Annotated in this window: 46 protein-coding genes, 2 tRNA genes and 1 pseudogene (1 of these 49 running past the window's edge); 43 read left to right on the forward strand and 6 right to left on the reverse strand. The window is 61.3% G+C overall.

The genetic code is table 11. The annotated features are described in order from the left end of the window. The 4 genes and pseudogenes from H3V04_RS00005 to H3V04_RS10090 all read left to right on the forward strand — a co-directional run. A pseudogene (locus H3V04_RS00005) lies at positions 1 to 1,105 on the forward strand (hypothetical protein); the annotation flags it as partial. Between the two features lie 399 nt (positions 1,106 to 1,504). Next, positions 1,505 to 4,315, forward strand: coding sequence for a hypothetical protein (locus H3V04_RS00010; RefSeq protein WP_232342376.1), 2,811 nt, complete (start codon positions 1,505 to 1,507; stop codon positions 4,313 to 4,315). 461 nt (positions 4,316 to 4,776) lie between these two features. Further along, the gene (locus H3V04_RS10085) at positions 4,777 to 6,522 is read left to right on the forward strand and encodes a hypothetical protein (RefSeq protein ID WP_232339308.1); all 1,746 of its coding nucleotides are present in this window, start codon (positions 4,777 to 4,779) and stop codon (positions 6,520 to 6,522) included. Continuing rightward, on the forward strand, positions 6,519 to 7,661 hold the full coding sequence (locus H3V04_RS10090) for a hypothetical protein (protein ID WP_232342378.1): 1,143 nt from the start codon (positions 6,519 to 6,521) through the stop codon (positions 7,659 to 7,661). The genes H3V04_RS10085 and H3V04_RS10090 overlap by 4 nt, the downstream gene beginning before the upstream one ends. A gap of 53 nt (positions 7,662 to 7,714) precedes the next feature. Here the strand turns inward: H3V04_RS10090 and H3V04_RS00020 are convergent. Both H3V04_RS00020 and H3V04_RS00025 read right to left on the reverse strand, forming a co-directional pair. Next, positions 7,715 to 7,795, reverse strand: a tRNA-Leu gene (locus tag H3V04_RS00020). 40 nt (positions 7,796 to 7,835) lie between these two features. Beyond that, positions 7,836 to 7,908: transfer RNA gene (locus H3V04_RS00025), tRNA-Thr, on the reverse strand. 122 nt (positions 7,909 to 8,030) lie between these two features. Here H3V04_RS00025 and H3V04_RS00030 point away from each other — a divergent pair. From H3V04_RS00030 to H3V04_RS00095, 14 genes are all read left to right on the forward strand, one after another. Beyond that, positions 8,031 to 9,155, forward strand: a complete 1,125-nt coding sequence (locus tag H3V04_RS00030; RefSeq protein ID WP_198186798.1) for a mannose-1-phosphate guanylyltransferase — start codon at positions 8,031 to 8,033, stop codon at positions 9,153 to 9,155. Between the two features lie 129 nt (positions 9,156 to 9,284). Further along, entirely contained in the window at positions 9,285 to 10,982 is a 1,698-nt protein-coding gene (pgi, locus tag H3V04_RS00035) for a glucose-6-phosphate isomerase (RefSeq protein ID WP_198186799.1), read from the forward strand. Positions 10,983 to 11,204: 222 nt separating this feature from the next. Next, positions 11,205 to 11,576, forward strand: a complete 372-nt coding sequence (gene rplS, locus H3V04_RS00040) for a 50S ribosomal protein L19 (RefSeq protein WP_024627419.1) — start codon at positions 11,205 to 11,207, stop codon at positions 11,574 to 11,576. Positions 11,577 to 11,721: 145 nt separating this feature from the next. Further along, positions 11,722 to 12,486, forward strand: a complete 765-nt coding sequence (gene lepB, locus H3V04_RS00045) for a signal peptidase I (protein ID WP_052690670.1) — start codon at positions 11,722 to 11,724, stop codon at positions 12,484 to 12,486. 7 nt (positions 12,487 to 12,493) lie between these two features. Next, complete coding sequence (locus H3V04_RS00050) at positions 12,494 to 13,201, forward strand: ribonuclease HII (RefSeq protein WP_198186800.1); 708 nt, start codon at positions 12,494 to 12,496, stop codon at positions 13,199 to 13,201. 38 nt (positions 13,202 to 13,239) lie between these two features. Continuing rightward, complete coding sequence (locus tag H3V04_RS00055; protein WP_232339195.1) at positions 13,240 to 14,361, forward strand: LacI family DNA-binding transcriptional regulator; 1,122 nt, start codon at positions 13,240 to 13,242, stop codon at positions 14,359 to 14,361. 101 nt (positions 14,362 to 14,462) lie between these two features. After that, on the forward strand, positions 14,463 to 16,076 hold the full coding sequence (locus H3V04_RS00060; protein ID WP_198186801.1) for a xylulokinase: 1,614 nt from the start codon (positions 14,463 to 14,465) through the stop codon (positions 16,074 to 16,076). 64 nt (positions 16,077 to 16,140) lie between these two features. Then, entirely contained in the window at positions 16,141 to 16,833 is a 693-nt protein-coding gene (locus tag H3V04_RS00065; protein WP_045923976.1) for an L-ribulose-5-phosphate 4-epimerase, read from the forward strand. Positions 16,834 to 16,864: 31 nt separating this feature from the next. Then, positions 16,865 to 18,379 (forward strand): L-arabinose isomerase, encoded by a 1,515-nt coding sequence (gene araA / locus H3V04_RS00070; RefSeq protein WP_154313154.1) that lies wholly within the window; start codon positions 16,865 to 16,867, stop codon positions 18,377 to 18,379. 243 nt (positions 18,380 to 18,622) lie between these two features. Then, on the forward strand, positions 18,623 to 20,623 hold the full coding sequence (locus tag H3V04_RS00075) for an LPXTG cell wall anchor domain-containing protein (protein WP_198186802.1): 2,001 nt from the start codon (positions 18,623 to 18,625) through the stop codon (positions 20,621 to 20,623). A gap of 189 nt (positions 20,624 to 20,812) precedes the next feature. Beyond that, positions 20,813 to 21,643 (forward strand): hypothetical protein, encoded by an 831-nt coding sequence (locus H3V04_RS00080; RefSeq protein WP_045935065.1) that lies wholly within the window; start codon positions 20,813 to 20,815, stop codon positions 21,641 to 21,643. Between the two features lie 568 nt (positions 21,644 to 22,211). Beyond that, positions 22,212 to 23,300 (forward strand): class C sortase, encoded by a 1,089-nt coding sequence (locus H3V04_RS00085; protein WP_198186803.1) that lies wholly within the window; start codon positions 22,212 to 22,214, stop codon positions 23,298 to 23,300. A gap of 129 nt (positions 23,301 to 23,429) precedes the next feature. Then, positions 23,430 to 24,278, forward strand: a complete 849-nt coding sequence (locus H3V04_RS00090) for an aldo/keto reductase (protein WP_198186804.1) — start codon at positions 23,430 to 23,432, stop codon at positions 24,276 to 24,278. Positions 24,279 to 24,332: 54 nt separating this feature from the next. Continuing rightward, positions 24,333 to 25,130: an HNH endonuclease family protein gene (locus H3V04_RS00095; RefSeq protein WP_232342380.1), complete on the forward strand. Its 798-nt coding sequence runs from the start codon at positions 24,333 to 24,335 to the stop codon at positions 25,128 to 25,130. A 155-nt stretch (positions 25,131 to 25,285) separates the two neighbouring features. On the opposite strand, the gene H3V04_RS00100 is transcribed toward H3V04_RS00095, so the two are convergent. Then, the gene (locus H3V04_RS00100; RefSeq protein WP_198186805.1) at positions 25,286 to 26,857 is read right to left on the reverse strand and encodes an MDR family MFS transporter; all 1,572 of its coding nucleotides are present in this window, start codon (positions 26,855 to 26,857) and stop codon (positions 25,286 to 25,288) included. Positions 26,858 to 27,186: 329 nt separating this feature from the next. Here H3V04_RS00100 and H3V04_RS00105 point away from each other — a divergent pair, with 329 nt between their 5' ends. From H3V04_RS00105 to H3V04_RS00125, 5 genes are all read left to right on the forward strand, one after another. Beyond that, positions 27,187 to 28,335 (forward strand): phosphate ABC transporter substrate-binding protein PstS, encoded by a 1,149-nt coding sequence (locus H3V04_RS00105; protein ID WP_198186806.1) that lies wholly within the window; start codon positions 27,187 to 27,189, stop codon positions 28,333 to 28,335. After that, the gene (gene pstC, locus H3V04_RS00110) at positions 28,332 to 29,285 is read left to right on the forward strand and encodes a phosphate ABC transporter permease subunit PstC (RefSeq protein ID WP_198186807.1); all 954 of its coding nucleotides are present in this window, start codon (positions 28,332 to 28,334) and stop codon (positions 29,283 to 29,285) included. Before H3V04_RS00105 ends, pstC begins: the two co-directional genes overlap by 4 nt. Further along, complete coding sequence (pstA, locus tag H3V04_RS00115) at positions 29,282 to 30,262, forward strand: phosphate ABC transporter permease PstA (RefSeq protein WP_045935074.1); 981 nt, start codon at positions 29,282 to 29,284, stop codon at positions 30,260 to 30,262. The genes pstC and pstA overlap by 4 nt, the downstream gene beginning before the upstream one ends. Before the next feature lie 31 nt (positions 30,263 to 30,293). Then, complete coding sequence (gene pstB, locus H3V04_RS00120; protein WP_024627440.1) at positions 30,294 to 31,073, forward strand: phosphate ABC transporter ATP-binding protein PstB; 780 nt, start codon at positions 30,294 to 30,296, stop codon at positions 31,071 to 31,073. A gap of 68 nt (positions 31,074 to 31,141) precedes the next feature. Next, entirely contained in the window at positions 31,142 to 32,128 is a 987-nt protein-coding gene (locus H3V04_RS00125) for an AEC family transporter (protein ID WP_198186808.1), read from the forward strand. A gap of 4 nt (positions 32,129 to 32,132) precedes the next feature. Here the strand turns inward: H3V04_RS00125 and H3V04_RS00130 are convergent, their stop codons facing one another. After that, positions 32,133 to 32,336: a hypothetical protein gene (locus H3V04_RS00130; RefSeq protein WP_198186809.1), complete on the reverse strand. Its 204-nt coding sequence runs from the start codon at positions 32,334 to 32,336 to the stop codon at positions 32,133 to 32,135. Positions 32,337 to 32,541: 205 nt separating this feature from the next. Here H3V04_RS00130 and H3V04_RS00135 point away from each other — a divergent pair, with 205 nt between their 5' ends. Then, positions 32,542 to 33,942, forward strand: coding sequence for an NCS2 family permease (locus tag H3V04_RS00135; RefSeq protein WP_198176812.1), 1,401 nt, complete (start codon positions 32,542 to 32,544; stop codon positions 33,940 to 33,942). A 710-nt stretch (positions 33,943 to 34,652) separates the two neighbouring features. Here the strand turns inward: H3V04_RS00135 and H3V04_RS00140 are convergent. Next, positions 34,653 to 35,660 (reverse strand): G5 domain-containing protein, encoded by a 1,008-nt coding sequence (locus H3V04_RS00140; protein WP_198186810.1) that lies wholly within the window; start codon positions 35,658 to 35,660, stop codon positions 34,653 to 34,655. A 149-nt stretch (positions 35,661 to 35,809) separates the two neighbouring features. Continuing rightward, on the reverse strand, positions 35,810 to 36,154 hold the full coding sequence (gene trxA, locus H3V04_RS00145) for a thioredoxin (RefSeq protein WP_015021417.1): 345 nt from the start codon (positions 36,152 to 36,154) through the stop codon (positions 35,810 to 35,812). 171 nt (positions 36,155 to 36,325) lie between these two features. On the opposite strand from trxA, the gene H3V04_RS00150 reads away from it, so the two are divergent. The 19 genes from H3V04_RS00150 to H3V04_RS00240 all read left to right on the forward strand — a co-directional run. Continuing rightward, positions 36,326 to 36,955, forward strand: a complete 630-nt coding sequence (locus H3V04_RS00150; RefSeq protein WP_029677767.1) for an NUDIX hydrolase family protein — start codon at positions 36,326 to 36,328, stop codon at positions 36,953 to 36,955. 23 nt (positions 36,956 to 36,978) lie between these two features. Next, positions 36,979 to 37,836, forward strand: coding sequence for an alpha/beta fold hydrolase (locus H3V04_RS00155; RefSeq protein ID WP_198186811.1), 858 nt, complete (start codon positions 36,979 to 36,981; stop codon positions 37,834 to 37,836). Beyond that, the gene (gene nudC, locus H3V04_RS00160) at positions 37,833 to 38,870 is read left to right on the forward strand and encodes an NAD(+) diphosphatase (protein ID WP_198186812.1); all 1,038 of its coding nucleotides are present in this window, start codon (positions 37,833 to 37,835) and stop codon (positions 38,868 to 38,870) included. Before H3V04_RS00155 ends, nudC begins: the two co-directional genes overlap by 4 nt. Before the next feature lie 81 nt (positions 38,871 to 38,951). Continuing rightward, positions 38,952 to 40,556 (forward strand): L,D-transpeptidase family protein, encoded by a 1,605-nt coding sequence (locus H3V04_RS00165; RefSeq protein ID WP_052323083.1) that lies wholly within the window; start codon positions 38,952 to 38,954, stop codon positions 40,554 to 40,556. 39 nt (positions 40,557 to 40,595) lie between these two features. Further along, positions 40,596 to 41,009, forward strand: a complete 414-nt coding sequence (gcvH, locus tag H3V04_RS00170) for a glycine cleavage system protein GcvH (protein ID WP_029677771.1) — start codon at positions 40,596 to 40,598, stop codon at positions 41,007 to 41,009. A gap of 11 nt (positions 41,010 to 41,020) precedes the next feature. Next, positions 41,021 to 42,211, forward strand: coding sequence for an App1 family protein (locus H3V04_RS00175; RefSeq protein WP_029677772.1), 1,191 nt, complete (start codon positions 41,021 to 41,023; stop codon positions 42,209 to 42,211). A 7-nt stretch (positions 42,212 to 42,218) separates the two neighbouring features. Then, the gene (locus H3V04_RS00180; RefSeq protein ID WP_232342382.1) at positions 42,219 to 44,696 is read left to right on the forward strand and encodes a S9 family peptidase; all 2,478 of its coding nucleotides are present in this window, start codon (positions 42,219 to 42,221) and stop codon (positions 44,694 to 44,696) included. Further along, positions 44,686 to 45,729 carry a 3-isopropylmalate dehydrogenase gene (locus H3V04_RS00185; protein ID WP_198186813.1) on the forward strand — a complete coding sequence of 348 codons (1,044 nt, stop codon included), beginning with the start codon at positions 44,686 to 44,688 and terminating at the stop codon, positions 45,727 to 45,729. The genes H3V04_RS00180 and H3V04_RS00185 overlap by 11 nt, the downstream gene beginning before the upstream one ends. 30 nt (positions 45,730 to 45,759) lie before the next feature. Further along, positions 45,760 to 46,719, forward strand: coding sequence for an NINE protein (locus tag H3V04_RS10455; RefSeq protein ID WP_373564623.1), 960 nt, complete (start codon positions 45,760 to 45,762; stop codon positions 46,717 to 46,719). After that, on the forward strand, positions 46,701 to 47,948 hold the full coding sequence (locus H3V04_RS00195; protein ID WP_198186814.1) for a biotin/lipoate A/B protein ligase family protein: 1,248 nt from the start codon (positions 46,701 to 46,703) through the stop codon (positions 47,946 to 47,948). Before H3V04_RS10455 ends, H3V04_RS00195 begins: the two co-directional genes overlap by 19 nt. A gap of 124 nt (positions 47,949 to 48,072) precedes the next feature. After that, on the forward strand, positions 48,073 to 48,792 hold the full coding sequence (locus tag H3V04_RS00200) for a Crp/Fnr family transcriptional regulator (RefSeq protein WP_198186815.1): 720 nt from the start codon (positions 48,073 to 48,075) through the stop codon (positions 48,790 to 48,792). Positions 48,793 to 48,833: 41 nt separating this feature from the next. Next, a complete protein-coding gene (locus H3V04_RS00205; protein WP_232342384.1) occupies positions 48,834 to 51,119 on the forward strand; it encodes a transglycosylase domain-containing protein in 2,286 nt (761 codons plus the stop codon). An 88-nt stretch (positions 51,120 to 51,207) separates the two neighbouring features. Beyond that, positions 51,208 to 52,569, forward strand: a complete 1,362-nt coding sequence (locus H3V04_RS00210; RefSeq protein WP_198176804.1) for an NADH:flavin oxidoreductase/NADH oxidase — start codon at positions 51,208 to 51,210, stop codon at positions 52,567 to 52,569. Positions 52,570 to 52,577: 8 nt separating this feature from the next. Beyond that, positions 52,578 to 53,321, forward strand: coding sequence for a polyprenol monophosphomannose synthase (locus H3V04_RS00215; RefSeq protein ID WP_198186816.1), 744 nt, complete (start codon positions 52,578 to 52,580; stop codon positions 53,319 to 53,321). A 219-nt stretch (positions 53,322 to 53,540) separates the two neighbouring features. Then, positions 53,541 to 54,416, forward strand: coding sequence for a DeoR/GlpR family DNA-binding transcription regulator (locus tag H3V04_RS00220; protein ID WP_045936018.1), 876 nt, complete (start codon positions 53,541 to 53,543; stop codon positions 54,414 to 54,416). An 82-nt stretch (positions 54,417 to 54,498) separates the two neighbouring features. Beyond that, positions 54,499 to 55,782 carry a galactose-1-phosphate uridylyltransferase gene (gene galT / locus H3V04_RS00225; protein ID WP_198186817.1) on the forward strand — a complete coding sequence of 428 codons (1,284 nt, stop codon included), beginning with the start codon at positions 54,499 to 54,501 and terminating at the stop codon, positions 55,780 to 55,782. After that, positions 55,779 to 57,041, forward strand: coding sequence for a galactokinase (gene galK, locus H3V04_RS00230; RefSeq protein WP_198186818.1), 1,263 nt, complete (start codon positions 55,779 to 55,781; stop codon positions 57,039 to 57,041). The genes galT and galK overlap by 4 nt, the downstream gene beginning before the upstream one ends. A gap of 114 nt (positions 57,042 to 57,155) precedes the next feature. Continuing rightward, positions 57,156 to 57,428 (forward strand): ACT domain-containing protein, encoded by a 273-nt coding sequence (locus H3V04_RS00235; RefSeq protein WP_029677784.1) that lies wholly within the window; start codon positions 57,156 to 57,158, stop codon positions 57,426 to 57,428. A gap of 10 nt (positions 57,429 to 57,438) precedes the next feature. After that, on the forward strand, positions 57,439 to 57,671 hold the start of the coding sequence (locus H3V04_RS00240) for a PFL family protein (protein WP_198186819.1). Its footprint extends 1,132 nt past the window's final position; only the first 233 of its 1,365 coding nucleotides appear in the window; its start codon is at positions 57,439 to 57,441; its stop codon lies off the right edge, out of view.

Consider the following 57,671-nt stretch of genomic DNA (forward strand, 5'->3'; position numbering starts at 1 on the left):
GGCTGAGTGCCAGGTCGATCCCAAGAGCAAGCAGGGGGGTTCCTGGCGGATACAGGACACGAACAAGCTGTATCCGTCGCCGGATTCTGGCAACAAGTACAGCGGCTACAGGCGTTATCATGCCTGGGTGATCGAGTCCATCTCCGGATTCGGTTTGACCTCCTACTTCTCGAACATCGGGACGGCCTATTTCGTTTCGAGTGAGAACGTCCCGGATGCCAGCAAGTTCTCGGTCACGGTGCCTCATACGGTCAACGGGAGCCTGCCGGCGGATTCGGTCGTCGTGTTCAAGGGTGAGGTGTCGCCTATATATACGGCCTGGTCTTCGGGAGGGCTGGGGATGACGGATTCGAGGATGGTCGTTTCCATGAAGCAGAACACTGCCTCTGATTGGACCAGTCTGCTGACCACTCCGGCCAACACCTTCCAGCGGGATGCAGCAGCCGGCACCACGTCTTCCGTCGCGGATTCCGCAACGGGCCTTACGCTGGGCTTGACCAAGACGGCGGCTTCCACGTGGTCTTGGACGCTGAACATCCCTGCTGACAGGTTCACCGGCTACGACGGCAGCGACGAGACACAACTGTATGATTTCCGCATTGAAATGGTCAACCCGATGAACATCCGTTCGGACCCGGCATCCATCGAGCGGAAGGTCGATATGACACCCACCGCGTTGACCTTGGAGCGGTACGACGTCTTCCAGGTGGCGGGGAAAGCCTATAAGTATGTGGACGGGGACAGGAAGGTTCCCGAGACCAAAGGCACCCTGGTGCATGTGACCTGGCCCGGCGGCAGTGGTACGGATGTCGTTGTGGGGGACCAGGGTTCGTGGCAGGCGGTTCCTCCTGAGGGCATCAACCAGGGGCAGTTCTCTGCTCAGGTGCTTTCCGACGATGCCGAGAGCCCTGACGCCCAGGGCCGGTTCCAGGGCGGGAACCAGTCGGCCTCGGTGTCGCATGAGTTGGAGTTCCGTCCTTCCAACTCGGCTTTGCCTCTTACTGGCGGATGGCCGCTTTCCGTGCTCAAAATCCTGCTGCTGATAGCCCTCGGCCTGGCCGGCTTCGTGGCCTGCCTGAGGAACAGGCAGGAAAGCCGGCACTGACCCCGGCAGCATCAGACAGGATCCGCCCCCGCCCCATGAAGTTGAGAGGATGAGTGGGGCCCTGCCGTTGCCAGTCACCCGCACCCCTAACTCAGACTGTTCTTAGTCAAGACTAAGGACGGTCGCGAAACACCCTTTCTGAATCCCAGATCACGCTTTCAGTCTCGGTACTCTTAAAGCATGTAAAGGGGACAAGAAGATGCCATAAGTGAGGATACGGTACTTGTGCTCCAGGGTTTCGTGGCCTGCACCGGGGACCAATCAAGCGTGCAGTCCATCTGATTCTGGAGATGGTTGCATTGAGGTGTGGGGGGTAGCGTGTTGAACCGATTGCAAGAAGGGGTCAATGAGGGTCCACGGCATGTGGATCGCCCTATAGTGGCTGTTTTGATAACCCTTTTGGCGACGCTGGCCATGGTTGTTCCGCTAGGGCTGAGCGCGCTTTCGGCCAATCAGGCCAATGCCATCGATGGGCAGGGCGGGACGGCCAGCAGGAAGCCTCTGCTCTATAAGATGCTGGCCTATAACGACAAGATTGATTCATACCAGGATGAGCTGCGGATGGACTTCATCCTGCGCGTGAAGCACAACGATTTCAATCCGCAATGCGTTCCGATGCGTGATACTTCTCCCTATGATTCAGTAAAGTGCAATCTGTCTTTCGCATATCAATATGAAGGAGCGCAAAGTCCGTCCCACTATACCCGGATTCGGTACCTGAATACTATTTCAACAAATCCCAACGACCCCACTGGCGGTGCTGAGCAATGGGCGGAAAATGAGGAGCAGTTCTTTACGGTTCATAAAGTGATCAACTCTGGTTTATATGATTTCCTGGCTGTATCCATAGAGGGTGATTTGTCCTACATGGATACCTCCTTGGATCCGAAATATTATGTGACTGGCGGTTATCCGGAGCCTTTGAACGTCTTCGCAATTGTTGGTCAACAAAACAATACGCTCTCGTGTGGAGGTTCTCCATGGGACTACACTACGAATGACTGCACATCCTTCGATCCGAGCTCTATCGGCAGCAACGTCCAAGACAGGGTCGCCAATATCACTGCAGACCAGGGTAAGGGCATCAAGCTTTACATGGGCAACTGCCTAGGTAACAGTCCCCACCCTCAGTGCAGCGGACCTGCTTCTTGGGTTGGCTGGAATGGTAATCCCCCTCTTTATGGTGGTCACCAGGCCAATTGGGGCATGGTAACGGATTATGGATTTCCTATAGGAGCCAATCCGGTTCCAGGAGTAGCGCCCCCCAAGTCCTTCTTTGTATACTGGTTCAATTTGCGTGGAAATAACAGCGCTGGTGGAATATGTTCCACGACCAACTCCTATTACTACCAATGGGTGGCGCAGAAGAATAGCCAATGGGTGCCTGTCGATGCGCTGACGCCTAAACCGGTGCTCGTAACTGGTCAGAAGCCAGCAGTAAACGGCTTGACCAATTCCTGGGGTCTTCAATATCAGGTCAATGACAATACGGCTTACAACGTCGATCCGACTGACCCAAAGTATGCGAATACCACCAACGTGCTTTTTGCGACTGATAAGGATGGCCAGCCTATGCCTGCCCAGAAGGCTGATGGCGGGATTGATTTCAAAGAGGCCAAGGAGAAGCAGGATCTTGACGGTTATTTCAAACTAGTTACTTGGCCTGTCACTACTAATGCCGATGGCACCCAGTGCAAGCCGACGGCAAGCACTCCTGAAGTCACCACTAAGATATATGACCCTCAACAGGATAGCCTTGTTGGGATAACAGACGATATGTCTACAGCCCAGAAAAACACGAATCTGGATGCAGGATGGGCTATCGATACTGCCTTCTATAAGTATGATGTGCCTCGTCCCGACGATCCGACCATCACCAATATCCAGAATAATGCTGATGGCTCCTTGAATGCCTCGGGAAGCGTCTATACTGGCAAGCTTGATCCGGTGGTCAGCGGTGAGTGCACTCCCTCCAAAGATGACACACATCCCAACACGGTTACCTTGTTCGGAGAGGATCCTGGCAATCCTTTCAAGGAGGGGCAGAGCAAGAGCAGTGACGATCTGGTGAAAAGCTCGGACTCCTGGGGGTTCAAGCTGGGAGAGACCGTATGCAAGGTCGATCCCAAGAGCAAGCAGGGAGGCTCCTGGCAGATACAGGACACCAATAAGCAGTATCCGTCGCCGGATCCGGGCAACAAGTACAACGGTTACAGGCGCTATCATGCCTGGGTGACTGAGTCCGCCTCCGGGTTCGGCTTGACCTCCTTCTTCTCGAACATAGGGACAGCCTATTTCGTCTCCAACGAGAATGCTCCGGACGGCAAGCTCTCTGTGACAGTCCCCCATACGAAAAACGGGATTTTACCGGCGAACTCGGTCGTCACCTTCAAAGGCACTGTTTCGCCTATAAATATGGCCTGGTCCTCGGGTGGGCTGGGGATGACTGATTCCAGGCTGGCCATTTCCATGAAGCAGAATGCTGCCTCGGACTGGACGCCCCTGCTGACCACTCCGGCCAACACCTTCCAACGGGATGCGGCGGTCGGCACTGCTTCTTCCGCCGCGGATTCCGCCTCGGGACTCACGTTGAATCTCACGAAGACGGCGGCTTCCACCTGGTCCTGGACCTTGACCATATCGGCTGACAGATTCACCGGTTACAACGGCGACGACGAAACGCAAAAGTATACCTTCCAGGTCAAGATGATCAACCCTCTGAATGTCCCTTCGGACCCGGCTTCCATCAACCGGACGGTCGACATGACGCCGACCACGCTGACCTTGGAGCGGTACGATATCTTCCAGGTAGCAGGCAAGGCCTATAAGTATGTCAACGGAAACATCAGGGTTCCTGAGACCAAAGGGACTCTGGTCCATATAACCTGGCCCGGCAACAGCAGCACAGATGTCGCCGTGGGAGACCAGGGTTCATGGCAGGCGACTCCGCCTGAGGGGATAAACCAGGGAAAATTCACCGCTCAGGTTTCTTCCGATGATGCCGAAAGCGCTGATACTCAAAGCAGCAACTTCCGAGGTGGAAACGAGTCGGCTGCGGTGTCACACGCACTGGAATTCCGGCCCTCCACCTCATCCCTGCCCTTCGCCGGAGGATGGCCGCTTTCCGTGCTCAGGATCCTGCTGATGTTGATACTGGGTCTGGCTGGCTTTGTGGCCTGCCTGAGGAATAGGCAGGAGAGCCGATACTGATTTTCGGGCGGCATAAGGCAGGGCCTGTGCTCATCTCCGCGGAATTCGGGGGATGAGGGCAGGCCCTGCTTGTGTTTCCTGTGCGCGAGATGGGACTCGAGCCCAGACATCTGAAGGACAGCTGGCGGGAGAGCCGCTTGGCAGCGTCGAACTGTCTGCCTTTCCATGACAAGGTGGCCTCCCCGTCCAATTAGACCAGCCAGATGAAGACCGTAAACGGTTGTGAAATGCCCTTCGTGAAACACCCTATGGGAATCCTTGATAATGCTTGCAATTCCAGTGCTCCTGGAGCATGTATGGAAAAGGCGAAGATGCTATTTTTTTATCTCTATGATAGAGTCTAAACAGTTGGGGACAAATGAAAAAGCAAAGTAGAGCTGCTCTGGCGAATAATTATATCTTGATTTGGGGGTATTGGATTGAAGCGATTACAAGAACGGGACGCTAAGGGTTCACAGCGTGTGAGCCGTCCGATAATTGCCGTTCTGGTAACCCTTCTGGCGACGCTGGCCATGGTTATTCCGTTTGGGCTGAGCGCCCTTTCGGCCAATCGGGCCAATGCCATCGATGGACAGGACGAAACGGCCAGCAGAAAACCCCTGCTCTATAGGATGATGGCCTTCAACGACAGGATCGATGCCTACCAGGATGAGCTGCGCATGGACTTCATCCTGCGCGTGAAGCACAATGAATTTAAGCCGGATTGTGTCGGTGTTGGTGGGACTGACACCAAAAATCCGTCACAATGCAATTTATCTTTCATATATCAGTTTGTTGGTTCCGAAAACCCTGACTATTACAGGCGCGTGCGGTATATGAACACTATCACCCCGGATGATTACGTAGACAGCAATAAAAATGCCTACGCTTATGATGGTGCCTTAGCCTGGGCCAGGAACCAGGCTGAGTTCTTCACCGTTCATAAGATTATCAATTCTGGTTTGTATGACTACCTGACCATATCCATCGAGGGTGATATGAACATTAAGGATACGTCTACAGATCCCGCAAAATTTGCTGTTGGCGGTCACCCCGAGCCCTTGAATGTCTTTGCCATCGTTGGTGACCAGAACAAGGCCCTGTCTTGTGGCAATTCTTCCTGGTCCTGGACTACCGATAACTGCACAAGCTTTGATCCGGCTTCCATGAGTGATTTACAGGCTCAGGATAGATATTCAAATATCACAGCGAGCATGTCCCAGGACAAACAGATGAAAGTGTATATGGGTTACTGCCTGGATAGCAAAGCGGATATGAAGTGCAGCGGCCCGTATTCTTGGGTTGGTTGGGACAGCAACCCAAATCTCTACCAAAACAATCAGGCTAACTGGGGCATGGTAACCGATTACGGTTTTCCTGACTATAAGAGCAATGCTACTGGGCCAATCGCCGGCACTGCTCCGGGAACAGCTCCGGCACGGTCTTTCTTCGTGTACTGGCTGAATCCGCGTGGCAGTACTAATGACAATCCTGATGGCATATGTTCTGAGACCAATTCGTATTATTACCAGTGGGTGGCTCTGAAGGATAGCGAGTGGGTGCCTGTCAATGAGCTGACTCCCGAGCCGGTCCTGGTGACAGGCCAGCAACCGTCCCCCAATACGGCGACTACCACGACCAGCAAGGCGTCCCAAGTCAGCAAGTATTCCGCTTTCAACGTGAGTCCGAAGGATCCTCAATATCTCGACAACCCCAACGTGCTTTTTGCCACTGACAAGGATGGCAATCCCATGCCTGCCCAGAAAGCTGATGGCGGGATTGATTTCAAGGAGGCCAAGGAGAAGCAGGATCTTGACGGCTATTTCAAGATGGTCACCTGGCCTGTCACCACGAATCGGGATGGCAGCGCTTGTACCGTCAGCCCTGAAGTGTACAACCCCAAGAGCGCTGGTCTTGTAGGGATAAACGATGGTATGTCCACCGTGGAGAAGGATACGAATATCTCTGCGGGCTGGACGATCAATAGCGCCTTTTATAAGTATGACGTGCCTCGTCCTGATGATCCTACGATCACCAAGATCGAAAACGATGCTGATGCCGGTTTGGATGCTTCTGGAAGCGTGTATACGACCAAGCTTGATCCGGTAATCAGTGGTGAGTGCATGCCCTCCAAGGATGCCGCGCGTCCCAACAAGGTCGTTCTCTACGGCGAGGACCCAGCAATCCCATTGTGGAGGGGCAGGGCACGAATGGCGATGACCTGGTGAAAGGGACGGACACGTGGGGGTTCAGGCTGGGCGAGGCTGAGTGCCAGGTCGATCCCAAGAGCAAGCAGGGGGGTTCCTGGCGGATACAGGACACGAACAAGCTGTATCCGTCGCCGGATCCTGGCAACAAGTACAGCGGCTACAGGCGTTATCATGCCTGGGTGACTGAGTCTGTCTCCGGGTTCGGCCTGACCTCGTTCTTCTCGAATATTGGAACTGCCTATTTCGTTTCGGGAGAAAACGTCCCGGATGCCAGCAAGTTCTCGGTCACTGTGCCCCATACGGTCAACGGGAGCCTGCCGGCGGATTCGGTCGTTGTGTTCAAGGGTGAGGTGTCGCCTGTGTACACGGCTTGGTCGTCGGGCGGGCTGGGGATGACTGATTCCAGGATGGCTGTTTCGATGAAGCAGAATGCTGCCTCGGGCTGGACCAGTCTGCTGACCACTCCGGCCAACACCTTCCAGAGGGATGCGGCGGTCGGCGCTGTTCCTTCCGTCACTGACCCCACATCAGGCCTCACGCTGAACCTGACCAAGACGGCGGCTTCCACCTGGTCCTGGTCGCTGAATATCCCTGCTGACAAGTTCACCGGTTACAACGGTGACGACGAAACGCAGACCTATACTTTCCAGGTTGAAATGGTCAACCCGATGAACCTCCGTTCGGGCCCGGCATCCATCGAGCGGAAAATCGACATGACGCCCACCACGCTGACCATTGACCGCCATGACGTCTTCCAGGTGGCCGGCAGGGCCTACAAGTATGTGGACGGGGACAGGAAGATTCCTGAGACCAAGGGGACCATGGTGCATGTGACCTGGCCTGACAACACTGGCACGGATGTGGCTGTGGGGGACCAGGGCATTTGGCAGGCGGTCCCACCTGAGGGAATGAAGCAGGGGGATGTCGCCGTCCAGGTGCTTTCGGATGATGCCGAGGGCCCTGACGCGCAGGGCAGGTTCCTAGGCGGGAACCAGTCGGCCTCGGTGTCGCAGATGCTGGAGTTCCGGCCTTCGACCTCCTCCCTGCCGCTTACCGGCGGATGGCCGCTTTCCGTGCTCAGGATCCTGCTGCTGATAGCCCTAGGCCTGGTGGGCTTCGTGGCCTGCCTGAGGAACAAGCAGGAGAGCCGACGCTGATCCCCGCAACGTAAGACAGGGCCTGTACTTGCGGGCCCTGTTCTTAATTCCCGTGCGCGAGATGGGACTCGAACCCACACGTCCGAAGACACAGGAACCTAAATCCTGCGCGGCTACCATTACGCCACTCGCGCGTACGACATGCCCTGCCGTTGAAAGGGCAGCTAGTGAAAGAGCCACTTGACAGAATCGAACTGTCGACCTTCTCATTACGAGTGAGACGCTCTGCCAACTGAGCTAAAGTGGCCTTCGCCTCCCGTCCGGACCTGCCGGAAGAAGACAACATGTCACATCATACTGGATGCGCGCGATAAAAACGCCTTGCACTTCGGGCCGAGGGTGTACAAGCTTCTTGACACAATGGAAGGCATGGATCTCAATGATTTCTATGCCGTCATTCCGGCCGGTGGCGTGGGCACCCGGCTCTGGCCATTGAGCCGCCAGGACCGGCCCAAGTTCCTCTATGATCTGTTGGGATCAGGCAGAACAATGATCCAGGGCACCTTTGACCGTCTGGCCGGCATCTGCGGGGCTGACCATGTGGTCGTCTCCACTGGCCAGCGGCATGTGGACCAGGTGCGTCAGCAACTTCCGGATCTGGCTGAGGACGCGCTCTTCGCCGAGCCGGTTCCTCGCGATTCCACGGCGGCCATAGCCTTGGCGACTGCTGTACTGGCCCAGCGGCACGGCGGGGAAATCATCGTGGGCTCCTTTGCCGCCGACCACGTCATCCGAGACGACAAAGCATTCGCGGCCTCAGTGGAGCAGGCGGTGGCGGCGGCCCGGGCCGGTTATGTGACTACCATCGGCATCGCCGCCTCCCGTCCCTCCACCGCCTTCGGCTACATCCACCAAGGCCCCTCCCTGGCCGATCGCATTCCCGGGGCCCCTGATGCCCGCTTGGTCAGCGAATTCGTCGAGAAGCCGGATGCCTCTACGGCCCAGGCTTACCTGTCCACAGGGGAGTATCGATGGAACGCCGGCATGTTCGTCATGCAGGCCCAAGTGCTTCTGGACTGCCTGCGTCGTTACAAGCCGGAGCTCCACGCCGCGGTCATGGCCATCGCCCAGGTCTGGGACCAGGGCGAGCAGACCCGCGGCCAGGCCATGGAGGAGCACTGGCCGGGCATTGAGAAGATCGCCTTTGACTATGCCGTGGCCGAGCCCCTTTCGGCGGCCGGCGGCGTGGCGGTTGTTCCAGGGGGCTTCGATTGGGATGACATCGGCGACTTCAATTCAGTGGCCGGCCTGCTGCCGTCCTCCAACAGGCGCAACATCAAGATTCTTGGGGATGCCGACCGGGTCATGTATCTGGATTCAGCCGGAGATATGGTCGTGCCAGGCTCTGAACGCACGGTCGCCCTTCTGGGTGTGGATGACATGATCGTCGTCGACACTCCCGATGCTCTCCTGGTGGCCCCCCGGGCCCGCAGTCAGGAAGTCAAGGACATGGTGGCCAAGTTGGCCCAGTACGGCTGTGACGACATACTTTGACAGCGATTCTGCTCGGTCAAGTAGATTGACTGATTTTGTTGTCTTCTGTCTGCTTTTGTGAGTAGTTTGGGTTACAGAACCGGGTGCTCGGTAGACCGGGCATCACCTCATGAAAGGACCCGAACAACCATGGCCATCAATCCTCCAGTGGACGCTACCAGCACCAAGGCCTGGGCGGCCTTGCACCAGCACTTCGACGACATGCAGCGCCAAGGGATCGATCTGCGCGCATGGTTCGCCAAGGACCCGCAGCGCACCGAAAAGCTCAGCTTCGAGCTGGGTGATCTCTATATTGATCTGTCCAAGAACCTGATTCAGCCCGAGACCCTGTCACTGCTGGCCCAGCTGGGTCGCGAGGTCGGCCTTGAGGAGCGGATCGAGGCCATGTTCAACGGCGAGCACATCAACAACACCGAGGACAGGGCCGTCCTGCACACAGCCCTGCGCCGTCCCGAGGAGGATCGCGGCCGGCTGATCGTGGACGGCCAGGATGTTGTCGGCGACGTCCGCGACACCCTCAAGCGCATCTATGCCTTTGCCGACCAGGTCCGCTCGGGCAGCTGGACCGGTCTGACCGGCAAGCGCATCACCACCGTGGTCAACATCGGCATCGGCGGCTCCGACCTTGGCCCGGTCATGGCTTACGAGGCCCTGAAGCCCTACGCGGATGCCGGCATCAGCGCCCGCTACATCTCCAACATCGACCCCAACGATCTGGCCGAGAAGACTCGCGATCTGGATCCGGAGACCACACTCTTCATCATCGTCTCCAAGACCTTCACCACCCTGGAGACCCTGACCAACGCCCGCCAGGCCCGCGCCTGGCTCCTGAAGAGCCTGGGCGAGCGTGGCCTGCTGTCCAAGGACGGCGAGGACCTTTCGGCCGAGGCCATCCGCCGGCATTTCATCGCCGTCTCGACCGCCCTGGACAAGGTGCGCGATTTCGGCATCGATCCGGGCAACGTCTTCGGCTTCTGGAACTGGGTCGGTGGTCGGTACTCGGTGGATTCCGCCGTGGGCACCTCCCTGGCCATCACCATCGGCCCGGACCGCTTCGAGGAGTTCCTCAAGGGCTTCAACACTGTAGACCGCTACTTCCGCGCCACCCCTCTGGATCGGAACGTGGTGGCCCTGATGGGTCTGCTCAACGTCTGGTATGTCAACTTCTTCGGCGCCCACTCGCACGCCGTGCTGCCCTATGACCAGTATCTGCACCGCTTCCCGGCCTACCTGCAGCAGCTGACCATGGAGTCCAACGGCAAGTCCGTGCGCTGGGACGGCACCCCGGTGACCAGCCTGACCGGCGAAATCTTCTGGGGGGAGCCCGGCACCAACGGACAGCACGCCTTCTACCAGCTGATCCACCAGGGCACCCGCCTGATCCCCGCCGACTTCATCGCCTTCGCCAACACCCCCAATCCGGCCAAGGACGGCGACCAGGACGTGCATGAGCTCTTCCTGGCCAACTTCCTGGCCCAGACCAAGGCATTGGCCTTCGGCAAGACCGCCGACGAGGTCCGCACCGAGGGCACCCCGGAGGCCATCGTCCCGGCCCGTGTCTTCACCGGCAACCGGCCCACCACCTCCATCTTCGGTGATGCACTGACCCCGGCCGCCCTGGGCGAGCTGATCGCCCTCTACGAACACATCACCCTGACCGAGGGCACTGTCTGGGGCATTGATTCCTTCGACCAGTGGGGCGTTGAGCTGGGCAAGAAGCTGGCCCGCGAGATTACGCCGGCCATCTCCCGGGACGACCAGGCGTTGGCTGAGCAGGATCAGTCCACAAAGTCCCTGATCGCCTTCTACAGGGCCCACCGCCGCTGATGTCCGGCCGGGCCCATGCAGGTCCGGCTCGTGGTATATTATTGGACAGTTGTTTGCCGGAAGGGTAGCTGCCGCATGGGCTCCCTTCCTTTCAGGTCCAGCCGGATGCTCCGGCGGATCGGCACCCCCGACGGCAGACCGTCGGGTTCCGTCCAGGATTGCTTCCTTTGATGGTTGCGGTCCATGTCATGGGTCGATGTGCGGCGGCCATGGAGGAACAGCATGAACGCGATTCAGGAATTCGACGCCAGCCACATGAAGCCTGCGGAGCAGATCCCAGACTTCCGCCCCGGCGATACCGTCGAGGTCAACGTCAACATCACTGAGGGCAACAACTCTCGTATCCAGGCTTTCACGGGCGTGGTGATCGCCCGTCAGGGCTCCGGCGTGCGCGAGACCATCCTGGTGCGCAAGGTCAGCTTCGGCGTGGGCGTCGAGCGTCGCTTCCCTCTGCACTCCCCGCAGATCGACTCCATCAAGGTGCTGCGCCACGGCCGTGTCCGCCGCGCCAAGCTCTACTACCTGCGTGGTCTGCACGGCAAGGCAGCCCGCATTGTCGAGCGTCGCGACAACAAGGCCGAGTCCAACAAGTAGGTTTCGACCAGGGCGACCCAGCCCAAGGCTGGCCGCTAACACCCGGGATGCAATTCTCCCGGGTTTTTCCATGCTTGGGTGTGTACGCTATGAGGCATGCGGAACCTGTTCGCGTGCGGGTTCCGGCGGATGACAAGGAGTGGATATGGCCTTTCGGGATGAGGAAGCGACCTCGTCGGGACTTTGGTACCCGGACGGCAGACAGGCCACCTCAGCCCCGGTGCCGCCCCGTCATGCCTTCGACCGTCCCGGTGGACGCGGCTCCACCAAGGGCAGCCACCCGCGTCTGGGTGAGCGTGGTTTCCTGCCCGAGTTTCTGTTCGAGCTGGTTACCCTCTTGGCCGTCGTCGCTGTCCTGCGCATATTTTTGTTCAGCATCTACGTCATCCCCTCCGGCTCCATGGAGAACACCCTTGGCGTCGGGGACAGAATCCTGACCACTCACCGGCTGACCAGATCCATGGTGGCCCCCCGCCGAGGGGATGTGGTGGTCTTCACCGACCCTGCCAATTGGCTGGGTGAAGAGTCCGCACCCAGCTTTCGTGGCAGTCACCTGGTCAAACGCCTGATCGGCATGCCCGGCGACACGGTGGCCTGCAAGGGTCATGGCGCTCCGGTTACCGTCAATGGCGTCGCCCTGGACGAGAGCTCCTACCTGCGCCCAGGAGTGGAGCCCAGCTCCTTTGCCTTCAAGGTCAAGGTGGACCCGGGGTACGTCTTCGTCATGGGCGACAACCGTTCCAATTCCGCCGATTCCCGTCTGCACAAGGACGACGGCCACAATGGCCTGGTCCCCATGGACAACATCAAAGGCACCGCGCTGCTTACCTATTACCCGGTGGGCAGCTGGAAGCTACTCAACAACCAGCACAAGGTCTTCGACGCCGTGCCCGAGCCGACGCAGGATTGAACCGGCTGTGAGGCGGATCCTGCCGACCCTGGCCACCGAGGCTGCCTTGGCCGGCCAGGGAGCCGAGTATGTGCTTGGTCTGGATGAGGTCGGCCGCGGAGCCCTGGCGGGTCCGGCCATGGTCGGCGTGGTGGCTGTCCGGTCCGCTGACCTGCCCAATTTGAAGGTCCCTGACGGGGTGGCTGATTCCAAGATGCTGACTCCTGCGCGCCGGCTGGCCATGTACCGTGACCTGGAGGACTGGGCTGCTGGCTGGGCGGTGGGGTCCTGCTCCAACCATGAGATCGATCAGTGGGGCATCGTCCATGCCCTGGGCATCGCCGCCCTGCGTGCGCTGGCTGAATTGGAGCAGGGGATGGACCTGGGGCCTGGCCGCCGTCTGGCCGCCATCCTTGACGGCCCCAATGACTACATCACCCCGGCCGCCGACAGTTTTGACGCCCCCGACCTTCCGGTTCTGCCCAAGGTCTCCACCCAGGTCAAGGGCGACGCCCACTGTGCCAGTGTGGCCTGCGCAGCGGTCATCGCCAAGGTCACCCGTGACCGGCTTATGGTCCGCCTGGTCGCCTCCGACCCCGCCCTGGCCCCATACCAGTGGGAGCACAACAAGGGCTATGGCTCGCCTGCACACCTGGAGGCCATTCGCCGTCTGGGGCCCAGCCGTCTGCATCGGGTCAGCTGGCATTTGCCCTCGTCCGGTCCCGGCAGGGGCTAATATCGGAACGGTCGACACGGCTATCGGAAGAAGGTCACATGCCCGCAGGCAACGGGGGCAGGTCACGGTCCAAGCGCCCCTCCATGTTCGAGGTTGCCCGGCTGGCCGGGGTCTCCCACCAGACCGTTTCCAGGGTCATCAACAATTCCAAGGACGTTTCTCCGGCGACGCGGATCAAGGTCCAGCAGGCCATCAGGAAGTTGGGCTACCGACCCAGCAATTCCGCGCGGGCCCTGGCATCCAGCCGCAGCCGGACCATCGGACTGGTGGCTGGCGGCGTCAGTCTCTTCGGGCCTGTCTCATCGATCACGGCCATCGAGACCGTGGCCCGTTCCCATGGTCTGTTCATGTCGGTCATGATGGTGGACGAGTCAGCTTGTACGCTTGCCGGATTCCAGGAGCTCTGCGGCACCTTCCTGGAGCAGAATGTGGATGCCTTCATCTTTCTGACCCCCACCGACACCATGTTCCAGGCCGCCTGCCAGGTGGAGGTGAGCCAGCCCCGGGTCATCGTCACCTCCACGCATGGCATCACCAGCGTCGAAGAGGCCCTGAGCCGCCGGCGGGGTGAAGGCCGGATAGCCCTGACCGGAATCGACCAGTGGGGCGCCGTGCAGCGGCTGGCCCGGCTGCTGGTCTCCCGGGGCCATAGGCGGGTGCTCTATATGGCCGGTCCCTCTCAGTGGCGGGATGCCTCCACCCGACTGGCCTCCTGGAAGGTGGCCTGCGCCCGTTGCCGCATACGCACGGCCGTGGTCCACGCCCGCAGCTGGGAGGCGGGGGAGTCCTACACGCTGATGAACCACCTGATCGATCAGCGGGGCATGAGTGGCACCTCCCTGCCCTCGGCTGTGGTCACCGCCAACGACAACCAGGCCGTGGGCGTAGCGCGGTCCTTGCAGGAGCACGGCATCCGCATTCCCGGTGACATCAGCTTGGTGGGCTTCGACGACGTACCCACGGTAGACAACATGTTTCCGCCGCTGGCCACGGTCCGTCCCCGCTTTGAGGATCTGGGGGTGGCCACCATGCGGCAGGTCCTGGCCCTGCTGCACCAGGGGCAGCCGGTGGACTTCCCGGTCACCCACCACGGTGTGGGGCTGATCCAGGCGGATGTGATCCAGCGTCGGTCCCTGGGCTACGCAGTCGAGCGCATCTGACCACTGTTGGCCAGCACCCGCTGGCTTGCCTGATGCTCTGGTCTCAGATACAATTGGAACCATACTATGTGAGCGTTAACATATCAGGCAAAGGAGCGGACATGGCTGTTGGCGAACAAGGCGTCATCGTAAGCGAACTACAGGAGGGCGCGACCAGTCTGGGCATCGAATTCGGCTCCACCCGCATCAAGGCTGTGCTGATCGACCACGACTACCGGACGCTGGCCACCGGGGACGTCGAGTGGGAGAACCGGCTGGAGGACGGCCTGTGGACATACTCCATGGACCAGATTCACCAGGGTCTGCAGGCGGCCTATAAGGCCATGGCCGAGGATGTCCGTCGCCAGTACGGGGTGACGCTGACCAAGATCGGCGCCATGGGGATCTCGGCGATGATGCACGGCTACCTGGCCTTCGACAAGGATGGCCAGCTGCTGGTGCCCTTCCGCACCTGGCGCAACACCAACACCCGCCAGGCCCATGAGGAGCTGTCGCAGGCCTTCAAGATCAATATTCCCGAGCGCTGGTCCATCGCCCACCTCTACCAGGCCATCCTGAACGGCGAAGAGCATGTGCCCAGGGTGGCCTACATCACCACCCTGGCAGGCTACATGCACTGGAGGCTCTCCGGCCGCAAGGTCATCGGCATCGGCGACGCCTCGGGCATGTTCCCCATTGACTCCTCACGCAAGGAGTTCGACCAGGGCCTGCTGGACATCTTCTCCCGACTGCCCCAGGTCAAGGCCCAGCCCTGGGACATCCACGACCTGCTGCCTGAGCCGTTGACCGCCGGCAGCGATGCGGGGGCACTGACCGCAGAAGGCGCCGCCCTGCTCGATCCCAGTGGTCAGCTGCAGCCCGGCGTGCCCATGGCCCCGCCCGAGGGCGATGCGGGGACCGGCATGGTGGCGACCAACGCGGTTCGTCCCCGCACCGGCAACGTGTCTGCAGGCACATCCATCTTCGCCATGGTGGTCCTGGAACATCCCCTGCGTGACTTCCACCCCGAGGTGGATCCGGTCACCACACCGGCTGGGGATCCGGCCGGCATGAGCCATGCCAACAATTTCACCTCGGACCTGAACGCCTGGGTGGGTCTGTTCGGGGACTTCGCCAAGGCTGCCGGTCTGGACCTGAAGGGGGATGCGCTCTACGCCACCCTGTTCAACCAGGCCCTTCTGGCAGACAAGGACGCCGGCGGGCTGATCAACTACTGCTTCTATTCCGGGGAGTTCCTGGCTGGCCTGGAGGAGGGTCGTCCCGTCTTTGCCCGCGGCCCCGAGGGGCGGATGACCCTGGCCAACTTCATGCGCGCCCAGCTCTTCTCGGCCTTCTCGCCGGTCACCATCGGCATGGATGTGATGACCCGTCAGGAGCATGTCCAGGTGGATACCATGGTCGGGCACGGCGGCATCTTCGCCACCCCCAAGGTGGCCCAGCGGATCCTGGCCGCCGCCTTCAACGCCCCCATCAAGGTCATGTCCACCGCTGTGGAGGGGGGCGCCTGGGGCATGGCCGTCCTGGCCGACTATCTGGGCCATGCCGACCAGACCCTGGCCGACTACCTGGATGCCAATGTCTTTGCGGGCGTCCAGTCCACAACCGAGCAGCCGGACCCGGCTGATGTGAAGGGCTTCAGAACCTTCTTCGACCGCTTCACCAAGGGCCTGCCCATCGAGCAGGCGGCCGTGAAGACCATTCCCCTGCAGGGATGAGGCCGGGAGCTGAAAACGTCAAGCGGCCGGATCAGCGGGATCGGGCCGGGAAAAGGAGTTGCTGATGGTGTCCTTGGCTGATTATTCGCCCGAGGTGCGCGACGAGGTGAAACTGGTGCGCGAGCAGGTGGCCACCCTGCATGCGCAGCTGACCAGGTGGAATCTGGTGGTCTGGACGGCGGGCAACGTCTCGCAGCGCCTGCGCTCCGCCGATCTGATGGTTATCAAGCCCTCGGGGGTGCGCTATGAGCACCTGACCCCGGGATCCATGGTGGTCACCGATCTGGATGGCAACGTGGTGGACGGCGCTGAGGCCCCGTCCTCGGACACGCTATCCCACGCCTATATCTACCGGCACATGCCCGAGGTCTACGGCGTGGTCCACACCCATTCCACCTATGCCACCGCCTGGGCGGCCACCGGCAGGGACATTCCCTGTGTGCTGACCATGATGGGCGACGAGTTCGGCGGCCCCGTGCCGGTGGGTCCCTTCGAGCTGATCGGCTCCGAGGCCATCGGCAAGGGCGTGGTCGATACCTTAAAGGATCACCCGGGCTGCCCGGCCGTGCTCATGCGCAACCATGGGCCCTTCACCGTGGGAGCCGATGCCGAGGCTGCCGTCAAGGCAGCGGCCATGACCGAGGAGGTGGCCCACACGGTCTGGGCAGCCGAGCAGATCGGCACGCCCAAGCCCATCGATCCAGCCGACATAGCCAAGCTCAACGACCGGTACCAGCACGTCTACGGCCAGCACTGAGTCGGAAAGCATAAGCAAAGGAGCAAGAAGTATGAGCATGAAAAATCCCTTCGAGGGCAAGGAACTCTGGTTCGCCGTTGGTTCGCAGGACCTCTACGGCGAGGAGACCCTGCGCCAGGTGGGCGTCCAGGCTGCGGACATCGCCAAGTCCCTCAACGACTCGGGTCGGATCCCGGTCAAGCTGGTCCTGAAGCCCACGCTGAAGGATTCGGACTCCATCCTGAATTTCATGGTCGATGCCTCGTCGAACCCGGCCTGCATCGGCGTGGTGGCCTGGATGCACACCTTCAGCCCGGCCAAGATGTGGATCAGGGGTCTGGAGAAGCTGCGCAAGCCGCTCCTGCAGCTGAACACCCAGCATCATGTGGAGATCCCCTGGGACACCATCGACATGGACTTCATGAATCTGAACCAGTCGGCCCATGGCGATCGTGAGTTCGGCTACATCCTGACCAGGCTGGGAATCCCGCGCAAGATTGTGGTCGGCCACTACACCGACCCCGAGGTTGCCGACAAGATCGGCGTCTGGGCGCGTGCATGCGCAGGCTGGGATGCCGCCAACAACATGAAGGTCTGCCGCTGGGGCGACAACATGCGCGATGTCGCCGTCACCGAGGGCGACAAGACCGAGGCTGAGAGGGTCTTCGGCGTCTCCGTCAACACCTGGCCGGTCAACGAGCTGGTGGACCATGTGAACGCCGTCACCGACGACCAGGTCAAGGATCTGATCGAGGACTACAAGCGCAGCTATGAGGTGGCTCCCGAACTTCTGGACTCCCGGTACGACTCCCTGGTGGTGGCCGCTCGCGAGGAGCTCGGCATGCGGGCCATGATGGAAGAGGTGGGTGCTACCGCCGCCGTGGACAACTTCCAGGATCTGGGAGCCCTGCGTCAGCTGCCCGGCGTGGGAGCCCAGCGGTTGATGGCCGACGGGTACGGATTCTCGGCAGAGGGCGACTGGAAGACCTCGGTTCTGATTCGGATCGGCAACGTCATGGGCTACGGTCTCAAGGGCGGCTGCTCGCTCATGGAGGACTACTCCTACAACTTCGTGCCCGGGCATGAGGAGATCATGGGCGCCCACATGCTGGAGGTCTCGCCCACGCTGCTGACTGAGGGACGGCCCCGCCTCGAGATCCACCCCCTGTCCATCGGCGACAGGGAAGACCCGGTGCGTCTGGTCTTCACGGCCACCCCCTGCACTGATGCTGTGGTCGTCTCCCTGGCGGATGTACGCGAACGCTTCCGCCTGGTCATGAACGTGGTGGATGTGGTCGAGCCCGGCGGGTCCCTGGCCAAGCTGCCTGTGGCACGCGCCCTCTGGAAGCCCCGGCCCTCGCTCAAGGTCTCGGCTGAGTGCTGGCTGCGCGCCGGCGCGGCCCACCATACCTGCATGACCACCACCGTGGGTCGCGAGGCCTGGGAGGACTTCGCCCGGATGGCCGGCGTGGAGCTCGCCGTCATCGACGAGAACACCGAACCGCGCCGTTTTGAGGCCGATCTGCGAGCCGCTGAGCTCTACCACCGGCTGGACAACCGGCACTGATTGCCTGTTTCAGAAAAGGTTGCAAGGCCCTGCCACTGCGCATGTGGTGGGGCCTTTGACATTCGGCTTGTCGGTTTGCGTTGTCCCTACTTTGTCGGTACAGTGATGATTAGGCAATGGGAACAGTGGCATGTCCCAAAGTTGACATATTGCCCACCCCCCTGAGTCGGGGAAGTGATCGGTTGGGGAGGCGAAGATGTGCCTGGCCATCCTGTGCCTATTAACAAAGAAGGGAATGCGTGCATGCACATGCAACGAGATAATGAAGGGATAAGGCTCCCTAAGCTTTTAGGCTTGGCGGTTGCCGGAGCGACGCTCCTGGCGGGCATGGTCGTTTTGCCAGCCACCCAGGCTTCGGCCGCTGAAGACTATGGATATAATGCCGAAGATGACTTCAGGCCGGGTGCAGTTCAGAGCGACGTGCACCCCCAACTGACAGTTACCAAGTACCTGTCGTTGGCTCAGGGGTACAGCCCCACGGGTTCTTCTAAGGATGCAGTCAAGTTGAACGCGAATGCCGACTTGGTTCCTGCCAAGGGCATTGCTTTCAATGTCAGGCAAGTCGTTCCCCAACCCGGTCAAAATCTATCTGACATTAGTGCCTCGGATGAGAACACATATAAGGTCACGGCCAACTATATCGGTATCACTGACGGCCAAGGTGTGATCAATACCTGGTATCCGGCTGACACTGCAACCAACGCTCCAGCGGTTGATATTTCAGATTCGTCGAAAGCTGTCAGCTTCCCTGGAGGTGCCAACCATTGGTATGTGCTGGTAGAGAATCGTGATGAGTCGCCGGCTTTCAAGGCTAACAATCCGAATAAGCTTGATAGCAACAAGTATCAAGATGCAGCACCGTCGTTCTTTGGTCTGCCTTATGCGGCTAACTCACTCGATGCCACCGATACTGCAAGCCAGGTTCAAGGATACATTTACCATCTGCACCTGTATCCGAAGAACATGAACATCACGCAGTTCTCCAAGACCGTCCAGTCGGTCAAGGATTCGCAGAATAATGTGAAGCCTCAGCGGACAGCTGTTGCTGGCGATACGATTAGCTACAAGCTGACTCAGAAGCTCTACAACACTGGCGCGAAGACACCAAAAGACGGCAAGCTTGATGTCAGTGAGCTGAATGGCGACGGTAAGGATCTGCGTATTGTTGATCGCATGTCCAGCTCTCTGAAGCTGAAGGGCGAATTCAAGGTTGTGCTTCATGCAGATGGAGTTGATGATGTGCAATTGGCTGAAGGTGCTACTGCTGATTATACGGAGTCACAGCCAACATCAAATCCTAACTCTTTTGGGGATAATAAGATGTTCGCCAATGAAGCCCCGAGCAGTAATGTATCTTATTACCAGTTTGATTTCTTCAATACTCTAACCAAAGTAAAGAACTTCACTCCAAAGGCTTTCCTGCTTGTCATAACTTATGATGCCACGGTCACTGGAGATGGTGATTCGACTGGCACCGATGGTGTGGCCAACGATGCAGCTTCCGATTTCACCGAAAACGTTGACGCAGATGGTAACCACCAAGATCCCATCCGTGAGCATACGAATGTGATCAATGCTGTTATTGCTTTCGGTGCTGTGCAGAATGAAAAGACAAAGTTTGCAGCTCTGCCCGACACTGAGTTCCGTCTGATCAAGTCTGAGAAAGAGCCGGATGAGTACCTTGCATCTGATGGAAACTTCTATGCCGAGGGTAAGGTACCAGATGGTGTTCAGCTCTACAAGGCCACGGCCAACAAGAATGGTTTGGTAGCGTTCGCTGCTTTGCCTGTCTTCGGCACACCAGCTCCAGCACCTAGAGACGCCGGCAAGACAGTGCAGGCCGGCAATTGGCTGCTGAAAGAGACCAAGACCCCCAAGGATTGGCGTAACCCTGGCATTCCCTTCCATACAGTAACATTTGGGGATGCCGGTAAGACTGAGGAGCAAGTCGCTCAGGAGTATGGACCTCATGCCACAATTCAGCCTGATTATACAAAGCTTGGGTTTGGAAAGTTCGGAAGGACACCTCAGCAGATCACTGACGGTGGTGGCACAGCGATACAGTTCAATAATGTGCCAGTACAAACTTACTTGGCACATTATGCGACTTCTGATGCTGATGCGCCTCTGGCCCTGCCTCTGACTGGTGGTCGTGGCATCCTGCTGCTGCTGGTTGTCGGTGCCCTGATCATGGGTGGTGCCCTCTACGCCCGCAATCGGCGCAATAACGCCGCCCGGGCCTGATGATCACGGTCACATCAAGAATCATGTGAGGTGACCCGATGGCGGACGGTTCCTCCGTGAATCGTCCGCCATTTTAATACGGAACGTTGAACTTCTGCGGTCCGCACATGTCGGGATGCTGGTCTGGTTTTGGATCAGCAGAACTGACGCAACCACGTCGTCGAAAGGCGGCCTTGGAAGGGAAGGTTTATGAAGGGAATTGCCTTGCCGAAATGCCTCACCCACCGGGTCCTGCCCTGTCTGATCGCGGCTTTGGCCTGTTTAGGTCTCACCGCTTTCGATATGACGCCGGCGGCAGAGGCGGAGACGGTCAACCCGACCCTGACGGTGCAACTTAAGAGAGGGCATTCAGGTCAAGGTGGTCAGAACGACATCCTGCCGAGTGCTCCTGTATCTGCTGGAGCAGGGTATGTCTTTCGTGCCTTGAAGCTGGATGCCGGTACTCTGAAGAGCCGGGTGGAGGCACTAGACCACAATCCTGGCGCTGATAAGGCACAGGCGGCCATCAGCAATGAGGTTGCAGCCAACCCAGATGCTTTCAAGGACAAGACACAACCCGCTGAATACTACGGTGTCTCTGATCAAAATGGCACTATAACCAACGCATCAGAAGCCAAATCACAAGGTGTCTGGCTTACAGGAGCCAATCTTGATTTAGACGCATCCAGTCTGACCGGAGGTAGTCCCGCTGTTTTTGATGGCGACTATTTCCATGCTTCATACTGGCTGGTCACTCTGGTGGCCACACCCAAGAATGCAAAGGTAAAAACCGATCCAGTGGTCGTACAGTTGCCGCTCTACCGCGAGCAGGGTGAAGTCCATCCACTTTATGATGTGACTATAAGCCCCAAACTTGTGGACATACCTCAGGTCGTCCCAGTCGTGCGATCTGGAGGTCATGGCAAGCTGGCAGCTACCGGTGTCTCCATGGTAGCGCCTGGTATTCTGCTTATAATCCTGGCCATGATGGGCCTCTACTTGGCGGTAGTCGCACGATCCTGGAACAGGGATGAGCGCTAGGTATTCTCATGGCAATGTCGGTGTGATGCCATCAAACGGCATCGTAGACATCTGTGAGGATGTGTAAAGACCGGCGGTATCATACAGGTGCCGCCGGTCTTTGTATGTCAAGAACTAACAATCGGACTATTTGAAGCGGGCATGAGAAAGGCTATAGATGGACCAGTACACTGACTCGGCTACTATGAGCCCATCCCAGACGACCGGAAACGGTGATGCCAACGTATCCATCCCGGCTGAGTCAGCCTCGTCAGACATGCCTGTTGAGCAAGGGGACATGCCACCTTCTTATGCTCCTAGTTCCGAGGTGCCGCCCTCCTATCCACCTTCGGCAACACCTGAGGATCGCGGAGCTTCAGAATCGGATGATTCAGATGCAATAGCAGCTCCAGTGACAGTTCCAGGCCACGCTACAACGTCTGCTCCGATAATTGTCGTTTCGGGAAATCATTCCCAGGACACAGATCAACAAGGTAAAGCAGATCAGGAAGCTGCGACTGCATCCAAACAGGCCAAGAAGGGCGGCAAGGCTAGCAAGTCAGGGCGGGGGTTCGGCCTCCTAGAGACCTTGGCCTTCCTGATCGGTCTGGCAATCTTTCTCTATCCCCTGCTGGCAGCCTATGTGAACTATTCCAAGGATTCCTCCGCAGTAGACAACTACGATCAAATCGTGGATGCACTCTCGCCTGCACAGCGCAGGGCGATGTGGCGTGATGCCAAGAAGTATGACGAGGAATTGGGCAAGCCTACGCTGAGGGACCCCTTCAAGTACAAGGAAGTCAAGGAACCACTGGGCCGCTACTACAAAATCCTCAATGTGGACGGCAAGGGCATGATGGCCTATGTGGAGATCCCCAAGATCAATGTCAAGCTGCCCGTGCGGCACGGCACCAGCGATGAGGTGCTCAAGGACGGCACCGGGCACATCGCCACAACCCACGTGCCTACAGACAACCGAACAATCCACTCCGTTATTACCGGACACACCGGCGAAGTCGGCTACATGCTTTTCGACAACCTGACGCAGTTGCGCAAGGGGGACGTCTTCCAGATACGAGTACTCAAACGGCATATGAGCTACAAGGTGGATCAGATCAAGATCATCCTGCCTACTGATGTGAGCGCACTGCAGCCAGTCCAGAATTCCAACTATGTGACCCTACTGACCTGCTACCCCTATGGTGTCAATTCCCACCGTCTGATTGTGCGTGGGCACTATATCGGCGATGACGTACCTCCCACCCAGCCTGAAGGGGCACCCATTTACATGGTCTGGGTGCTTCTGGCCCTGTTTTTGGCCTGCCTGGTGGGCTGGTACCTGCTCTCACGTCGTCGGCGCAACTGTCGCCACGAACTGGAGCAGATGGAACATCTGGAATCCCGGGCGACCGGGCCTGGGACCATGGGGGAGCCGCTGGCCACGATCATGGTCAGCCATGAGCAGGAGACCCGATCGGAAGCAACCCGCCGTCGCCGGCTGATCAAAACCCGGCGGATCTGCAGCGCCCTCATGTGGCTGCTGGCAGTGCTCGGCCTCTTCTTCGCCTGGGGTACGGTCGGCATGATGATGAGAATCAGCCTGCTGCCCGTATTCGACCTTGGCTACCACTGGTTCGATACCCACCTGCTGTACTTCTTCGGCATCAGCAAATTCTAAGCCGGTGCATGGGCGGGTAGGTTTGACCACATGTGCCTGTTTGGTCGTAACCGGGCTTTTGCCTGGCTCTAGAATGGAGCGAGCATGGCCCGGCAGACTGCTGGGCCGCATCCTGGGAAGGTGTGGACCATGACAGCAGTTCCTGACATCCTATTGTCTGACGGCAATCGCATTCCGCAGGTGGGCCTGGGCGTGCTCAGGATCGACGATGATCAAACCGCTGGAGTAGTGCAATCTGCCCTGGAACTGGGTTATCGCCACATCGATACGGCGGCTGGCTACCGCAACGAAGGAGGCGTTGGTCGTGGCCTCAAAGCATTCGGTTGCCAGAGCGGTCCTGGGCGTACCAAGCTGTGGCTGACTACCAAGCTGCGCGACTCCGAGCAGGGCTATGACAGCGCTCTGCGGGCCTTTGACCGCCAGCTGGCACTGCTGGGCACTGACTATGTCGACATGTATATGATCCACTGGCCAACGCCGTTCGATTGGCGGGCCGACCAGGTTTGGCGCGCTTTCCATCGGTTGCGCGATGAGGGACGGGTGCGGACCCTGGGGGTCTGCAACTTCCTGCCGGAACATCTGGAACGGCTGCACCAGGAGACAGGGGAGTACCCTGCCGTGGATCAGATTGAATTGCACCCCAGCTGGCAGCAGCGCGCAGTGACCGCCTTCTGCAAGGAGCATGGCATAGCCGTCCAGGCATACTCTCCATTGGCGCGAGGCGCAGACCTGAGAGCCGGTGGCGGCAGGCTGGAGAAAATAGCCCAGGCCCACGGGGTTACGCCGGCCCAGGTGGTGCTGCGTTGGCACATCGAGAACGGGACCATCATCATTCCCAAGTCTGTCCACAGGGAAAGGCAGGCGGAGAACCTGGACCTGTTCGGCTTCAACCTGACACCTGAGGAGCATGCCGCCATCGATGCCATGGACTCCCCGGTGCGCGCAGGACACGACCCGATGACCTATGCATACGCCTGACCGCTATGATGGATGATTCATGCAAGCAGTCGACATAGGAGGTATCGGCGGTAGATGACCGGTCCGAGACGCAGAAGATATCGGTATCGAGGCCGCAGTCGGTACGGTTCGGTTTGGAGGAATCCTGCCCCGGCCCGCTTCCGTCGCGAATCACTCACGGAACGGGTGCTGATTCTTCTGGTAGTGGCTGTGGTTCTGGGCATTACCATCGGTCTGATACTGCCAAGGGTCAATGGTGGAGTCGGACGGCTGACCGGCCGATATACGGCAACCGGCGACGCGGCTCAGACCCTGCAGAGTCTGACAGTGGATGATCATGCACGCCCTGGCCGTCAGTATCGGCGTGAGGCCTTTGGCTTCAAGGAGACCGATGAGGACGGCAACGGCTGCAATGTGCGCGAGGATGTGCTGACCCGCGATCTGACTGATCTGCGTACCACTACTCCCGGCGGATGCAAGGTGGCCAGTGGTCGTCTGCAGGACCCTTATACCGGGCGGACCATCGAATTCGTCAGAGGGCCGAAGACCAGCTCGGCTGTGCAGATTGACCATGTGGTCGCCCTGGAGAATGCCTGGCGGTCAGGAGCCAGTAAGTGGGACACGGCCCGCCGCTACCGTTTTGGCAACGACCCCTACAATCTTCTTGCTGTTGACGGCCCCGCCAACCAGGCCAAGGGGAGTGCCTCGGCCGACTACTGGCTGCCCGAGAACAAGGACTATCAGTGCTCCTATGTGGCCCGTCAGATAGCGGTCAAGGACAAGTACTCCCTGAGTGTCACCAGTTCGGAAAAGCAGGCCATGCTGGCTGTTCTGCATACCTGCCCGGGCCAGCCTCTTCCGCAGGATCGCTGATCGCTGGCCTACAGGAGACCGATACTTCCGCCGAAAGAACAAGCTGACAACTGACATCTTTCAGTTGACGTCTTGTGTTTACCAGTCTGTCGATCCTGCACCTTGCGGTGAATCTGGTCAGATCTAGCGGGTACCGGAGAAAGACACCCCGGTGATCAGTCCTGGGTTTTGGTGTCGGCGGTGGAGGCTGTGACGGCAGGGGCTTCGGTGTGGATGATGTGCATGTGGCGCAGGAGCATCCGGGTCATCTGGCGGCCGGAGCCGGCGCCGTTTCCACGAACGCCGAAGTAGACCAGCAAGACCATGCCCAGGCAGATCAGTGCCGAGATGCGCAGGGCCCACTGCACGCCGAAGATGTTGGCTGCGATCTGGGTGGAGTGACCGCCGCCCATGGCGTTGTGGCGCAGGGTGGTGATGGTCTCCATGAGGATGACCAGGATGGGTGCGCCGACAGCGCCGGCGATCTGCCGGGCCGTGTTGGTGACGGCCGAACCGGCTGAAACGTCCTTGGGAGCCAGGTTGTTCAGGGACCAGGTGGTCAAGGGCATCAGGGTGAAGCCCATGCCGATCTGGCGGATGAACTGGCAGATGGAGACCAGGCCGATCCAGGTATTGGCGCCGATCAGGCTCATGGCGATGGTGCCCAGCAGCAGGACCGAGCAGCCCGTCATAGCCACGGGACGTGCGCCCCAGCGGTCCAGCAGCCGGCCGCCGAAGAACTGGGCGATGGCGGTGCCGATAGCTCCTGGAAGCATGACCAGACCGCTCATGGTGGCCGAGAAGCCGCGGTCAGTCTGGATGTACATGGGCAGGATGACGGTGACCGAGCTGAAGGCGAAGAAGGACATGGAGGCGATGATGGTGCCCACAGTGAAGTTCTTGATCCGCAGCACATGCAGGTCCAGCAGGGGCTTGTCGTGATGGAGCTGGCGCAGAACGAACCAGACGATCCCGATCAGGCCGACCAGCATGAAGGGCCAGGTCATGAAGGAGGTGATGGGAAAGTTCTCGATGTTGGTGAAGCCGAACATGAGGCCGCCGAATCCGAAGATGGACAGGGCCACCGAGAAGAAGTCCGCCTTGACGCTGGTGTCGCGCTGGCCGAAGTTGCGCAGGCCGAAGATGGACAGGAGCAGCGCCACAGCCCCGCAGATGCTCAGCGTCAGGAAGATGGAGCGCCAGCCGTTGGCATCGGTCTGCCATCCGCCCAGGGTGGGGCCGATGGCCGGGGCCACGCTCATTGCCAGGCCCACGGTGCCCATGGCCATGCCGCGCTTGGACAGAGGATATATGGAGAAGACGGTGATCTGCAGGACGGGCCACATGGTTCCCGTGCCTATGGCCTCAAGGATGCGGCCCAGCAGAACCAGGGCGAAGGTCTGCGACTGCCAGCTCAGCAGGGACCCCAGGGTGAAGACGGCCATGGAGGTGATGACGATCTGCCTGGTGGAGAAGCGTTTGGTCAGAAAACCGGTCAATGGCACCATGACGCCCATGACCAGCTGGAATACCGAGGTCAGCCACTGGCCGGTGGTCAGGGTGATGTGGAACTCGTCCACAATGGTGGGCAGGGCCGAAGCCAGCTGCAGCTGGGTGAAGTTGCCCAGGAAGGTGATTACGGTCAGGATGGCCAACGAAAGGAAGGCCTCATGGGTGAGCTTTCCGTTGACGAAGGCTCCATCCTTGCTGAGGGTCCGCCCTTGCTTGGCGAGCTCCTGCTTCCTCATGCAATCACCACTTCCTTCGGGTTAGTCCTCACTGCGCATACCACTCCCTGCGGTGCCGTCCTAGAAAGCAAATCAGGGCATACCGATACCGGTGACACTAAGAAAAGAACAAGAGAGCTAAGCGTCTGACAATGACCTTATAATATACCCGTCTGTGGATTGTGATTGAGTTTTTCCACATGGCTGACGCGGATGTGGCGACCTTGTCCGGCGGTCAGCGTTTCCAGTATGCTGTGTGAGGCGAGCTTCGGTAATGTGAATACGGGAAGGTCAAGCACGGGCTGATGAGGACGGACGTTTGAAATGCAACGGCGGTCAAGGTAGGTAGCATGCACGCACATGGTCATGGTCGTGGTAGATTCGCGGCCCTCCTCATGTCCTTGGCAATGATGATTTCCCTGGCGGCCTGCGGCGACAACGTCCCCGTCGATGGAGGCGGTACGGGCGATGCGGCAGATCAAGTCCTCTTCCAGGGCGAGTTCGCCGGATCTGGCGCATCCTCCCAGCAGAGCGCTGACGAGGCCTGGATAGCCGGCTTCCGCAAGCAGCATCCGGGGGCGCGTATCTCCTATGACCCGGCAGGTTCCGGTGCCGGGGTCAATGCCTTCCTTTCGGGTTCGACCATTTGGGCCGGCACCGATGCACCGCTGACCGCCGATCAGCTTGAGCGCTCGCGAAAGGTCTGCGGTTCCGGTACGGCCATTGACCTGCCCGTCTATGCCACTCCAATCGCCGTGGCCTACAATCTTCCTGATCTGTGGCCCAAGGGTTCAGACGGCCATCTGCGGATGGACCCGGCTCTGATCGCCATGATCTTCTCTGGAAAGGTCACCAACTGGCGGGATTCGCGCATCGCAGCCCTCAACCCGGAGGCCAATCTGCCCGACCTGGACATCACGGTGATTCATCGTTCGGACAAGTCCGGCACCACGAAAAGCTTCCTGTCCTATCTGCACGACACCGCCGGGTCCGCCTGGCCTTATCCAGCGGGTGAGAATTGGCCCAACGACCTGGGGCAGGGTGCCAAGGGCACTGCCGGGGTGATCATGACCATGAACCAGGCAGAGGGCACCTTTGGCTATGCGGACGCGGCACAGACCACCGGGTTGGGGACCGTGGCCGTCCAGGTGGGGAAGACCTGGCAGCCGCCTACAGCAAAGACCGTGGCCAACCTGCTGGATTCGGCCCAACGGGATCCCCAGGCCAGCCAGCCCGGCCGGGTGGTCCTGACCGTGGACCATCGCACCACACGGAAACACACCTATCCCATCGTCCTTGTCTCCTATGATGTGGCCTGCACCGTCTATCGAAACGATCAGGACGGATCCAAGGCCCGGTTCGCCAAGGCCTGGTTGACCTATCTGCTGAGCGAGCAGGGCCAGCGCATGGCTGCGGCCAATGCGGGCAGCGCCGAGCTGGGGCAGGGGCTCCGCAGTCAGGCCATGGCCTCGGTGGAGACCATTGGGGGGAAGTCATGAGCGAGAAACCGGACGAGGCTGCAACCCTGAACAAGGCCAAACGGGTGGACCGGATCTTCAAGGCCTGTGCCACCGGGACGGGCATCCTGATCCTGCTGGCCCTGGCCGCGGTCACCCTCTTTCTGATCCTGCGGGCTTTTCCGGCCTTCACCGGGGACCCGGATTCCCGCACCCAGGCCATACGCTCCCTGAGCGGTGGACGGGCAAGCAGCTTCCTGGGCTATGTGGGCCCGCTGGTCTTCGGCACCATTCTGATTGCTGGCCTGGCCCTGCTCTTGGCCTTCCCTGTGTCCCTGGGCATCGCCCTTTTCATCGGCTACTACGCCCCCGCCCGTCTGTCTACGCTGCTCAGCACGGTGATTGACCTGCTGGCCGCCGTGCCCTCGGTGATCTACGGGCTCTGGGGGGCTCTGGTTCTGGTTCCCAATATCACCGGCTTCTGGCGTTGGCTGTCCGTCCATTTGGGATGGATCCCGCTCTTTTCCGGACCCGCTGCAGCACCGGCCCGGTCCGTGGCCACGGTGGCCCTGGTGCTGGCGGTCATGATCCTGCCCATCATCACCTCGGTCACCCGAGACATCCTGATCCAGGCCCCTCGATTGCAGCAGGAAGCTGCCTTGGCCCTGGGCGCCACCAAGTGGGAGATGATCCGGCTTGCTGTCCTGCCTTTCGGTCGCTCGGGCATCATTTCTGCTTCCATGCTGGGGCTGGGGCGGGCCCTGGGCGAGACCATGGCGGTGCTGATGATCCTCTCGCCCGGTTTCAGCTACTCCCTGCGGCTGCTGCAGGCTTCAAAGAGTCAGACCATCGCCGCCAACATCGCTGCCCAGTTCCCCGAGGCGGACTCCCAGGGTGTGGCCCTCCTGGTGGCCACAGGTCTGGTCCTCTTCATCATCACCTTCATCGTCAACTATCTGGCGCGCAGGATTACAGCAAAGGCGGGTGCATGATGGCAAGCCGAACTGATCGAGGACCGGTCATCGACTTTGACCGCTTCAGGCCCACCAGGTCCTCCATCCGGGCACGCAAGCGTAAGAACCGGCTGATGACCGTCCTGATCGGTCTCTCCTTCCTGGTGGCCCTGATTCCGTTGGTTTCGGTGCTCTGGGTCAGCCTGTCCAAGGGGGTGCGAAGGCTGACACCGGACTTCCTCACCCACAATATGAGCGGGGTGGTAGGGGGCAACCCCACGCCGACCGGAGGCTATGGCGGCATCCTGCACGCGGTAATCGGCACCCTGGAGATCACCTTTGGCTCCATGGTCATCTCCATTCCGGTGGGGGTCATGTGCGCGGTATATCTGGTCGAGTACGCCCATGGAGGCCGCCTGGCCAAGGCCATCAGTCTCATGGTGGACGTGATGAGCGGGATTCCCTCCATCGTGGCCGGCCTCTTCGCCTTCTCCATGTTCGCCCTGGTGGTCGGACCGGGCACCGTCAACGGCCTGGCCGGTTCGGTGGCCCTCTCCCTGCTCATGCTGCCCACGGTGGTCAAGACCTCCGAGGATATGCTGGCCGTGGTTCCCGACGACCTGCGCGAGGCGGCCTACGCCTTGGGAGTGACCAAGCAACGGACCATCACCAGCATTGTTCTGCGCACGGCCCTGCCCGGCATCGTCTCGGGCACCATTCTGGCTGTGGCAAGGGTCATTGGTGAAACGGCGCCCCTGCTGATCGCCTCGGGCTTCATCGCCACCACCAACCCCAACCTCTTCTCCGGGAGGATGACCACCCTGCCGGTCTTCGTCTACAACGAGTATTCCCAGGGGCTGGCCGTCTGCGGACCGGGGGCTGATCCGGGATGCCTGAGCGACATCCACATGCAGCGGGCCTGGGCTGCGGCCCTGGTGCTGATTCTTATCGTCCTGCTGCTCAATCTGCTTGGGCGGCTGGTCTCGCGCATCTTTGCTGTTGGGCGGACGCGTTGAGCGCCGCTATGAGAGAAACGGAGGCCGGGAAATGGGCCAACGCATAGACATCAACCACCTCAACGTCTACTACGGCGATTTCCTGGCCGTCCAGGACGTGAACATGCGAATCCAGGCCAACAAGGTCACCGCCTTCATCGGCCCCTCCGGTTGCGGCAAGTCCACGGTCCTGCGCACCCTGGACCGCATGCACGAGATCACCCCGGGGGCGCATGTGAGCGGGCAGGTGCTCTTGGAGGGTCGTGACCTTTACGGACCGGATGTAGACCCGGTCGAGGTGCGGCGGGACGTGGGCATGGTCTTCCAGAGGGCCAACCCCTTCCCGACCATGTCCATCCGGGAGAACGTCCTGGCCGGCATACGGCTGAACAAGAAGCACATCGCCAAGTCGGACGCGGACGATCTGGTGGAGTGGGCCCTGCGCGGAGCCAACCTTTGGAATGAGGTCAAGGATCGCCTGGACAAGCCGGGCATCGGGCTCTCGGGCGGTCAGCAGCAGCGGCTCTGCATCGCCCGTGCCGTGGCCGTACACCCCCAGGTCCTGCTTATGGACGAACCCTGCTCGGCCCTGGATCCTATCTCCACCCTGGCTGTGGAGGATCTGATCAACGAGCTCAAGCGGGACTACACCATCGTCATCGTCACCCATAACATGCAGCAGGCGGCCAGGGTCTCGGACTATACGGCCTTCTTCAACCTCAAGGCCGTGGGTCAGCCCGGTCACCTGGTGGAGATGGACGACACCACCACCATCTTCTCCAACCCGCACGAGCCGGACACCGAGCGCTACATCTCCGGTCGCTTCGGCTGAGACGGAACCGGTCTGCGCACCCGCCCGTCAGGTATCATGGTTCCGGCATCCACGGAAGGAGCGAGGGCATGGGAGTATTGCTGGAACCGGCCACCCTCTTGGGCATCATCCTGGTGGGCTACCTGTTCAAGCGTTTTGGACTCTTTCGTCCACTGGACTACCGGGTGCTGCAGACCGTTGTGTTTGATCTGGTCCTGCCCGGGGCCATCATCTACTCCTTCGCCACCAACCCACACGATCCCAGCCTTCTTCTGGTCTCGGCCTTCGCCTTCATGGCCTCGCTGATTCCGCCCCTGGCCATCTTCCTGACCAGCAGGCATCGGCCCACGGCTCAGCGGGCTTTTCTTATGCTCAACGGATCGGGTTTCAACATCGGATGCTTCTGCTTCCCCATGCTCCAGTCGTTGCTGGGCACGGCGGCCCTGGTGCCCGCCGCCATGTTCGACATCGGCAACTCGATCATGGTCTCTGCCGGGACCAACGTCATGACCCAGGGGCTTCTGCATATTCGACCGGGCCAATCCCTGGATCCCGATGCGGGGGAGCCGGTCAAGCTGGATGACCCGGATGCCCGCAAACTCCATCGCAAGGCTGCAGCCATCTCCATAGCCAAGGGCTTCCTGAGCTCGCCATCCTTCGACACCTACATGGTCATGGTGGTCTTTACGTTGGCCGGAATCTCGTTGCCGGACTGGTCGGCCCAGATCACCCGTCCATTCTCGGCCGCCAACGCCTTCTGCTCCATGCTTATGGTGGGCATGCTCATGGACCTGCCCGGCGGACGGGATGATGTCAAATCAGTATTGCAGATCCTGGCCTGGCGACTGCCCTTCGGCATCCTGTTCGCGGTGGCCGCATGGTATCTGCTGCCCTTCGATCCGCTGATCCGTCAGGCGGTGGCCCTGTGCTGCCTGGCTCCGACGGCGGTTTTTGCCACCATGTTCACCGACAAGGTCCTTGGGAACGCCCGTCTGGCGGGATTCACCCTGGCTCTGACTGCGGTGATCGGTGCCGTGCTCATGGTTGTGGCGCACCTGCTGATGGGTGTCCTCTAAGATTTCAGTCCTTCTTGTTGTCTTTGCCCTGGTCGCGGCGCTCCTGCTCCTGACGCAGGGTGCGGCCCTCGCGGGTGCGCTGCTTGTTGACCGTGGCGGCTGCAATCCGTTCGGCAGCTCGTTCATCCTGACCACGATCGACCTCGCTGTCATGCACGTGCTGATACTGCTTCTGATCGTCCGGATCCCAATGATTGTTCCTGGCCATATGCCCCTCCTCGAAAGCGCCGTGCCCCTCAACTCATCCCCATGCGGGAGGGCTTCAGGGCCGTGCCGGTATGCCGATTATAGGTGAGCGGAAGGTTCTGCAGCGGTATTGGAGCTCAATAAGAGGGACCTGTAACAGAAAAAGCCGAGTGCTCGTGATATTCTTTCCTTGTCTCATCGCCAAATAAGACAATAAGGAATCGAATATGCATAAGCTATTTCGGCTTTCGGATAATAATACCACAGTCTCTACGGAAGTGGTAGCAGGCATCACCACCTTCTTCGCCATGGCCTACATCATCGTGGTCAATCCCTCGGTGCTCTCCACGGCGGGGATGCCTTGGGGCGCCGTCTTTCTCGCCACCCTGATCGCTGCCATCATCGGCACCCTGATCATGGGTCTGGTGGCCAACGTGCCCTACGGCGTGGCGCCAGGAGTCGGACTGGATGCCTTCTTCACCTTCACCGTGGTCAAGGGGCTGGGCTTCACCTGGCAACAGACCATGTGCATGGTCTTCCTGTGCGGCCTGATCAACATCCTGGTCACGGCCACCAAGCTGCGCAAGATGATCATCCAGGCCATTCCGCCCCTGCTCCAGCACGCCATCGGCGGCGGCATTGGCGTCTTCATCGCCTATGTGGGTCTGCTCAATGTGGGCATCATCAAGTTCACTCCTGACAAGACCTCGGCAGCCGGCGCCAACCCAGGGCTGACCACCTTCAACACCCCCGGTGTCATCCTCTTCGTCATCGGCTTGTTGCTGACCGTCTTCCTCCTGATCTTCAAGTTCAAGGGCCATCTGGCCTTCATCAACAAAGGCGCCTTTGTCATCGCCATCATCGCGGTCACGCTCCTGGGCATTCCCATGGGGGTCACCAGCATGGCCAAGTCGGTCGATCTGGGCCAGGCCTGGTCACAGCTGCCGCAGACCTTCCTGGCCATTTTCAGTCCGGAGGGCTTCCCTGCCCTCTTCTCCGACCCGGCCAAGCTGCCAGTGGTTCTGGTGACCATCTTTGCCTTCTCCCTGTCGGATACATTCGACACCATCGGTACCTTTGTGGGCACCGGTCGGCGCTCAGGCATCTTCTCGGCCGAGGATGAGCAGGCTCTGGAAACCGGTCGCGGCTTCAGCTCCAAGATGGATAGGGCCCTGTTCGCCGACGCTACGGCCACCTCCATCGGCGCCCTCTTCGGCACCTCCAACACCACCACCTATGTGGAGTCCGCTGCGGGCATCGCAGCCGGTGGCCGGACCGGACTGACCTCGGTGGTCATCGCCGCCTGCTTCGCGCTCAGCGCCATCTTCGCTCCGCTGATTTCGGCTGTGCCTTCGGCGGCCACTGCGCCCGTCCTGGTCATTGTGGGTTGCATGATGATGAGCTCCTTCGCAGAGATTGAGTGGGGCGAGCTGTCTGAGGCCATTCCGGCCTTCTTCACGGCCATCTTCATGGGCTTTGCCTACTCCATCTCCTACGGTGTGGCCGCAGGTTTCATCACCTACTGCCTGACCATGGTCTGCAAGCGCAAGGGCAAGGAGGTCCACCCCATCATCTGGGCGGTCTCGGCCCTCTTCATCCTGGACTTCGTGCTCCAGGCCGTGCTTTAGAACAGGAATTCGGCATATCAGAACCATCCCGATTTGTAGGTTGTGATCTTAGCGATCTGCAGACCGGGAAGGCTGATAGAGAAAGCTTGACATGAGACCGCAGTGAAGCTCCGCCACGTGTGTAGTGGCGGAGCTTCACTTGTTCTTGGTCTGATGAGAGGTGATTTTCTAAAAAGGTGTCCTTGAATTTGCTTCTGTGCGGCAGCACTCGTTTCGAGCGACCGTCTCTTGCCTTGTGTTTCAACGTGCTGCCGCCTGGCCATCGGGCCAATGACTGCATGCGGCGATTCCGACATGGAAGATCAGACGAAGATGCTTGAGTGAATTATGCGGGCAATAGTCTCGTCGCTGGGTTCTAGAGCCTCATCAAGCTTCCATAAGAGGGGTCTGCCGTCGTGAGGTCCATGGAGTCGTTTCTTGTCTGTAGAAAGACGGCTGGTTCCAATGTGTCATCGGGCACCATAGAAAGATAAGATGCTGGGTTTAATGGGGGGGGGGGATACTGGTCAGAGGGAGCAAACCGCCGATATACCTTACGCTGATCCTTGGTCGTTGTCGACCCAAACTACTGGCTTAGGTTTAGTAAACCTGGAGCGGATGACCAAAACGGCCGGACTATTCTGGATTGTTATCGGTATTGCATAGAAAAATCCCCGGCAGGCTGCGGGAAGTCTACCGGGGATTCTTGGTTCAGGTCCTATGAAATCGGATCAGTACCAGTTGGTCGCCTGGGATTGGGCCCATGCTCCGCAGGGGTTTCCGTAGCGGCCTTGGATGTAGCCCAGTCCCCAAACAATCTGGGTGTGGGCATCGGTCTGCCAGTTGGGACCGGCCGAGGCCATCTTGCTGCCGGGAAGCGCCTGAGGAATGCCATAGGCACCAGATGGGTTGGAGGCATTGGTCCGCCAGCCGGACTCCTTGTTCCACAGCTGCACCAGGCAGGTGAACTGGTCCTCGCCCCAGCCTCGGGAGGTGACCAGACCGTGGGCGATGCTTTGGGCCGTACCCACGGGGACCGTGGTGGTGGTCGAACCTGACTTTGCGGGAGTACCGCCGCCGGTGCCCACCAGAACCACCTTGTCGACGGGGACCGTCTTGACGAAGGAGGCGAAAATGTTGCTGGTCAGGTGCTTGTTGCCGGCTGCCGTGACCAGGCTGGTGGTCTCCATGACGCCGTTCTGTCCCTCCGTCTTGACCTTGGTGGTGCCTGCCGGGAGGGAGTTGGTCTTCTCTTCGATGGTGTTGAAGGGAATGGGCGACTCTTCCGTCTTGACCTGGGCATCGGCCCGGTCGATGCGGATGACGGTCTTCTCAGTGACGCGAGTGGTCAGGGACGGGGTGATCTGGTCCCCAGGCTGCAGGGTGATGTCCCCAGCCTCCAGCACGGATTTGACATCGGTGAAGCCTGTACCCAGGACCACCTTGTTCTTCCCATTGATCTGCACATTTACATAGGATGTGTTCGCGTTGGCTCCGCCCGCGCCATTGCGGATGGCCTGCCTGGTGCTGCTGCGGGACACCGTGTCCACATCCTGGGTGGCTGAATAGGATGTTACGCCTGACTTGGCCGAGCTCTCAGTGGATGTGTAGAAGTCGCGCGAGACGAAGCCCGCGCCAACGACCATGCCGAGAACAGTGACGCCGGCAGCCAACCGCAGCCACTGACGCCTGGTCAGAGCCTTGACCGCACTCATCCGTCCTCTACGGTGGTTCGCCATTACTCTCCTCTGTTGGACCGACAGATCCTCAGTGATCAGTCGACGTAACGCTTCCTATCGACCGCATGCTTCCGGTAGCGCCGAAAGGGTCACTGGACAAACACATCACTACTTTAGTGCAAATCGGTCTTGGAACCAACTCGACTGACTCAGGCCTGTGCCGGGGTTGACAAATCGGCCTTGCGTGCCTGGTCGATCAGGTCGTCCAGGTCCGAAGACCTGAGAGCACCGGCCTGCTTGAAGATGATCTGCCCCTGCTTGGTGATCATCAACGTGGGCACCGCCTGGATGTCGGCGGCCGCGGCCAGATCCTGATTCTGATCGATGTCCACCTTGCCGAAGACGATGTCGGTGTTGGCCTGCGAAGCCTTCTCGAAGATAGGGCCGAAGGCCTTGCAGGGTCCGCACCAGGTGGCCCAGAAGTCAATCAGCACCAGGTCGTTGTCCTTGATGGTCTGCTCGAAGTTTTCCGAAGTAATAGTCGTGGTGGCCATGATAACGCTCCTTGAAGTCGTTTGACTGTCGCGCGGGAAGCTCCCGTGCTTAGCAACCGCTTTCAATCATCAGCATTCCATCAAGGCTGGAGAAAGCGCCCGAATATGCTCTGGGTGGAGATGTCCGCCGGGGTCCCGTGAGCGGTCAAGCCTGGTACGGATAATGGAATCATGCCAGTGCTGAACGACGAGATTCCCGATGATGACGACTTCGATGCCGATCGCGACCGTGGCGCCTTCTCACACATCACCCCAGAGGACTTCAACCGCGGTTTTTCGGGCTCGAATCCTCCCGGATGGCTGGACCGTGACGCCATCGACCGTGCGCGGCGTTGCCTGCCCATGCCCTATGTGGAGGTAGTGCCGGTTCGCGTGGATGAGATGAGCGCCGTCACCCAGGTGGGCACTCTTCTGCGAGTGGATGATCAGGGCAACATCGAGCGCACTCTGATCACCGGACGAATCCTCTACCACGAAACCATCAGGGAGGCTCTGGCCAGAAACATCGCCAAGGATTTGGGCCAGCTGGCCCTGCCCATGCTGCCTGCCAGCCCCCAGCCCTTCACTGTGGCTGAGTTCTTCCCCACGCCGGGGGTCTCGGAGTACTACGACCCGCGTCAGCATGCCATCGCTCTGTGCTATCTGGTGCCGGTGGCCGGGGACTGCAAGCCCCAGGATGAGACCCTGGATGTGGAATGGATCGATCCCAAGGGGGATATGCTGGAGTCCTTCATGAGCCAGATGCCCGGCGGGCATGGCAAGGTGCTGATGAGCGCCCTGACCTGGGCCGGTGCACTATGAGCCGCGAATCCTTGGAGGCGGGCATGAGCATTGTCAATACCGTATATCGCCAGGGGGAGGGGCTGCCCCTGGTGCTGGTCCATGCCTTCCCTGTGGACCACCGCATGTGGGATCGGTGCGCGGCCTCACTGATCGCCCAGTCGGATCGTGTGGGTATGACCCCCTTCCCGGTCTATGCCCCGGATATGCCCGGTGCAGGCGATTGCCCCCTGCCCGGGCCGGCATCCTGCGGCCAGGCAGACTCTGACGGTGCCCTGCCGGGTGCGCTGGATGCCATGGCTCGAGCCTTTGTGGACATGATTGTCGCCACGGGGGCGCAGAAGGCCATCTGGGTCGGGCTTTCCATGGGAGGCTACCTGGTCGAGGCCGTAGCCAGGCTTTACCCGCAGATGGTGGCCGGTCTGGCCCTGTGCGACACCACCATGATGGCTGACCGTCCGGCCTCCCGGGCCAGGCGGCTGCAGATCGCCCGAACCTGCGAGGAGGAGGGGACGCTTGATCCGGTCATGCACTTCGCCAGGCCCCAGGAGGGTGATTCCACGGTCAAGCGTTCTCCTGCCTTCGTGCAGACCATGACCGAATGGATACAGTCCCAGGATCCCCGGGGCATCGCCTGGCGGGAGCGGATGGCTGCGGGTCGCCCGGATCAGAGCGATCTGGTCGGCCGCATCAGAGTTCCCGTGGCCCTGGTCAGCGGCCGCTGCGATCCCTTCAGCCCTCCACGCGCCATGGAGCCTCTGGCTCAGGCCATGCGTCAGGCCGGCACCGACGTTACCTTCACTGCCATTGACGACTGCGGCCACTTCAGCGCCGTCGAACATCCGGATCAGGTGGCCAAGGCCCTGCTGGATCTGGTTCATCGTGTAGGGAGGCTCTCATGAGCGATTCTGAGACGGTCTTCTCCCCGCTGGCCCTTACCGAACCCCTGCCCTTCCTGCCCCTGGCTCAGGGGGATGTGGACTACGACACGGTAGCGCGGCAGCAGCCCGGTCTGCTTGACCAATTGCTGGACCAGGACGGCACTGGGGTCATCCTGGTGCGGGGCGAGAAGGTGGCTGTGCCCAAGGGCAAGGGGGCGCTGGCTGGTCGCACTGGAGCCAGCATCCGTCTGGCCACCCTGCCTGCTGCATACTTGCGGGATCCTCTGACAGGCTCGGCAGACCAGTGCGAGCCGCCCTGCTACTACCTTGGGAAGGCCGACCAGCAGGCCTGGCTGGCCCTGGATCTGGATCTTGCCTGCACCAATCAAGCTGTTCAGGACCCTCTTCGTGATCTGGCTCAGGCCGCGAATCAGCGCTTCGACTGGCTTGGCCTGCGCGAGTATGCCCCTCATGGCCGTCCGCGTCAGGTGGGCCTGGCAACCTGCGCAGTCGCCCTGTCCGTATGGCATGGACGTCAGGCTTTCTGCCCCCACTGCGGCGCGCCGGTTCATCCCTGCCAGGCCGGATGGGCCCAAATCTGCCAGGGGGATGAATCAGGGGACCAACACACGCTCTTTCCCCGCATCGAACCCGCAGTGATCATGGCCGTGGTGGATGGCCGCGATCGGCTCCTGCTCCAGCACAACCAGAAGTGGCCTTCCGGCTTTCGTTCGGTCACTGCCGGATTCGTCGAGGCTGGCGAGAATCTGGAGCATGCAGTCCGGCGGGAGACCCTGGAAGAGGTGGGCCTGAACCTGGGGGAGATGCGGTACCTGGGCTCCCAGCCCTGGCCCTTCCCCGCCTCCCTGATGGTGGCCTTCAGAGCCAGATCCCTGGATACGGACATCCGGGTGGACGGTCAGGAGACCGATGAGGCCGACTGGTTCACACGGGAGGAATTCAGCGCCGCTCTGGCCTCGGGCCGGTTGCGCATACCCCAGGCGGCCAGTGTGGCCAGGCATATGATTGAGCAGTGGTACGGCAGCGAGCTCTGATTCATCCGAGTGGTGTTGCGCCCCAGGACCTGGTCTCGTCGTAAGATATTTCAAGGAACTGTCAGCAGCGAAAGGTGTGTTATGGCCATGGAGGGGCAAGAAGAGCCTCGTATCTCGGATGTCGACCAGGCCGAAACAGTGACCATGCCGCCGACGATCGGGGAGGGGCCTGACCCTGTGGACCTGTTCGCCGACGAAGAGGCAGAGCGGGCTTTCGGGGCAGGTGCCGCCCACAAGGCTCCTTCGACCGGCCATCGAGGACGCACCATCCTGGCCCTGCTGCTTCTGGCTGTGCTGATTCTGGTGGGTTGCTGGTTTGGCGTCCGCGCCTTCTTCCGTGATCGGGTGGCCCCCGGCGTCACCCTGGGTGGGCAGGTCATGATGGGGCGGACCAAGGACCAGGTCAGGCAGATCGTCGATCGGCAGGTTCGTGACTCCCAGGTGGAACTCAAGGGTGAAGGCACCTCTGCCCGGGCAGGACTGAAGGACCTGGGCGTAAGCGTGGATTCGGATGCCACGGTCACCAAGATCATGAACGCCAAGGGCTCTGCAGGCCTCTCCCGGCTGAACCCATTCCATGGCGAGGCGGTGCCGCTGGTGGCCGAGCGGGATCAGCTGGCCATGGACAAATATCTGACTGAACGGTTCATTCCCCGCCAGGATCGTTCCGTTCCCTCCACCATCGTTTTTGATCAAGGTGCACACGCCTTCCGGCCCCAGGAGGGTCGTGGAGGCAAGGCGCCTGAGCTGGGCCGCGTGCAGGATGCCGTCTCATCCTTGATAGACAAACCTGGAAGGCGTCTGGCCGTAGGGGTGGTCTACAAGGATGTGACCATGCCCATCAGCCTGGACACCGCCAATCAGGTGGCCTCTCAAGCCAACCAACGACTGGCCAAGGACCTGGTCATCAAGGGTGCTGATGATGATCTCATGACCGTCCCGGCGGCAACAGTGGCCACCTGGGTCAAACCGGTCACCGATCTTGACAAGGGGACCATGGAGCTGGGCTTTGATCGGCAGGCCATCAAGCAGTATCTGGACCAGGAGCTGGCCCGGCAGCTGGACCGGGATATGGTCACCGCCGTCAACGTCAAGAACACCAAGGGTGATGTGGTGGCCGAGACCACCAAGGGAGTGGACGGTGTCCGGGTCACGGATGTGTCCGCCACGGCGGACCTGGTCGTCAAGGCCCTGGAAGAGGGCGACACGAATCCGGTCCAAGCGAGCGCCGAGATCACGCCCCACAAGGAGCAGACCAGGGTGGCCCGCTACGATGTGCCCGACGGCGACATCTGGATTCAGGTCAACCTCAGCGACCAGACCGCCACCGCCTACCACGGCACCACCCAGGTCAAGACCTTCCCCATATGCTCAGGCAAGCCTGATAACGGGAAATGGTCCGACACCGGCACCTTCTTCATCAATGTGCGCTACGCGGTCCAGACCATGCGTGGGCAGGGTTACGTCACTCCCAATGTCAAATGGGTGTCCTACTACAACGGCAGCGAGGGCTTCCATACGGCCAGCTGGAACTCTGCCGGCATCGCCAAGGGAGACCCTGCCCAATACGGATCCCACGGCTGCATCAACATGTATGAGCAGGACGCCAAGTGGATCTTCGACAACGCCCCCATCGGAACCATGGTCAAGGTGGAAGGGCAGGTTCCGTCGGGTCCGGCCCGCTAGGAGCACTTGCTCTGACAGACGGTCGAGTAGGCTGGAACCATGAGCGATGAACACAGTGATGGAACCTCCCGCCTGGATGTGCCCGAACACCTGCGGTATTCCCAGGATCATGTCTGGATCGACCCCAGCCAATCCCCGGCGCCCATGGGCGTGACCGAATATGCGGCGGACCAGCTGGGAGACCTGGTTTTTCTGGACCTGCCCGAGACTGGCACCCACGTCGATGCCGGCGATGAGGTCATCGAGCTGGAGTCCTCCAAGGCAGTTGAGCCGGTGGTCTGCCCGGTGGCAGGCACCATCGCCTACGTCAACAGGGCAGCCTCGGACGATCCTGAGGTCATCAACTCCGATCCCTATGGGGAAGGTTGGATAGCCAAGATCGACCTGGAGGACGATGAGCCCGATCTGATGAGCGCCGAGGAGTACGGTCAGCTGCTGAAGACCCTGAACTGACGGGTCCGGTTATGACAAGGCGATCCGGCCGCAATGAAGACCTCTTACGGGTCCATTCGGTCAGCACCACCTTCGATTCAGCTGCGCCCGGGGAGGGCATCGAGAGCAGGCCGGCCCCGGTCCGCCTGCTGAGGCGGCTGATTACTGGCGCTTTCGACCTTTGGGTAGGGCTGTCCATCAATATGACCGGGCGTCTGGGCTGGTCGGCCGACGTTCAACCATACGTGGGCTACGGTACCGAGTCCTACTCCCGGCTGGTCTGCCGTACCATTCTGACCGACGGGCGCAGACGTGAGGATCCGGCCATACGTGGCATCCGCGGTCTGCTGACCGTACCCGCACCCAGGACCAGGGTCAGGCTGGCCATCGACAGCACGGCCATCGGGAGGGTCCAGGTGGGAGACTCCGCGGTCTACGATGCCGTCGATCCCAGTCGCAGCCTGAGTGCGGATGCGGTCTTTTCCGACCGGTCGGGCTACCTGGATCTGGTGGCCGAGCATCGACTGACCCCAGGCGTGCACCGGGTCTCCTACCAGGTGCGGGGCCGCCGGCCGGTGGACGCGCCTTTATACATCGTGCCCGGTCAGACCCCTGTCGGCGTCATATCCGACGTGGACGACACCATCATGATCAGCCAGGTGCCCAATCATTGGAAGGCTGCCTGGAACCTGCTCCTGTCAGATCCACATCGCCGGGCCTCGGTGCCGGGCATGGCCGTGCTCTACAACCGTATCCGTGACCTGGACCCCCGGATACCCTTCTTCTATCTGTCGGCCTCGCCCTGGAATGTGGAGGGATCCATACGCGGCTTCATTCGCGACCACGGCTTTCCGGCCGGCCCCCTGTTGCTGCGGGACCTGGATCCCAGACCCAAGACCTTCGTGCCCTCCATCGTGCAGCACAAGATGGAGTTTATCCGCCAGCTCATGGCCGACTTTCCCAAGATGCGCTTCGTGCTCATGGGCGACGATGGGCAGAGCGATCCCTCCACATTCGCCCAGGTGGTGCGGCAGTATCCGGGACGGGTCCTGGCCATCGGCATCCGTCAGTTGAGCCCCCAGGAGACCGGGCTGGGAACCTTGGTCAAGCGGACTGCCACACAACCGGTACCGGTGACGCAGGTGCCGGTCTTCTACGGGACCACGGGTGCCAATCTGATGCGAACCCTGCTGCCCTATCTGCGTCGTCGCGCCCGAATATAATCGCCCCATGAGTTTTTCGGCCGTCAATTCCGCGCCTCCTCGTGCACAACGCCGTCCCACTGATCGATGCTTCCATGGGGATCACTTCGAAGATCCCTACGAGTGGATGCGCAACCGGGAGGATCCTGCCACCAAGTCCTACGTGCGTGACCAGAACCGTTACTGCCAGGAACGGCTTGCCGGTCAGGAGGGTTTGCGGGCCACCCTGCTCAAGGAGTTCACCGACCGGGTACAGCAGACCGACATGTCGGTGCCCACCCGGATGCATGGATACTGGTATTTCTCCCGGACGCTCAAGGGCCAGGAGTATGGGGTGCAGTGCCGCCTGCCGGTGCGCGACCAGGATGACTGGGACCCTCCTGCTGTTAAAGCCGATGCGGCGCCTGGTTCCATGCCGGGCGAGGAGGTCATCTTCGACGCCAACGCCGAGGCCAAGGGGCATGACTTTTTCTCTCTGGGATGCCTGGACCTGAGCGCCGACGGCCGGTGGATGCTCTATGGACTGGACACCAGGGGCAATGAGCGCTACGACCTGCGCATCCGGGATCTGAAAGACGGTCGAGACCTGCCTGATCGGATCGACCAGGTCTCCTCAGGGGCGGTGCTGACCCCCGACGGACGCTGGGTCTTCTACACCGGCCTGGATAAGGCCTGGCGTCCGGACACGGTCTGGCGGCATAAGGTGGGCACTTCGGCCGACCAGGATGTCATGGTCTACAAGGAGGACGACGAGCGCTTCTGGGTGGGGCTGGGACTCAGCTACGACGAATCCGCCATGCTGATTGCCACCGGGTCCAAGACCACCAGTGAGGTGCTCATGCTGGACCTGAAGGATACGCAGGGCGAGTTTGTGCCCTTGATCCCCCGCAAGGAGGGGATTGAGTACGACATCAGCCTGGCCCGGTTCGAAAATGCCGGTCCGGCGGGGGAGGACCTGCCGGTGGCCGTGGTCTACCACAATGTGAACAACCCCAACTTTGAGGTGGATCTGATCGACCTGCGCAGCCACCGTCCGCCCTTCCGTCTTGGAGAAGGGGTGCGGTTGGCCCAGGGTAGTCCCTACGGCTGCGAGCGCTCCGGAGACCTGGCCTCCCTGCCGCCCGAGAAGCCCTATCGGGATCCAGGCAATCCGGCCATACTCCAAGGCGCTCGCGGGCTGGGCATCGAGGGGCTGGGCATCCACCGCAGCTTCGTGGTCCTGACCTACCGGGCCGACAGCCTGCCCCACATGGCCGTCATCGCCAAGGACCAGGCCCTGGAGGATCTGTGGGCGGGCCGACCCTGGCGCTTCCGCGAGGTCCTGCCCGACCAAGGAGGGGACGGCATTGACCGTCTCTACAGCATCGGTCCCACCGACAACCCCTCCTACCAGGCCCCTGGTCTGCGCTACATCCGGGGCAGTTATGGAACCCCTGCTGAGCTGCGGGAGCTGGATCCGGTCCGGGGCGTGGACCGAATACTCAAGCGGGCCCGTGTTCTGGGCGACTTCAGACCCGAGCGCTACGCCGAGCGTCGAATTCTGGTCCGGGTCAGGGATGGAGCCCTGGTGCCGGTCTCCCTGGTCTGGCGGCGGGGCATGCATCCGGGGCTGGATGCCAGCGGGAGGACTGGGCCGGATGACACGGTCATCCAGGCCCCCGACCATCCCGAGCGCCGTCCCTGGCCGGACCATGATCCGGACAGGTCCGCGCCCATGTTCATCACCGGGTATGGAGCCTACGAGATCAGCCAGGATCCCGGTTTCTCCACAGGTCGGCTCAGCCTGCTGGACCGAGGCGTGCTCTACGCCGTCCCCCATGTGCGCGGAGGCGGGGAGATGGGCCGTGCCTGGTACGAGCAGGGCCGTCGGCTGCACAAGGTCAACACCTTCCTGGACTTCATAGACGTGACCGCCGCACTGCAGGCTCAGGGCTGGGCGGATCCCCGTCACACCGTGGCCAATGGCGGGTCGGCCGGCGGGCTGTTGATGGGGGCTGTGGCCAATATGGCTCCCCAGCTCTATGCCGGCATCGAGGCGGATGTGCCCTTCGTGGACGCGCTGACCAGCATCCTGGACCCGGACCTGCCGCTGACCGTGACCGAATGGGACGAGTGGGGAGACCCCCTGCATGATCAGCAGGTCTACCGGTACATGCGTTCCTACTCGCCCTACGAGAACGTTCCTGACGCTGATAGCAGGCGCCGGCTCTTCGGTAGCGACCACTTTCCCGCCATCCTGGTGACCACATCCATGAACGACACCCGCGTGCTCTACGTGGAACCGCTCAAGTGGGTGGCCAGGCTGCAGGAGCCACAGGTGGGGGCCGATGCGCTGATCAGGATCGAGGTCCAGGCGGGCCACGGGGGCATCAGCGGACGTTACCGGCAGTGGGAGGAACTGGCCTTCGAGAACGCCTGGTGCCTGTCCATTATGGTCTGTCCGGGATTCGGTCGGGGTCATGAAAGCGGCTCGGCTGGCTCGTTATGCTCGGGGTATGACAAATAGCAAGCAGAAGACATATCACATTGCGGTCATTGCCGGTGACGGCATTGGCAAGGAGATCGTTCCCCAGGCTCAGGCCGTCCTGGAAAAGGTGACCCGGGGCAAGGCTGATATCCGTTATGAAGACTTCGATCTGGGCGCTGAGCGTTATCTGCGTGATGGAGCCGTTCTGCCCGACGAGGATCTGGACCGGCTCAAGCAGCAGGATGCCATCCTCCTGGGGGCCATCGGCGACCCCCGCATCAAGGCCGGTATCCTGGAGCGGGGACTGCTGCTCAAAATGCGTTTCGAGTTGGATCAGTATGTCAATCTGAGGCCTTCCAAGCTCTACAAGGGCGTGGTGTCGCCCCTGGCCAACCCGGGCGACATCGACTTCGTGGTCGTGCGGGAGGGCACCGAGGGGCTCTATGCCGGGGCCGGCGGCTCCATTCGCCGGGGCACTCCCCAGGAGGTGGCTACCGAGGTCTCCATCAACACTGCTTACGGGGCGGAACGGGTCATCCGCTACGCCTTCCAGCTGGCCATGAAGCGTCGCCGCCGCCTGACGCTGGTCCATAAGAAGAACGTGCTGACCAATGCGGGAGACATGTGGCAGCGACTGGTCGACCATGTGGGCCAGGAGTATCCCGATGTGGAGCGCGAGTATCTGCACATCGACGCCTCCACCATATTCATGGTGACCGAGCCCAGTCGCTTCGACGTGATCGTGACCGACAACCTCTTCGGCGACATCCTCACGGACGAGGCAGGAGCTGTGGTGGGAGGCGTGGGTTACTCGGCCTCCGGCTGCATCAACGCCTCGGGCACCTACCCATCCATGTTCGAGCCCATCCACGGGTCCGCTCCCGACATCGCCGGCAAGGGGATCGCCAACCCCACGGCGGCCATCCTCTCGGCGGGTATGCTCCTGGACCATCTGGGCTTCGAGGACGAGGCGGCCAGCATTGAGCGGGCCGTGGAGGATGACATCGAGCGCTCCGGTTCCACCCAGAGGAGCACCGAGCAGATCGGCAGGGATATTCTTGCCCGTCTGTGATCGGGCCGGTTGGCGGCTAGACTGAAAGGCATGACTATGGATGATGCCCCCCAGCCGGACGACCGGCAGCCCAGCGATACGCCGACAGGGAATCCTGGCTTCGGCTCCTCCCCCTCCCCGCAGAAACCGCCCGAGCAGCGGGAGCCCGCCGGTGGGGATGCTCCTGCCGGGGCGGCTGACGGTCAGCGGCAGGCTCAGGGTTATCCTGCTGGTCATGATGCTGGCGTCGGGAATCAGAGCCCCTATCAGGCCGGTCAGTATTCCTCCGGTCAGAACCCTTATGGTGGGTATCCGACCGGTCAGAGGGCCAATGCCGGATACCCGTTCGCCCCTCAGAATGGCGGCCAATATCCAGGGGCCTATCAGGCAGGGCCCTACCGGCCCAATCAGTATCCGACCGCCGGTTATCCAACCGGTCAGCAATATCCAACCGGTCAGCAATATCCTGATGGACAGTATTTCGGTGGCCGGTATCCTGGCGGTCAGAATCCTGGCGGTCAGTATCCTCAAAGGCCATATCAGCCGGGACCGGGCTATCCCGGCCAGTATCCGTCCGGCCAATACCCGCCGATTGGGTACCCGGGAAATCAATACCCGGCAGGCCCGTATCCCGGCAATCAGTATCCCGGCGGGCCGTATCCGCCGCAGACCTCCATGCCCTGGCCCTACCCGGGCATGCCCCAGGGCGGTTACCCCGGGGCTATGCCCACCGGCAACGGCCCCTATCCCATATCGCCTACCCCGCACAGCAAGCTTGCAGCCGGTCTGCTCAGCATCTTTCTGGGCTGCTTCGGCGTGGGCAACTTCTACCTGGGCAGGACCGGGCGGGGCGTGGCCCAGCTCATGCTCACCCTGATCGGCTTCCTCTTCTTCTTCATCGGGCCGACCATCGCCATAATCTGGGGGCTTATCGAAGGCATCCTGATTCTGACATCCTCGACCGGCTCCTTCTGGCATCGTGACGCACGCGGATGGGAGCTGACGGATTGAATCCGGCCCGTCTGCGCGGCGTCGGCAAGCAGATGGGCGGCAAACTGGCGGCCGTAACCCTGACCCTGGGCCGGGGATCCGACTCCCGCCCGTTCATCGCCTCATGCAGGATTGACGGCGATTTCTTCACGGAGCCAGCCCCGGCAGCCTCTCAGGAATCCGCAGGGGATCATGGGCCTGTATTCCGGCTGGAATCCGCAATCTGTGACCTCCCGTTGCCCTTGGACCCTGGTCTGGCTCTGGAAAGGCTGGACAGGGTCATGGCAGAAGGGGACGGTCAACGGGTGGTCGGTGTGTCCCCATGGACCCTGGTGACCGCGCTGGAGCGTGCCTTGCCGGATGGGCTGGTCATTCGCAGACAAGGCGATCCAGACCAACTCTCGTCAGCGCCGGGCCAGCCCTCTTCCAGGCAGTCCCAACCGGATGAGGCCGAATGCCGCCGCCGTTGGTCCGGCCTGGAGTTGGACCTGATCAGGGACCGTCCACGTCAGCCGGCCATGCAGATGGCCATGGACCAGGCTCTCAATGACGCCGTGGCCCAGGGTCGGCTGCCGCCCACCCTGCGCATCTGGAACTGGGCGGCGCCGGCGGTGATCCTGGGGCGTTTCCAGTCCCTGAGCCGGGAGGTCCACGTCGAGCGGGCACGCAGTATGGGCTTTACCCTGGTTCGCCGCTGCACGGGCGGTGGCACCATGGTCATTCAGCCCGACCGGGCCATCACCTATTCCCTCTATCTTCCCTTGGACTTTGTCAAAGGGGCCGACCTGATCGACTCCTACCGTATCTGCGACTATTGGCTGGTTCGTGGTCTGCGCATGCAGGGGATTCAGGCCGGCTGGCAGGGCATGAATGACATCGCCTCCCCACGCGGCAAGATGGGTGGCGCCGCCCAGCGCAGGCTGCCGGCAGGCTCCCGCGGACCGGGCGGACTGCTCCACCACACCACGCTTTCCTATTCTGTGGATGCCGATCTGATGGCCCAGGTGCTCAACGTGGACCCGGAGAAATTCCATGACAAGGCCGTGACCTCGGTCAGAAGCCGGGTGGACCCCATCGACAGGCAGACCGGTCTGTCCCGTCAACCCCTGATCGATGCCCTTCTGGACACCCTGCCCTCCCTGGTGGCGGATCTGCGCACATCCAGTCCGGCGCCCGAGGTCGAGCAGCGGGCCCGCACTCTGGCCCGGCATCGCTACGGCCGTGAGGAGTGGACCGCCCAGATCGCCTGACCAAAAAAGTGGGTTGATGCGTGTGGGTATAATCGTGCTCAGTCGCGTCGAACCCGGCGTGAGGTCATCAACTATGCGTGAGTCGGTGCAGACCCGCCAGACATGGCGAAAAGGAGTGCGGAGTATGGCGGTTCACAAGCCCAACGAGATTCCCGATGACGGGAATGCCCTCCGGCAGACCGCCCTATTCAAACAAGTGCCCAGGCAGGACGCCGACCAGCTTTTGGACAGCATGCACGAGTCCACTTACGCCAAGGGGTCCACGGTCTTTCGACAGGGGGACACCGACCACCGCATGTATCTGATGGAGGAGGGCCGGGTCAAGCTGGTCCGTCAGTCGCCCGACCGCCGCATCCAGCTGCTCAGCATCCACGGGCGTGGGGAGATCCTGGGCGAGATTCCCGTCTTTGACCCCTCCGGCGGCCCGCGTACCGCCTCGGCCGTGGTCATGGTCAACAAGACCAAGGTGGCAGCCCTGGACCACGATGCCCTCTTCGACTGGCTCAACCAGCATCCCAAGGTGGCTGTGGATATGCTTCAGGTGCTGGCCCACCGCCTGCGGACCGACAACGAGCGCATCTCCGACCTGGTCTTCCTGGATGTGCCGGCCCGCCTGGCCAAGACCCTGCTGGATCTGGCCACACGCTTCGGCGAACCCTTCGAGCAGGGGCTGATGGTCCCCTACGATCTGACTCAGGAGGAGCTGGCCCAGCTGGTCGGCGCTTCACGCGAGACCGTCAACAAGGCCCTGATGGACTTCTCCAACCGTGGATGGATCTCTCGCAAGGGCCGCACCATCATCATTTTCCAACCCGGACCGCTGATTCGACGCTCGCGCATGTGAACGCCACTGTTCGGTAGAGCCGACGGCCTAGGATGGAGACCATGCCCGAACAAAAGAAATCCATGTCGGTCAGGCGCTTCTTCACGCTGTTGCTGGCTTACCTCATCTTCTGCGTCGCAGGCGGCGTGGTAGTCTCTGGTTTCCTGTTTCCCGCTGTCTTCGGTATCAACGCCGCCTCCAGGAATCTGATGCCTGCTCTGAAGACGGACAACATCGACTTCAACGTCAACGATCTGCCCCAGCAGTCCCGGCTCTACGCCTCCGACGGGCACACGGTCATCGCCACCTTCTATGCGCAGAACAGGATTGTGGTACCCATCAAGGACGTCTCCGACTATATGCAGAAGGCCGTGGTGGCCCGCGAGGACCGTCGTTTCTTCGAGCATGCCGGCGTGGACACCCAGGGCGTGCTCAGGGCTTTCATCCAGACCTACATCAAGCAGGGTGACACCCAGGGGGGCTCCTCCCTGACCCAACAGTATGTCAAAAACGTGCTCATGAGCCAGGCTGAGGAAAACAACGACCCCATCGCCGAGTACCACGCCCAGGAGGAGACCATAGCCCGCAAGATGCGCGAGATGCTGATCGCGGTGCAGATGGAGAAGAAGTACTCCAAGGCCGAGATTCTTCAAGGGTATTTGAATATAGCCCAGTTCGGCACCAACGTCTACGGGGTCGAGTCGGCAGCCAGGCGCTACTTCAGCAAGTCGGCCAAGGACCTGGACCCGGGCGAGGCCGCCACCATCGCCGCCGTGACCAAGAATCCCGCCCGCTTCGACCCAACCGTCAACATCAAGGCCTCCCAGGAGCAGCGGGACATCGTCCTGGATCTGATGCGCCAGGAGAATTACATCACCCAGCGCCAGTATGACGAGAACAAGGCCAAGCCTCTGGACCAGATGCTGCACGTGCAGTCGGTCGATGCCGGATGCCAGGCGGCTGGAGACGCAGCCTTCTTCTGCGATTACGTGACCAAGCAGATCCTCAACTCCAAGGAGTTCGGCAAGAGCCAGGAGGAGCGCAACAAGCTCCTCAAGGAGGGTGGCCTGGATATTTACACCACCATGGACGTCAACGCCAACGCAGCGGCCATGAAGGCGGCCCGGGACACCATCCCCGTGGATGATCGAAGCGGCTTCGAGGTCACGATAGCCTCCATCCGTCCGGGCACCGGCGAGGTCCTAGGCTTCGGCATCAACCGCATCTACGATGCCACCCAGAACTCGGGCGGCGGCACACGCACGGCCATCAACTATGCCGTGGATCAGGTCGACGGCGGCGGCTGGGGCTTCCCTGTGGGATCCACCTGGAAGCCCATCAACCTGGTGTCCTGGATGAAGGCCGGCAAATCCATCAACCAGCCCCTGCGCACCTCCACCAGCTACCCGCAGACCTCCTTCGCCTGCAAGATGGCGGACGGTACCCCCTACGGGTTCGGCACCGGCAGTTGGCATGTGGAGAACTCCGGCGGCGGCACCACGTCGCCGGAGTCCCCCCTGCAGGGTCTGGTGCGCTCGCACAACACCACCCAGGCCTCCATGGCCCAGCAGATCGGTCTGTGCACCATAGCCGATACGGCCAAGGAGATGGGCTACCACAATTCCCCCAAGGATCAGATGGACATCCACTCGGTCAACACCTTCCAGCCGCCCATGGTCATCGGTGCGGTCCAGGCCTCCCCGCTGACCATGGCCAATGTCTACGCCACCATCGCCGCCAAGGGGGTGGCCTGCAGCCCCATAGCCATGACCAAGGTGGTCGACAAGAACGGCAAGTCCGTCAAGGTGCCCAAGGCCAACTGCCATCAGGCCATCGATCCGGGCATCGCCGAGACCGCCGCCTATGCACTCAACCAGGGCGTCGTCCAGCCCGGAGGCGAGGCGTCCACGACCCAGCTGGACGGGGGACGCAAGACCTTCGCCAAGACCGGCACCCACGAGGACAAGTACATGCTGACCGGCGGATTCGTGCCCCAGGTGGCTGCCTTCGTCACCGTGGGCAATGCGGAGGGTCAGGTCTCCTTCACCAACAGGACCATCAACGGAAGGTCCATGCACACCTGGTACGGCATGTATATCGCCACACCGGCCTGGAAGGACTTCATGAACACCTACCTGGCCGCAGCCAATATCCAGCCGGACAACTCCTACGGCAATCCCGACCCCCGGTTCACCGGCGGGGTCCAGCAGCCTCAGCCATCCCAGCAGTCGCAGCAACGGTCCTCGGGAAGACAGCGGCAGAGCTACCGTCACAGCCAGGGGGGACAGCAGGGCAACCAGGGGGCCGGTCAGGACCAGTCACAGACGGTGGATTCGCCAGAGGACTAGGGCCTGTGCCTACAATGGAGACCATGAGGGATTCGTCAACGGGCGGACCACGAGGGGTGCGGCCGCCCGCCGGGAGAGGCAGGAACTGATGGTCCAGGAATATTCAGAGCTGGATGACAAGGCCCCTCGGGCCGACGGCCGGGTCAAGGAAGATCAGGCGATGCCGGGGCCGGTGAGCGGCTCCGGCAGGCTGGATGTCTCCAAACCGATCTGGCCCTTTGAGTCGGATGCCGCCGACGGAAAGAAAAAGGCCGGCAAGGCTGCCAAGGGGGTCAAATCGGCCAAGAAGGGCAAGAGGGACAAAAGAGTCAAAAAAGTCGGGAAATCAAAATCAGGCAGAAGGCGGGAGATGGCCCTGCCTGCGCTCTTCAAGCCCATGGAACTGCGCGACCAGCATATCCGCAACAGGATCTGGATGCCGCCCATGGACACCTATTCGGCCCTTCGGCACGACGGGGTTCCTACCAACTTCCACTACCAGCACTATGTGTCCCGGGCCCTGGGCGGCTTCGGAGTCGTCATTGGGGAGGCCACGGCCGTAAATCCCCAGGGGCGGATCTCACCCTGCGATGTGGGACTGTGGAACGACGAGCAGACCAGGGCCTGGCAGGGCATCGTCCGGGATGTCAAGGCCGCTGGAGCAGTGCCCATCGTCCAGCTCAACCACTCTGGGCGCAAGGGCTCCTCCGGGTGCTCCTCCATGGGCTACATCAACGCCACCGTGCCCGTGGCCGAGGGCGGCTGGCAGCCTGTGGGCCCCAGCCCCATCGCCTTTGGCAGGATGGCGGTCCCGGTCCAGCTCTCGCGGGCTCAGATAGCCTCCATCGTGGCCGACTTCCGTTCCGCTGCCGTGCGAGCCATCCAGGCCGGCTTCCTGGGAGTGGAGCTGCATGCCGCCCACGGCTACCTGCTCTCCCAATTCCTCGATCCCCTGATCAACCGACGCAACGACGAGTATGGGGGCGACCTGTCCGGCAGGATGCGCCTGCTGATCCAGGTGACCGATGCCGTGCGTGAGGTCATTCCCTCGGGCATGCCCCTGCTGGTGCGCATGTCCGCCACCGACTGGGCCACTGGCGGTTGGGGCCTGGACGAGACCATCCGCACCGCCAAGGTGCTCAAGCTGCATGGGGTGGACCTGATCGACGTTTCCACCGGGGGTCTGGTGCCGGGCGTGAAGATTCCGGCCGCTCCCAACTACCAGGTGCCCTTCTCCTACCAGGTGCGCAGCCAGGTGCTGATTCCCACCACGGCGGTGGGGCTGATCACCAAGCCCAGGCAGGCTGATCGGATTGTGCGCAAGGGTCTGGCCGATGCGGTCGAGATCGGTCGAGCCAGCCTGCGCGACCCCTACTGGCCTCTCAGGGCCGCCTACAAACTGGGGCTGTCCGCTCAGCAGGCCCCCTACCCTGAGCCTTACCGGCGCGGGGCCTACGGCATCGCACGCTGAGAGCGGCCATGGACGTTGTTCGTGGCGGAGCAGGGACCATTGTGGTCATGCCCACCTATCAGGAGGCTGACAACATCGGGGTGACCCTTCCTTGGCTCTTGGCATGCTGCCCCGAGGTCGATGTCCTGGTCGTCGACGACGACTCGCCGGACGGCACCGGCGCCCTGGCCGAGGACATGGCCGGTCGCAACCCTCATGTGCATGTCCTCCATCGGCATGCCCGCCGTGGGTTGGGTCCAGCCTACGTGCAGGGGTTCCGCTGGTCGCTGGAACAGGGCTATGATCTGATCTGCGAGATGGACATGGATGGCTCCCATCGGCCCGAGGATCTGGCAGGAATGCTGGCTGTGGCACGAGGTCATGCACATCCGGGGCTGGTCATCGGCTCGCGCCGGGTGCGCGGAGGACGCACTCAAGATTGGCCCTGGTATCGGGATCTGATCTCGCGTGCGGGATCCTGGTATGCCCGCACCGCCCTGGGATCCTCGGTAAGGGACATGACCGCCGGCCTGCGGGTCTATCGAGCGGACGTGTTGAGGCGGATTGATCTGGGAAGGGTCCGATCCAGCGGCTACGTCTTCCAGGTGGATATGCTGCGTCGGGTCCAGGCCATGGGCGTCAGCGTGGTCGAAGTGCCTATAGTCTTCGTTGAGCGGGTTCGCGGCAGCTCGAAGATGGATGCCGGGATCGTTCTGGAGGCCATGGTCCAGGTGACCCTGTGGGGGCTTGAACGGTTGACCCGTCGAAACTGACATTGGCTCACATTCGTGTTCGCTTTCATAAGCGACCCGGTAGGCCTTATTTGAGTCCCAGGGGATAAACTACGCCTTGATGAATGGATTCCTGCAAAAGCTCCGGCAGGCCTCAGGCGTATGGAAGAATGGTCCCAGTAACTGAGAAATGTGGATTTTTCGCCTATGTTTTGTGGTGGCGACCGCAGTCCGATAGTCAGCTTGCCAATTTGGGCGAATGTGTGCGATAATGTTCGAATGATATCGTCACAACGCCAACACCTGATATTGAACCGGTTGCGTACTCGTGGCGCAGTCCGTATCACCGCCCTCTCCAAGGAGCTGGGCGTCTCCGCCATGACCATCCGCCGTGACATTGCCGACCTGGCGGACAAGGGCCTGCTCAAGAGGGTCCACGGAGGGGCTGTCACCACCAGCTCGCTTCTGGCTGAGCCGCTCTTCTCGGTCAAGTCGCAGATGGACATGGGCCTCAAGGACACCATCGCCCGTCGCGCCATCGACTATGTCTCCCCGGGCGACGTCATCGCCATCGGGGGAGGGACCACGGCCTATGTCTTCGCCCAGCACCTGCTGGAGAGCCGCCAGTGCGCGGGCGTGACCCTGCTGACCAATTCCATCCCCGTGGCCGAACTGGTCCAGGCCATGGAGAGCAAGGATGTGGAGGTCATCGTCACCGGCGGTGTCATCACCCGGTCCAACTCCCTGGTCGGCCCCATTGCAGACAAGGTCATCGCCTCCCTGCGGGTCAATACGGTCTTCCTGGGGACCCACTCGGTCTCCATTCCGCGGGGTTTCCTGATGCCAAACTCCTTGGAGGCGGCTACGGATATGGCCCTGATGGACATCGCCGACCGGACCATCATCCTGACCGATCACACCAAGTGGAGCTGCACCTCCCTTTCCCTGTTCGCATCCTTCGACCAGGTGGACACCGTCATCACCGACGACCAGCTGGACCAGGAGTCGGCCGAGGCAACCCGGTCCCTGGTCAAGCGGTTGGTCCTGGTCCCGGTCAACCCCGAGGAAGGCCAGGCTCAAGAGGGTTCCTCCGACGTGTCTAAGGCCGATGCCGGGAAAGCAGCCCAGATTCAATGAACGACCGGTCACACAGGGGTGCGCAGGTTGTCATAGCGGGTTGCCATGGATTGTCAATCATCACGGACGATGAAGGAGCAGCATGAAGTCAGAGCAGTATGTCCCCCAACGGTATGTTCCCGGCGACTATGCCAGGGGGCACATCCGCATCACCCCCACCAGGCTGGCCGACGGGCGTCGGTTCTTCTACCTGGACGATGATCCCGAGTATGTATCCGGCCGCAGGACCAGGCGTCTGGACGATCCTCGTCCGCTGACCGACCGGTTCGCCCCGCACCAGGATCAGGAGGGCAGGACGGTGCCCTTCCAGCCGCCGCAGATGCGCCGGGACCCTCTGACCGGAGACTGGATCCCCATGGCCACGGCCCGGATGAACCGGCCCATCACCGCCGGGCCACAGGCCACCGCCAAGGGCAACCCCCTGGCCGCCAGAAAGCCCGAAGACCCCTACCAGGATGGGGAGATCCCCGATGTGGACTACAACGTGGCGGTCTTCGAGAACCGCTTCCCCTCCATGATGCAGGTGCCCGATATGCAGGCGGCCGACCAGCCATCCCTGGTGGACGGCAATCCCCTCTGGCCGGTGCGCGAGGCCAACGGACGCTGCGAGGTGGTCTGCTTCGACCCTGACGAGCATGCACTCCCTGCCGATCTGCCTGTCTCGCGTCTGCGGACGGTGGTGGAGGCCTGGGCCTTCCGCACTGCAGAGATCTCGGCCATGGAGGGCATCGAACAGATCTTCCCCTTCGAGAACCATGGACAGGAGATCGGCGTCTCCCTTGCCCACCCCCACGGACAGATCTACTGCTATCCCTTCATCGCCCCCCGCCTTGAGCAGGAGCTGAGGCAGTGCGCCGCCTACCGGGAACGCACCGGTGGCAACCTTCTGGCGGACATCCTCAAGGCCGAGCTGGACTCCGGTCGACGGGTCGTCTTCCGCAACGCCACCTGGGTGGCCTATGTTCCAGCCGCCGCCCGCTGGCCGCTGGAGGTCCATATGGCCCCCGTGCGCGACGGGATCCTGAGCCTGGACCAGCTGAACGACCAGGAGCGCTGGGATCTGGCCGTCATGTATTCCACCCTGCTCAAGCGGGGCAACGCCTTCTTCGACAAGGGCGACGGCAGGGGGATGGATCTGCCCTACATCGCTGCCTGGCACCAGGCCCCGCTGCACGATCCGCGGCGGGAGGACTACCGGCTCAACCTGCAGTTCTTCTCCTTCCGCCGTGCCGTGGACAAAATCAAGTATCTCGCCGGGTCCGAGTCAGGCATGGCCGCCTGGGTGTCGGACACCACCCCTGAGCGGATCGCCGACCGATTCCGCCAGCTGGGGCCCCTGGACCTGGAGAATGGAGAGAATCAATGACGACGACAGTCCAATTCATACAGGCCTGGACCCAGGGCGCTGACGGCCAAGGGGCTACCAAGGCCCGCGAGCTCTTCCAGAAGGTCTATGGCGAGGATCCCCAGGGCGTCTGGAGCGCTCCAGGCCGGGTCAACCTGATCGGCGAGCACACAGATTACAATGCCGGGCTCTGCCTGCCCATCGCCCTGCCCAACCGTACCTATGTGGCCGCCTGTCCCAGGACGGACAGCCGGGTCCGCCTGGTCTCCAGCATGGATCCGGAGAACCCGGTCCAGGCTGACCTGGATGGTCTTCAGGCCAGGGGAGTCAGCGGCTGGGCGGCCTATCCGGTCGGCGTGGCCTGGGCCCTGCAGCGGGATGGCTTCCCCCAGGTTCGAGGATTCGACCTGGCCCTGGCCTCCTGCGTGCCAGTCGGGTCCGGGTTGAGCTCCTCGGCGGCCATGACCTGTGCCGTAGCCCTGGCCTTGGATGACCTGTTCGGTCTGGGGCTGGGCGGTGACGAGGCTGGCCGGGTCAGGCTGATCCAGGCCGCCATCACGGCTGAGAACGATATGGCCGGCGCGTCCACCGGCGGCATGGATCAGAGCGCCGCCATGCGGTGTCGATCCGGTTGCGCCCTGCGGCTGGACTGCCGGCCGGAACTGGATGCCATGAGCAACGTGCGCCAGGTTCCCTTCGACCTGCAGGCTGCGGGCCTGGAGCTGCTGGTGGTCGACACCAGGGCCCAGCACCAGCTCAACGATGGTCAATACGATCAGCGGCGGGCCACCTGCGAGCAGGCTGCGCATCTGCTGGGGGTGGCCAACCTGCGCCAGGCGGCAGACCGGGTCAATGGGGCTGCTGATCCGCCATCCGCCCTGGCTGCCTTGCTGGAGCGGCTGCCCGATGAGACCATGCGTCGGCGGGTCCGTCATGTCGTCAGCGAGATAGGACGGGTGGACCGCTTCATCGAGGCCTTCGGCAGGGGCGATTACGTCCTGGCGGGCCGCCTGTTCAACGCCTCCCATGACTCCCTGAGGGACGACTACGAGGTCACCTGCCCGGAGTTGGACGAGGCCGTGGACGCAGCACGCCAGGGTGGGGCCTACGGGGCTCGCATGACCGGCGGCGGGTTCGGCGGATCCATCATCGCCCTGGCTGACGCCGGCAAGGGTTCCGATCTTGCCCGTGACATCGCCGGACGATTCGCCTCCAAGGGATTCAAGGCCCCCAGGGCCCTGATCGCCCTGCCCTCCTCGGCGGCTGCGCGCGAATCCTGAATCAGGCTGCAGACCTCACGCCCCCGCTTCTCCCGGCGCTCCTCTAAGCTGGAGGAGCGGGGTCCCGGTTTTCAGTGGGTCCGGTCAAGGGTGAGGTGGATGAGGAGGACGGCCATGGACAAGGCGATCATCACGGTGGTGGGCAAGGATGCCATAGGCATCATCGGCAAGGTCTGCACAGACCTTTCCCAGCAGGGTATCAATGTGCTGGACATTTCGCAGACCATTCTGGACGGCTTCTTCACCATGATGATGATTGTGGATTGCACGGCCTGCCGGGATGATTTCGATGCACTGAGCCAGCGGATGGAATCCCTGGGAGAGGACATCGGAGTCTCCATCCGCTGCCAGCGCGAGGAGATCTTCACCAGGATGCACCGGGTCTGAGGAGGCAGCCATGATCACACGTGACGAGGTCCTGGAGACCAACGACATGATCGATCGGGAGCGCCTGGACGTGCGCACCATCACCATGGGTATCAGCCTGCTGGATTGTGTGAGCGGGGATGTGGACATGCTCTGCCGGAACATTCATCGCAGGATCGTCTCCCTGGCCGGCGACCTGGTGTCCACCGGGGACTCCATCGCCCGCGAGTACGGCATTCCCATCGTCAACAAGCGCATCACCGT

It is taken from the genome of Bifidobacterium sp. M0353 (genome assembly GCF_016100645.1).
Lineage (GTDB): Bacteria > Actinomycetota > Actinomycetes > Actinomycetales > Bifidobacteriaceae > Bombiscardovia > Bombiscardovia choladohabitans.

Coding starts and splice junctions, on each gene's coding strand:
- H3V04_RS00075 (WP_198186802.1), top strand. CDS start 18,623: ATGCACATGCAACGAGATAATGAAGGGATAAGGCTCCCTAAGCTTTTA.
- rplS (WP_024627419.1), top strand. CDS start 11,205: ATGAACGCGATTCAGGAATTCGACGCCAGCCACATGAAGCCTGCGGAG.
- H3V04_RS00095 (WP_232342380.1), top strand. CDS start 24,333: ATGACCGGTCCGAGACGCAGAAGATATCGGTATCGAGGCCGCAGTCGG.
- H3V04_RS00080 (WP_045935065.1), top strand. CDS start 20,813: ATGAAGGGAATTGCCTTGCCGAAATGCCTCACCCACCGGGTCCTGCCC.
- H3V04_RS00125 (WP_198186808.1), top strand. CDS start 31,142: ATGGGAGTATTGCTGGAACCGGCCACCCTCTTGGGCATCATCCTGGTG.
- H3V04_RS00215 (WP_198186816.1), top strand. CDS start 52,578: ATGGACGTTGTTCGTGGCGGAGCAGGGACCATTGTGGTCATGCCCACC.
- nudC (WP_198186812.1), top strand. CDS start 37,833: ATGAGCGATTCTGAGACGGTCTTCTCCCCGCTGGCCCTTACCGAACCC.
- H3V04_RS00210 (WP_198176804.1), top strand. CDS start 51,208: ATGGTCCAGGAATATTCAGAGCTGGATGACAAGGCCCCTCGGGCCGAC.
- pstB (WP_024627440.1), top strand. CDS start 30,294: ATGGGCCAACGCATAGACATCAACCACCTCAACGTCTACTACGGCGAT.
- H3V04_RS00140 (WP_198186810.1), bottom strand. CDS start 35,660: ATGGCGAACCACCGTAGAGGACGGATGAGTGCGGTCAAGGCTCTGACC.
- H3V04_RS00150 (WP_029677767.1), top strand. CDS start 36,326: ATGCCAGTGCTGAACGACGAGATTCCCGATGATGACGACTTCGATGCC.
- pstA (WP_045935074.1), top strand. CDS start 29,282: ATGATGGCAAGCCGAACTGATCGAGGACCGGTCATCGACTTTGACCGC.
- lepB (WP_052690670.1), top strand. CDS start 11,722: ATGGCCTTTCGGGATGAGGAAGCGACCTCGTCGGGACTTTGGTACCCG.
- pgi (WP_198186799.1), top strand. CDS start 9,285: ATGGCCATCAATCCTCCAGTGGACGCTACCAGCACCAAGGCCTGGGCG.
- H3V04_RS00175 (WP_029677772.1), top strand. CDS start 41,021: ATGACAAGGCGATCCGGCCGCAATGAAGACCTCTTACGGGTCCATTCG.
- H3V04_RS00100 (WP_198186805.1), bottom strand. CDS start 26,857: ATGAGGAAGCAGGAGCTCGCCAAGCAAGGGCGGACCCTCAGCAAGGAT.
- H3V04_RS00195 (WP_198186814.1), top strand. CDS start 46,701: ATGGGAGCTGACGGATTGAATCCGGCCCGTCTGCGCGGCGTCGGCAAG.
- galK (WP_198186818.1), top strand. CDS start 55,779: ATGACGACGACAGTCCAATTCATACAGGCCTGGACCCAGGGCGCTGAC.
- H3V04_RS10455 (WP_373564623.1), top strand. CDS start 45,760: ATGACTATGGATGATGCCCCCCAGCCGGACGACCGGCAGCCCAGCGAT.
- H3V04_RS00185 (WP_198186813.1), top strand. CDS start 44,686: ATGACAAATAGCAAGCAGAAGACATATCACATTGCGGTCATTGCCGGT.
- H3V04_RS00030 (WP_198186798.1), top strand. CDS start 8,031: ATGGATCTCAATGATTTCTATGCCGTCATTCCGGCCGGTGGCGTGGGC.
- H3V04_RS00055 (WP_232339195.1), top strand. CDS start 13,240: ATGCCCGCAGGCAACGGGGGCAGGTCACGGTCCAAGCGCCCCTCCATG.
- H3V04_RS00090 (WP_198186804.1), top strand. CDS start 23,430: ATGACAGCAGTTCCTGACATCCTATTGTCTGACGGCAATCGCATTCCG.
- H3V04_RS00065 (WP_045923976.1), top strand. CDS start 16,141: ATGGTGTCCTTGGCTGATTATTCGCCCGAGGTGCGCGACGAGGTGAAA.
- araA (WP_154313154.1), top strand. CDS start 16,865: ATGAGCATGAAAAATCCCTTCGAGGGCAAGGAACTCTGGTTCGCCGTT.
- H3V04_RS00135 (WP_198176812.1), top strand. CDS start 32,542: ATGCATAAGCTATTTCGGCTTTCGGATAATAATACCACAGTCTCTACG.
- H3V04_RS00205 (WP_232342384.1), top strand. CDS start 48,834: ATGCCCGAACAAAAGAAATCCATGTCGGTCAGGCGCTTCTTCACGCTG.
- gcvH (WP_029677771.1), top strand. CDS start 40,596: ATGAGCGATGAACACAGTGATGGAACCTCCCGCCTGGATGTGCCCGAA.
- H3V04_RS00180 (WP_232342382.1), top strand. CDS start 42,219: ATGAGTTTTTCGGCCGTCAATTCCGCGCCTCCTCGTGCACAACGCCGT.
- H3V04_RS00060 (WP_198186801.1), top strand. CDS start 14,463: ATGGCTGTTGGCGAACAAGGCGTCATCGTAAGCGAACTACAGGAGGGC.
- galT (WP_198186817.1), top strand. CDS start 54,499: ATGAAGTCAGAGCAGTATGTCCCCCAACGGTATGTTCCCGGCGACTAT.
- H3V04_RS00165 (WP_052323083.1), top strand. CDS start 38,952: ATGGCCATGGAGGGGCAAGAAGAGCCTCGTATCTCGGATGTCGACCAG.
- pstC (WP_198186807.1), top strand. CDS start 28,332: ATGAGCGAGAAACCGGACGAGGCTGCAACCCTGAACAAGGCCAAACGG.
- trxA (WP_015021417.1), bottom strand. CDS start 36,154: ATGGCCACCACGACTATTACTTCGGAAAACTTCGAGCAGACCATCAAG.
- H3V04_RS00155 (WP_198186811.1), top strand. CDS start 36,979: ATGAGCATTGTCAATACCGTATATCGCCAGGGGGAGGGGCTGCCCCTG.
- H3V04_RS00130 (WP_198186809.1), bottom strand. CDS start 32,336: ATGGCCAGGAACAATCATTGGGATCCGGACGATCAGAAGCAGTATCAG.
- H3V04_RS00105 (WP_198186806.1), top strand. CDS start 27,187: ATGCACGCACATGGTCATGGTCGTGGTAGATTCGCGGCCCTCCTCATG.
- H3V04_RS00235 (WP_029677784.1), top strand. CDS start 57,156: ATGGACAAGGCGATCATCACGGTGGTGGGCAAGGATGCCATAGGCATC.
- H3V04_RS00200 (WP_198186815.1), top strand. CDS start 48,073: ATGGCGGTTCACAAGCCCAACGAGATTCCCGATGACGGGAATGCCCTC.